The following is a 57,671-nucleotide window of genomic DNA, read 5'->3' on the forward strand; positions in this document are numbered from 1 at the left end:
TGCCTGCCATACTTCCCTCAAAAATTGCCATTACTTATTAACTGACAATTCCTTTTGGGATAGGTTCTTAATGCCTTTTTGATGAGGGGAAATGCACGGTTTGGTGGATTTCAGGCAGGTCTGATAAATGAGGTTCAAAGCCCAAAAAAGGGTTCCTCCCTACCGGCAGAAACCCTTTTATCACTTTCGGTGTTATCAGCTCACCGACACTTTCCGGCGGCGTTTATCGAGGTCTTTGATGAGTTTATTCACCTGATCGTCAGCAAACATTTCTTCAAGAGTGCAGGAAAGTTTGCGGCGCCAGTTCGGGTATTCATCGCTGGTGCCGGGGACGTTGACCGGCGCGTCCATGTCGAGCCAGTCTTCCGGTTGCAGGCCGAGTAGCGCACAGGCACTGTCGGCGACGTAGCGTTGCAGGCCGCGGTTGAGCACCGGCGTCATTTCCATTAATGCGGCTTTGTGTCCGGTTTTCTTCGGGATGCAGTCGTAATGATGCAACCCGTCGAGCAGCCCCTGACGCGCCCGCGCACGGTCGGCGTACAGTTCCTGTAAAACGTCTTCGTCACGGTAAAGTCCGAGCGTTTTACCGAGCGCCAGATCGTCGCTTTGCCAGTAACCGCGCAGCGTCGGCAGGTCGTGCGTGGTGATGGTTGCCATCGCCTGAACCGGGTACGACTGCGGCGCACGGAAGTTGTTTTCCTCATCGCGCTCGAAATACAGCACTTTGTAGGAATACACACCGCCCTCGCGCAGCTTGCTGACGATCTCCACCGGCACGGTGCCCAGATCTTCGCCGATAACCATGCAGCGGTGACGCTGACTTTCCAGCGCCAGAATCGCCAGCAGGTCGTCTACCGGATATTGCACATATGCGCCTTTATCCGCCGTTTCTCCGGCCGGGATCCACCACAATCGCAACAGCGTCATCACATGATCGATACGCAACGCGCCGCAGCTGGTCATGTTCGAACGCAGCAAATCGATAAACGGCTGATAGCCGCGCTTCACCATCACATGCGGATCCATCGGGCGCAGATCCCAGTTCTGTCCGAGCGGCCCGAGAATGTCCGGCGGCGCGCCGACCGAGGCTTTCAGGCAATACAGCTCGCCGTCGCCCCAGGTTTCAGAACCTCCTTCGACGACACCCACCGCTAAATCGCGGTATAACCCCATAGGCATGTCCTGCTGCTGGCTGGTGCGATAACAGTTTTCGAACTGGATTTCAGCCAGCCATTGCAGCCACAGATAAAACTCCACATCTTCAGCGTGTTGCTCGCAGAATGCGCGAACAGCCGGGCCACGGGCATCGTGATATTTTTCCGGCCAGCGGTTCCAGCCAAGCGCAACATCCGTTTCTTTCGCCAGATGCTCATACAGCGCATCAAACGCCGCCTGCAAATACAGGCTTTCGCCGCCCTGTTTCACGAAACTGGCCAGCGATTTCACCTGCGGATCCTGCGTTTTGCGGCCACGAAAATGCGTATACGCCAGCCGTAAACCTTCGAGTTTCAGCGGCATCACGTCGGCGTAATCCACCCATTCACTGGCGCGGACGGCCTGCAAACGCTGCTGCGTCAGCGGCTGGTTCCACCAGATTTGGGCTTCCTGACTCTGTTTAAAATCGTCTACCGCGCTGACGTCGATATAAATGACGTTCAGCCAGCGGCGCGAAGACGGGCTGTACGGGCTGGCCGCCACCGGATTTGCCGGATACAGCGCGTGAATCGGATTGAGCCCGACAAAAGCGCCGCCGCGCCGGGCGACGTTTTCGAGCATCAGGTTGAGATCGCCGAAATCGCCGATGCCCCAGTTATTTTCTGAGCGCAGCGTATAAAGCTGCACGCAGGCGCCCCACAGTTTTTTACCGGCCAGCAAGGCGTCCGGTTCATAGCAACGTTTCGGGGCGACAATCACCCGGCAATCCCACTGCTGCGCGTCCTGCGTCAGCGTCAGCTGGTGATAACCGGCGGGAATTTTCCCCTGCAGCGCCAGCGTCATTTTGCCGCTGATACGCCCCTGCTGAGTTGCGCCGTTTTCCAGCTGCAACGTCCAGCCGAATTCACCTTCTCCGCTGACCGGCAGCGCCAGACGGCTGCCGGAGACAAAGACTTTGACCGGCGGAACCGGTGTTGCAGCCGGACGATGCCCGGCCTTCCAGCCCATAGCTGACAACAGTTCGCGCTTGGTTTCCGGCGCGATGGCCTGCTGCTTGCCATGTGCATTAATGAAACCAGAGGAAATACCCGCCTCCCTGGCGGCCTGCTCCAGTACTTTGTTCTCCATGCGGGCTCCTTAACGTTTCGCCTGCCAGATCCGCTGCTGATAATCGCGAATCGATCGGTCGGAACTGAACATCCCGACGCGGGCAGTATTGAGAATAGTTTTGCGCGTCCACTCGTCCTGATCACGGTACAGTGCATCGACTTTTTGCTGTGCCGCGCAGTAATCCGCGAAGTCCGCCAGCACCAGATACGGGTCACCGCCGCCGAGCAGGCTGTCGAGCATCAGGCTGAACGCCTGTTTGTCGCCGTTGCTGAAGAAGCCGTTTTCCAGCTCTTTCAGGATCTTATCCAGATGCTTGTCTTTCTTACGGATTTTGAGCGGATCGTAGCCTTTGGCCTGCAACGCTTTCACCTGATCGACGGTATTGCCGAAGATGAAGATATTCTCTTCGCCGACCTGTTCCGCAATCTCGACGTTTGCGCCGTCGAGCGTGCCGACGGTCATCGCGCCATTCAGCGCCAGCTTCATGTTGCCGGTGCCGGAAGCTTCTTTCCCGGCAGTAGAAATCTGCTCAGAAACGTCTGCCGCCGGGATCATCAGCTCCGCCACCGACACGCGGTAATCCGGGATAAACACCACTTTGATGCGGTCGCGAACCAGCGGGTCGTTATTCACTTTTTCGGCCACCTGATTGATGGCGTAGATAATATTTTTCGCCAGGTAATAACCCGGTGCGGCTTTCGCGCCGAACAGGAACACACGAGGCACCATGTCCATTTCCGGGTTATCACGCAACTGGCGGTACAGCGAAAGAATGTGCAGCAGGTTCAGGTGCTGACGTTTGTACTCGTGCAGGCGCTTGATCTGCACGTCGAAAATCGCGTCCGGGTTCAGCGTCAGGCCCATCGTGTGTTTGACGTACTCCGCCAGACGCACCTTGTTTGCGCGCTTAATCTGCTGATAACGCTGGCAGAACGCCGTATCTTCAGCGGAACTTTCCAGCCCTTTCAGCGCGTCCAGATTGTTCACCCATTCAGTTTTCAGAGTGTCATCGATCAGCGCGGACAGCGCCGGATTACACTGTTTTACCCAGCGGCGCGGCGTGATGCCGTTGGTGACGTTGTGGAATTTGTTCGGCCACAGCTGGTGATATTCCGGGAACAGATCTTTGACCACCAGCTCGGAATGCAGTGCTGCAACGCCGTTCACCGCAAAACCGCTGACCACGCACAGATTAGCCATGCGCACCTGTTTGTTCTGATGAACTGAAAGTTTTTCCCACACCGCTTTGTCGCCCGGCCACTGTTTTTCGACCACTTTTTTGAAGCGCGCGTTAATGGCTTTGATCAGCGAGAAGTGGCGAGGCAACAGGCTGCGGACCAGTTTTTCATCCCAGCATTCGAGCGCTTCCGGCATCAGAGTATGGTTGGTGTAAGCGAACGTCTGGCTGGTGATGGCCCATGCGGCGTCCCAGTCCAGCTGATGTTCATCCAGCAAAATGCGCAGCAGTTCAGGGATAGCGATCGTCGGATGCGTATCGTTTAGCTGAATCACTTCGAACTTCGGCAGATCCTGAATTTTGCGGCCCAGGAAATGGTGGCGGCGCAGAACATCGGCCACCGAGCACGCGCACTGGAAATACTGCTGCATCAGGCGCAGGCGCTTACCCGCTTCGTGGTTGTCATTCGGATACAGCACTTTGGTCAGTTTAGCGGCATCGATGCCTTTCTGTTCCGCTTTAAGGAATTCGCCGTCGTTAAATAAGGTCAGGTCAAAAGGATGCACGTCGGTGGCCTGCCACAAACGCAGTGGCTGCGTAACACCATTTTTATAGCCGACTACCGGCAAATCCCAGGCTTCGCCGCGCAGGGAAAACGCCGGATGCCATTGCTCGGTGCCCAGCTCATTTTTGACCAACTTGCCGCCAAACTGAACGTCCACGGACAACGCGCTGTTGTGGGTAAACCACGGGTAGCTTTCGCGGTGCCAGTTATCCGGCGCTTCCTGCTGCTGGCCTTCGCTGAATGACTGACGGAATAAGCCATACTGATAGTTCAGGCCGTAGCCGGTCGCCGGTTGCCCGACGGTCGCCATCGAATCGAGGAAACAGGCCGCCAGACGCCCTAATCCGCCATTACCCAGCGCCGGATCGGTTTCCTGTTCCAGCACATCGGCCAGTTCAACGCCCTGCTCTTTCAGTGCCTGGTTGACGGTTTCATACCAGCCGAGATTAATCAGGTTATTCGCGGTCAGACGCCCGATCAGGAATTCCATCGAAATGTAGTTAACGTGCCGTTGCGGCTGTTTCGTCGCTTTCGGCGCGGGTTGCGCGCTGAGTTGTTCTGACAGTGCGGCGCTGGTGGCCTGCCACCACTGATGTGGCGTCATGTCCTGCGCCTGCTGTAAACCGAATCCCTGCCACTGGCGTTTTAGCGCGGCTAAAAACTGCGTCTTATCCAAAGTCACCTGCATCACATGCCTCTTTATCCGGGAATTTGTGGGAAAAGTTTTAGGTTGATAATCACTATGCTGAAGCTTCTCCGGAAGAGCAGCATCATCCCGCCAAAGATTAGGCAGGGAGGAGAAACGGGGCGTAGCCGGATGAGACGGGCGCTCAGAGGGAAGGGCTGAAAATTTGTATTAAGAAGTGTGATGCAGAGCAACTTAACGACATGTAAAAACGTAACATTCTTGCAATCAATGTTTCAAAGGAGGACTTTAGAAAAAGTGATTAATTACACGCTGTGAAATAAAGATCGCCCCTCTGTTCACCGTCAAAAGAATCGTAAAAAATGCTGATCCCTTCGAAATTGAGCCGCCCGGTGCGGCAGCAAAATACAGTGGTTCGCGATCGTCTGCTGACGAAGCTGGCGACTGCGCCAAATTACCGTCTGACTCTGGTCGCCAGCCCGGCAGGCTATGGGAAAACGACGCTGGTGGCGCACTGGGCAGCGGGAAAAAGCGATCTCGGCTGGTACTCTCTTGATGAAAGCGATAATCAGCCAGAGCGTTTTGCCAGCTATCTGATTGCGGCCGTGCAGCACGCCTGCGGCGGCCATTGCGTGAAAAGTGAGGCGCTGAGCCAGAAGCATCAGTACGCGAGTTTGTCCGCACTGTTCGCTCAGCTGTTCGTGGAACTTTCCGACTGGCACCGCCCGCTTTTGCTGGTGATCGACGATTATCACCTCATTTGCAACGATGCAATCCACGAAGGGATGCGTTTCTTCCTGCGTCATCAGCCGGAAAATATGTCTCTGGTGGTGCTTTCACGCACCCTGCCGCCGCTGGGCATCGCCAATATGCGTGTGCGCGAGCAACTGCTCGAACTCAATGCCTCGCATCTGGCGTTTACACACCCGGAAACGCAGCAGTTTTTCGATAACCGCCTTAAAGATCCGATTGATCAGGCTGACAGCAGCCGCCTGTGCGATGACGTCGCAGGCTGGGCCACGGCGTTGCAGCTGATTGCGCTCTCGGCGCGCCAGTCGGCCACCTCTTCGCAACAATCGACGCAGCAATCGGCGCGCAAACTGGCCGGCCTGAACGCCAGCCATTTATCCGAATATCTGGCGGACGAAGTGCTGGATCGCGTTGATGCGCCGACCCGTGATTTCCTGCTGCGCTGTTCGTTGCTGCGTTCGATGAACGACGCCCTGATTGTGCGGCTGACCGGAGGCGACAACGGTCAGCAACGGTTGGAAGAGCTGGAGCGTCAGGGGTTGTTTATTCACCGTATGGATGACACCGGCGAATGGTTTAACTTCCACCCGCTGTTTGCCACTTTTTTGCGTCAGCGCTGCCAGTGGGAACTGGCAACCGAGCTGCCGCAGATTCACCGCGCGGCCGCCGAAGGCTGGCTGGCTCAGGGTTTCCCGGCCGAAGCCATCCATCATGCGCTGGGCGCGGAAGACACCGATATGTTGCGCGATATTCTGCTGCAACATGCCTGGGCGTTGTTTAATCAGAGCGAACTGGCGCTGCTGGAAGAGTGCCTCGCCGCACTGCCTTACGACCGTCTGATTCAGAATCCAAAACTGGTTCTGTTGCAGGCCTGGCTGGCACAAAGTCAGCACCGTTATGCCGAAGTGGAAGCGCTTCTGGCGCGTGCTGAAAGCGAAATGCAGCAGCGCAATATCGTGATGGAACAGGATCTGACGGCAGAATTTGATGCCTTGCGTGCGCAGGTGGCGATCAACGATGGCCGTCAGGATGAGGCCGAAAAACTGGCAGCCGACGCCCTGCGTTTCCTGCCGTATGAAAGCTACTACAGCCGCATTGTTGCCACGTCGGTGACGGGCGAAATCCAGCACTGCAAAGGTGATTTAACCCGTGCGCTGCCGCTGATGCAGCAAACCGAACAAATCGCGCGGCGCTACGAGGCCTATCACTACGCCTTATGGGCGCTGCTGCAACAGAGCGAAATTCTGATTGCTCAGGGCTTTTTGCAGGCCGCATTTGAAATGCAGGATCGTGCTTTTGAACTGGTGCGTGAACAGCATCTTGAACAGCTGCCGATGCATGAATTTTTACTGCGTCTGCGTTCGCAATTGTTGTGGTCGTGGTCCCGTCTCGATGATGCCGAAGACGCGGCGCGTCAGGGGCTGGACGTGCTGACCAACTTCCAGCCACAGCAGCAATTGCAGTGTCTGGCGATGCTGGCGAAATGCTCTCTGGCACGCGGTCAGCTCGACAATGCGCATCATCATTTGCAGCGTTGTGAAAGCCTGCTCAAAACCGGCCAGTATCACATCGACTGGATGACCAATACCGATAAGCCGCGGGTGATTTACTGGCAGATGATCGGAGATAAAACCGCCGCGCGGCAGTGGCTGCAACAGGCGCGTAAACCGGACATGGCGGACAACCATTTCCAGCAGGGTCAGTGGCGTAATATTGCCCGCGTGCAGATTTTGCTGGAACAGTTTGATGAAGCCGAAGTGGTGCTCGACGAGCTGAATCAGAACGCCCGTCAGCTGCGCCTGACCAGCGATCTGAACCGTAACCTGTTGCTGAGTAACCTGCTTTACTGGCACACCGGGCGCAAAAGTGACGCGCAGCGCGTATTGATTGAAGCGCTCGGGCTGGCAAACCGCACCGGATTTGTCAGCCATTTCGTGATTGAAGGGGAAATGATGGCGCAACAGCTGCGTCAGCTGATTCAGCTCAATCTGTTGCCGGAGCTGGAACAGCGCCGTGCGCAGCAAATCTTGCGGGAAATTAATCAGCACCATCGCCATAAATTTGCGCACTTCGACGAAGGTTTCGTGAATAAATTGCTGACCCATCCGCAGGTGCCGGAGCTCATCCGCACCAGCCCGCTGACCCAACGTGAATGGCAGGTGCTCGGGTTAATTTATTCCGGCTACAGCAATGATCAGATTGCCGGCGAGCTGGACGTTGCCTCCACCACCATCAAAACGCATATCCGCAATTTGTACCAAAAACTGGGCGTCGCCCACCGTCAGGAAGCCGTTCAGCAGGCTCAGCATCTGCTGCAAGTCATGGGCTACGGCGCCTGAAATCCCTTCATTCCCACTTTTCATAACACACCGACTATTTATGGCGGTGTGTTATGCCTATTTTGCATGAGTACAGGCGAACATTTTTTGCTCACGACGAAAAACCGGTGATATAATGTGACCGTCGTCACACTATTTAACTTCACCATTTTCTTCAGTAAAGCCCATTGCCAACCAGCGGTAGCAGCCTTCAGGCTGATTTGGCTTCGTGCAAACGGCTGTAGTGAGTAAGGATTTATATCGATGGGTACTTTAACTGCCGGATTCATCATGATGCGCTGGGAACTGCTGAGCGCCTTTTTAATGTTCTGCACCAGCCAGCTTAATATTGTTTGCCGCCAGTCCAGCCGGAATACCATGGCGTTTGTTTGCAGTGGTATCGGCCTCACCGTCACCTGTTTCTTCGTGATGAGCCTGATGGGAATGAGCTATAACGCCGTGGCGATTGCTCAGTTCTGGTCCACGACGAAAGAGGTGTTCTTTGACGTCATGAGCAAAACCCCTACCGATATGTCTTACTACTATTAATCTTATTCTCTGATCGGTATTTACGATTTAAAGAGGGCAGAACGTCATGTTCTGCCCTCTTTATTTCGCCTTTTCTTTCACCCTGCCGCGATTTTGTTGCTTATTTGCGCACCGTTCCCTCATCTAATCCTAAATTTTAAAATTTGCGGGATGCATCGACTGTCTTTTTGTACCTATCTGCATGATTACCTGTAAATTGCGCACTGTCCCGAAGGATAAAAAGATAATGTGCGAACGCCCTAAACTATTCATTGCTAATAGTTGAACGGTCGTATTAGATTCTCACACTATACTTTTCCCAGAATGATCATTGTTTTGTTTGCTTCAGGCTGCTGAATTTCCACTATTTTGGCACCCCTGCTTATGGCTGAAGGAATTCCGATGAATACGCATCACGTGCTTGGCGCGTTAGTGTTACTGGTAAGCTCTGCCTCGTCACTCGCCGTTGAAACAACGGGTATCCCGCAGGATCAGGTAAAAGAACGCAACGCGTTCATTGCCGATCTGATGAAGAAAATGACCCTTGATGAAAAAATTGGTCAGCTGAATCTGGTCACCGTTGGTCCGGATTATAAAAAAGAAGCCATCATGGCGGATATCCAGGCCGGTAAAGTCGGCGGGGTATTTAATACGGTCACGAAGCCAGACATCCGCCGTATGCAGGATGAAGTCAAAAACAGCCGTCTGAAAATTCCTCCTTTTTATGCCTATGACGTTGTCCACGGACAGCGCACGATTTTCCCGATAAGCCTTGGCCTCGCCGCCAGCTGGGATATGCAGGCCGTCTTCACCAGCGCACATATCGCTGCCGTGGAAACCGCCGCCGATGGCCTGAACATGACCTTCGCGCCGATGGTGGATATCACCCGTGATCCGCGCTGGGGCCGTGTGTCCGAAGGCTTTGGCGAGGACACTTATCTGACCTCACGCCTCGCGCACGAAATGGTCACCGGCTTCCAGGGCAAAGATCCCTCTGCACCCGATGCCGTCATGGCTAACGTGAAACACTACGCGCTCTACGGCGCGGTCGAAGGTGGCCGCGAGTACAACACCGTCGATATGAGCCTGACCCGCATGTTCAACGATTACATGCCGCCGTACAAAGCCGCAATTGATGCCGGTGCCGGTGGTGTGATGGTTGCGCTCAACAGCGTTAACGGGATCCCGGCGACGTCCAATACCTGGCTGCTGAAAGACATTCTGCGCGATGACTGGCAGTTTAAAGGCCTGACCGTCAGCGATCATGGCGCGATTGGCGGGCTGGTGAAACATGGCGTGGCCGAAGACGATCGCCAGGCCGCCGCGATGGCGCTGAAAGCGGGCGTGGATATAGACATGGCCGACAACATGTACGGTAAGTATCTGAAAGGATTACTCGCCGACGGTCTGGTCAGCCAGCAGGATATCGATCGCGCCGTGCGTGACGTGCTGGCCGCCAAATGGGACATGGGCCTGTTTGTCGATGAATATCGCCATTTAGGGCCACAGTCGAGCGACCCGACCGACACCAATGCCGAAAGCCGCCTGCACCGCAGCGAAGCGCGCGAAGTCGCACGCACTTCTCTGGTTCTGCTGAAAAATAACAACCAGACATTGCCGCTGGCGAAGAAAGGCACCATCGCCGTGGTCGGTGCGCTGGCTGACAGCAAACGTGATGTGATGGGCAGCTGGTCTGCCGCCGGTAAAGCCGATCAGGCCGTGACCGTATTGCAGGGCATGAAAGATGTGGTCGGCGATAAAGGCACCGTTCTCTACGCGCGCGGGGCGAATGTCACCGACGATCAGGCAATGGTCGATTTCCTCAATTCCTACGAAAAACAGGTGATCAACGACCCGAGAAAACCACAGGACATGATCGACGAAGCGGTGAAAACTGCTGAGAAAGCCGATGTCGTGGTGGCCGTGGTCGGCGAAGCACAGGGCATGGCGCACGAGGCTTCCAGCCGTTCTGAGCTGAACATTCCGCAAAGCCAGCGCGACCTGCTGAAAGCCCTGAAAGCCACCGGAAAACCGCTGGTTATCGTGCTGATGAACGGTCGCCCTCTGACGCTGACGTGGGAAAACGAAATCTCTGATGCGATGCTGGAAACCTGGTTCAGCGGTACCGAAGGCGGCCATGCGATCGCCGACGTTCTGTTTGGCGATTACAACCCGTCAGGCAAACTGCCGATGACTTTCCCGCGCGCTGTCGGCCAAATTCCTTTGTATTACAGCTTCCTGAATACCGGGCGTCCGTTTAATCCGCAGCATCCGGACAAATACACCACCCGCTATTTTGATATCACCAATGGTCCGCTGTTCCCGTTTGGCTATGGCCTGAGCTACACCCGTTTCAGCGTGTCTGACGTGAGTTTGTCTTCTACCACCATGGATGCCAAACACCCGCTGACCGCCAGCGTGACGGTGAAAAACACCGGTAAAGTCAGCGGCGCAACGGTGGTTCAGCTGTATCTTCAGGACGTCGCGGCTTCAATCAGCCGCCCGGTTAAAGAGCTGAGGAATTTTGAAAAGATCACCCTGCAACCGGGTGAAGAGAAAATCGTTACATTTGCGATCAATGAAAAGGATTTACGTTTCTTCAACGACAAGTTGAAATGGGCTTCTGAACCCGGAAAGTTCAACGTATTCGTAGGCTTAGATTCTCAGGATGTGAAACAAACCAGCTTCCTGCTGAAATGATTTTCCGGGCTCTGTTTGGAGCCCGGCGTGAAGTCTGAAATTGAGTCTCGCACAGGCGGGTTACCGGTAACGGCACCCGCCTCTTCTGAGCAGTAATTTCTGCCTGGCGACTGGATATCTAACCGACAGTTGCTAACCTTAAATTCAATGTGTTACGCGCCCTCGCCCTTTATCCGTTCGTTACGGAGCGTTGCGAATGTGCTGAACAGAGTAAGCTCCGTCTGTGCTGACTGTTGCCCTGTCGCCACACTGGCGGCGTATAGCGTTCTTTGCGGAGAAACATTTCATGGTCGATTCTCAAGATGCCTCCATTTTGTACCTACATTTCGGCACACCCCGCCCCTACTGGCGGCTGGGTTCCGACAGCAATGCACTGGAGCTGTCCGCTGAGAAAGGCATCGTCAACGTCGCGATTTCCCTGACCCAATGGCAGGCGGGAAAAATCAGGCAACTGACCGGGATCACCTCAAGTTTCACACTCGATATCACGCTGTTCGGATCTCCCGTTCGCCTGTATCTGGTGGGCCGCAAAATTGACAGCAAAGCCTGGGCAGGCACCGCGTCGGCTTATCAGGATACTGAATCCGTCGCGCACGATCTGGAAGTCGGCCTGACGTTCGCCGAGCAGGTGGTGTCTGAGGCCAACTCGGTCATCGTGATTATCGATCAGGAAGGAAAAATCCATCGTTTCAACCGCTTAAGCGAAGAATATACTGGCCTGCGCGAAGAAGATGTCATCGGGCGCAGCGCCTATGACCTGTTTATGTCGATGGAAGAAGGTCTGGCGTCGCGCCAGAACATCAACGGTTTTTTTCAGCATCAGCAATCCTATGAAGTCGAACGCTGGATCAATACGGTTAAAGGTCAGCGGCTGTTCCTGTTTCGCAATAAATTTGTCCACAGCGGCAGCGGCAAACAGCAAAAATATCTCATTTGCTCCGGTTCCGACATTACCGATGAACGCAAGGCGCAGGAGCGTTTACGCGTTCTGGCCAACACCGATTTAGTCACCGGTTTCGCTAACCGCAACGCCTTGCAGGAATCGCTGGCAAAGGCGCTGAAAGAGCGCGGTGAGGACAAAGTCGGCCTGATTTATCTGGATCTGGATAACTTCAAAAAGGTCAACGACGCCTACGGGCATATGTTTGGCGATCATCTGCTGCGCGCGGTTTCAGATGCGATTCAGGATTGCCTGTCGCCCAACGATAAGCTCGCGCGTTTAGGCGGCGATGAATTCATTATTCTCAGCACGCATGCCGAAATCGACACGCTCGAAGCACTGAGCCAGCGCGTGTTGCGCCGTCTGGGCTTACCCTTCCGCATCGGGCTGATTGAAGTCTACACCGGCTGTTCCGGCGGCATTGCGATTTGCCCGGAACACGGCACTGACGGCGATACGCTGTTGCAAAACGCCGATACCGCCATGTATGTGGCAAAGGAAAAAGGCAAAAACGCGCACTGCGTTTTCTCGCCGGACATGAATGAAAAAGCCTCAGAATACATGTGGCTGGATACCCATCTGCGTAAAGCGCTGGCCGTAAAGGATCAGCTGGTTTTGCACTATCAGCCGAAGGTCTCGCTTTATGGCACCGTGCAAAGCGTGGAAGCGCTGCTGCGCTGGAATTCGCCGGAACGCGGGCTGATCCAGCCGCAAAGCTTTATCCCTTACGCCGAAGAATCCGGCCTGATTACTCCCATCGGAAAATGGGTCATTGAAACGGCGACGCGTCAGGCGACAGAATGGCAAAAAAAAGGTCTGAACCTGCGCGTTGCGGTGAATCTTTCCGGACGCCAGCTTAACAACGGTTCCTTCATCACCACGCTGTCTGATGCGATGAAAAAAGCCGGAATGAAAGGCTGTATGCTTGATTTCGAGCTGACAGAAAGCTGCCTGGTGGAAGATGAAAGCGCTGCCGTCACCATGATTAATCAGCTGCATAAATTGGGTGCGCAAGTGCATCTGGATGATTTCGGTACAGGTTATTCCTCGCTGTCGCAACTGGCGCGTATTCCGCTCGACTGCATCAAGCTGGATCAGAGTTTTATTCGTGGAATCAATGACAATCCGGTTTCACAGGCGCTGGTCCGGGCTATTGTCGCGGTGGCAAAAACCCTGCAACTGACGGTGGTCGCGGAAGGTGTGGAAACGGCTGAAGAAGAAAAGCTGGTGGATGAAATCGGTGTGGACAGCAAACAGGGCTTTCTTTACGCCAAGCCAATGCCCGCGATTGAGCTGGAGCACTGGCTTGAGGAAAAAAGAGTTGCTTCACCCAATGTTTTTAAACATAAAGCAAAACAGAAATAGCGCCAGTGACGGGCTGCTTCTGTCTGTTATTAACCGGTTTTACGCAATGATGCGGTGTGCCGGTTTTGCAGCATGACCAGACGCTCCATATAACTCAGATCCTTCTCCTCCAGCGTAAATGCGGCATCCACCCAATCTTCCGTAATATCCATCAGCTCTGAACGGGACAGCTGCAACACGCGCTGACGCGCCCGGATCATCGCCCTGATCCCGTTGAGTTTTGGCCTCAGGACATCCATGAAAGTACGCGTGGCGTTGAAGCCTTCGCCGGGCTGGAACAAAACATCCACCAGACCGCGGCTTTCAAACCACTCCGCCGTATGCGATTCGCCGGTGGAAATCAGCTCCTCCGCCAGTTTCATTCCGGCTTTGCGCGATACCAGCGAGTAACCGCCCATTCCCGGAAACAGGTTGAACGCAATTTCCGGGAACCCCATGCGCGCGGTGTTCTGCGCAAGAACGTAATGATGCGCCAGCGCCGCCTCGAATCCGCCGCCCAGCGCGGTGCCTTCGATCATCGACAAGCTGATTGCGCCAACATCAAAGCCCCGCGCCGCCGCATGGACACAGTCAACACAAGCGCGGGCATACGAACGTAAGGCCTCACGTTTGTTATTGATGATCGCTTCAACAAAGAAACTCAGATCACCCCCCACGTTGTACATATTGGGCACAAGCGATCCGGTCACCCAAAAATCAAAACGCAGCCCCGATGCCTTCGCGGCGTAAGTCAGCGTCATGATGTCTTCAATAAGCTCCTGATTAAAACAAGTACGTGGATAAGACCTGAGCATCATCCACATGACATTACGGCCCTCTTCATAATAGGCTGCAATCTGGGACAAATGCCCGGCTTCGGTAAACGGGCGGCAGGCTGTATGGTCATTAAGATTCATAGTATATATCCAGGTTAGAAATGAATTTTTAGGGTGAAGCAGCTCCAGCCTAGTCCAGCTCTAACCCGAACTGAATCGATTCGAGATCCTTTTATAAAAATAATCCTAGTCGTAACGACTCAGGAAAAAAATGTTAAAAATAAACAACCTGCGCATAATCAATATTGTGTAAAAACAAAGAAATAATTACTTTATCTGCTACAACCTGGTGTTTACCGGTCGCCTTAATAACCCGGCTAATTAAAGAGCCCACCTTAATAATATACGCAATAGTTAATTAACTCTCAGCGAGAGCCTCAGAGTGACGCCTATCACAATCATCGCGCGCTAACTTTCCAATTGCCCTGCCAGACGCTAAATTGAAATTATCTCATCCGACCACTTAAGAGAATTCCATGACTGAACGCGCGTTGCCGTTTTATCCGCACCTGCTGGCGCCCCTGGATTTAGGTTTTACGCAGCTGAAAAACCGCGTGCTGATGGGATCCATGCACACCGGCCTTGAAGAGCTGGAAGACGGGCCGGAACGTCTGGCGGCCTTTTATGCCGAACGCGCGGCGGCGGGCGTCGGGCTGATTGTCACCGGCGGGATTTCACCGAATGCCCGGGGCGTCGTTTATCAAGGCGGTTCGGTTCTGGCGGAGCAGGAACACATCACGCATCACCGCGTGGTGACGCAGGCTGTTCACGACGCGGGCGGTAAAATTGCGCTGCAAATCCTGCACGCCGGCCGTTACAGCTATCAGCCTCATCCCGTCGCGCCGTCTGCCCTTCAGGCGCCGATTAACCGCTTTACGCCGCATGCCCTGAGCGAAGAAGAAATTGAATCGACGCTGGAGGATTTCGCCCGCTGCGCCAGTCTGGCGAAAGAATCTGGCTACGACGGCGTGGAAATCATGGGCTCAGAAGGCTATCTGATTAATCAGTTTCTCACCGTCCGCACCAATCAGCGCACCGACCGCTGGGGCGGCAGCGTGGAAAACAGAATGCGTTTCGCCACGGAAGCCGTCCGGCGTGTGCGTCAGATTTGCGGTGAGGAATTCATCATTATTTACCGCTTATCGATGCTGGATCTGGTGGAGGAAGGCTCGGACTGGCAGGAAGTCGAAATGCTGGCGCAGCGCATCGAACAGGCCGGGGCCAGTATTATCAATACCGGCATCGGCTGGCACGAGGCACGCATTCCGACCATCGCCACAATGGTGCCGCGCGGCGCATTCAGTTGGGTGACGCAAAAACTCATGGGCAGAGTCAGCATCCCGCTCATCACTACTAACCGCATCAACGACCCTGACGTCGCGGAGAAAATTCTCGCCGAAGGCTGCGCCGATATGGTCTCAATGGCGCGCCCGTTCCTCACCGATCCGGCATTTGTTGAGAAAGCCGCGCAAGGCCGTGCGGACGAAATCAACACCTGCATCGGTTGCAATCAGGCCTGTCTGGATCAGATTTTTGCCGGCGAAGTAACGTCCTGCCTGGTGAATCCGCGTGCCTGCCACGAAACACAAATGCCGGTCGTACGTGCGCAGCATTTCAAACGCCTGGCCGTGGTCGGCTCTGGCCCGGCCGGTCTGGCCTTTGCGACAACTGCCGCCAGCCGCGGGCATCACGTCACGCTGTTTGACGCCAATACTGAAATCGGCGGCCAGTTTAACGTCGCCAAACAAATCCCCGGCAAGGAAGAGTTTTATCAGACGCTGCGCTACTACTCGCGCCAGCTGACACTGCTGGGCGTCACACTACGCCTCGGTGAAACCGTGAATGCCAGCCAGCTAAACGGTTATGACGAAGTGATCCTCGCCTGCGGAATTTCGCCGCGCCTGCCGGACATACCGGGGATCAATCATCCGCGCGTACTGACTTATCTCGACGTCCTGCGCGATAAAAAACCGGTCGGCCAGCGGGTGGCGATTATCGGCGCGGGCGGGATTGGTTTTGATACCGCCGAGTACCTCATCCACAACGACCCGTCATCGAGCCTGAGCAGCAGCACGTTCAGCCAAGAATGGGGCATTGATCAGACACTGACGCATCGCGGCGGCCTTGCGCCACAAGGCCCGCAGCCGGAACCTGCCGCGCGCGATATTGTTTTGCTGCAACGTAAATCCACCAAAGTCGGCGCAGGGCTGGGCAAAACCACCGGCTGGATCCACCGCGCCAGCCTGTTACAGCGCGGCGTAAAAATGCAAAGCGGCGTCAGTTACGAACGCATTGATGATGCGGGTTTGCACCTCATCATGAATGGCGAACCGGTGTGTCTGGAAGTGGATAACATCGTTATCTGCGCCGGACAGGAGCCGCAGCGCGCGCTGTATCAGCCGTTGGTGGACGCCGGAAAAACCGTGCATCTGATTGGCGGCGCGGACGTCGCGGTAGAGCTGGATGCGCGGCGCGCTATCGGTCAGGGAACGAAACTGGGACTCGAGATCTGAACGAATATTCAGGCGAAAAAAAAGCCGCGAGAGCGGCTTTTTCATAGGGGCTGACTTAAATCAGTGCTGAGCTGCCGTTTTCACCGCGCGCAGGATCACGAATTTCTGGTTGGTGGCGATAGTGGTGCAGTTGCCAAACAGACGACGCAGCTTCTGGTAGTAATCCAGATGACGGTTGCCCACGATACGCAGTTCACCGCCGGTTTGCAGACAACGTTTTGCGTCGCAGAACATGCGCCACGCGGTGTCATCGCTGATAACTGTGCCCTGATGGAACGGCGGGTTACACAATACGGCGTGAAGGGTTTCGCGTTCAACTCCCGCCAGCATGTTGTTCACTTCGAAATGACAACGGCTGACATCCTGCGGCAAATTGTTTTCGACGTTAATCCGGCTCGATTCCACCGCCATATAAGACTCATCGACGAACAGCATTTCAGCATCCGGGTTCAGCGCCAGCGCGGTCATGCCGATTACGCCGTTGCCGCAGCCCAGATCTGCCATGCGGCCTTCGATGCCTTCCGGCAAATGCTGCATGAAGAAGCGCGCGCCGATATCCAGCCCGCCGCGTGAGAACACGTTCGCATGGTTGGAGATACGGAATTCACTGTCATCCAGCGCCCATTCGGAAATCACCGGTTCAGCGGTTTGCGCAGGCAACGTTGCTTCGCAATGGATCAGACGGGCTTTTTTCCACGCCAGACTGGTTTTGGTCGGGCCGAGGATTTTCTCGAACAGCTGCAAGGTCGAGGTGTGAATATCACGGGCTTTGGCACCGGCGATAATCTGGGTGTCCGGCGTGACGACTTCACGCAGCGCCAGCAGTTGTTGTTCCAGCAGCGCCAGCGTTTTTGGCACTTTGATGATGACCAGACCCGGATTGATCGGCAACGGCACCAGACTGCTTTGCGCCGCCACGCTGTCTTCGTCAAAACCGTTAATGCGCAGGTTATGGCGCATCGCCAGCTGGCTCATGAAAGAATCATTGATGCTGGTCGGATTGTATGGCTGCAAGGCGCAGGCCAGCGTGCCAAACGCATCGTTAAAAATCAGCAGCGGACGGCCGTTGAGCGCGCCGGTGTTCAGGTTTTGCAGCAGATATTCATCAGCCGCTTCCCATGCCTGCAACTGCGTTGCCGCTTCTTCCAGCGGATAACGTTCCAGACGCATTTGCAATAACTGACCACCTGTTTCGGTTTCAAATTGGCTCATTGGCCCTCCTCAATATTCAATTTGCGCTGTTTATCCCTTAATTTGGTCTATCAGTAAAACGTTTTTTCAGTTAAAAAGGGGTTTATCTGCCGGACTGGCGCGATCGTAACGAAAACCCCGCTTACCGGTAGGGCATCTTTTCCCCGTCAATAAGAGACAAAGCAAACAGTTATGCCTGAATTGACCTATCTGCAAGGCTATCCCGAGAATCTTCAGGCTCAGGTGCGCCAGTTAATCGAACAGGAACGTTTAGGTAAAGTGTTGCTGGCGCGATACCCCGAGCCGCACGAGCTGACCACTGACAAATCGCTCTATCAGTATACGCTGGACCTGAAAAACCAGTTTTTGCGCAGTTCGTCGCCGTTAAGCAAAGTGGCTTATGACAATAAAATCCACGTGATGAAGCATGCGCTGGGCCTGCATACGGCGATTTCCCGCATTCAGGGCGGCAAACTGAAAGCCAAAGCGGAAATTCGCGTCGCCACCGTTTTTAAAAGCGCGCCGGAAGCTTTCCTCAAAATGATCGTGGTTCACGAACTCGCGCACCTGAAAGAAAAAGAACATAACAAAGCGTTCTACAGCCTTTGCTGCCACATGACGCCGGATTATCATCAGTTAGAATTTGATACGCGCATGTATCTGACGCATCTCGAAATATTCGGCAAGTTATATCAATAATGAATTATCCACTTATCTATAGGGAATACATATGATTCGCTTTGCAGTCGTCGGCACCAACTGGATCACCCAGCGTTTCATTGATGCCGCACACGAAAGCGGTAAGATGAAACTGACCGCGATTTACTCCCGCACGCTGGAAGGCGCGAAAAAACTTGGCGAGGATTATCCGGTCGAGCATTATTTTGATTCCCTTGAGGAAATGGCCGCGTCTGACTTAATTGATGCCGTCTACATCGCCAGCCCGAATTCCCTGCACTGTCCGCAATCCCTGCTGTTTCTCAGCCATAAAAAACACGTGATTTGCGAGAAACCGCTGGCCTCAAATCTGGCAGAAGCCGAAAGCCTGATTGCCTGCGCGAAAGAAAATAACGTGGTGCTGTTCGAAGCGTTTAAAACAGCCTATCTGCCGAATTTCCTGCACATGAAAGGCGCGCTCAGCCGTATCGGTACGCTGCGCAAAGCCATTCTGAATTACTGTCAGTATTCATCACGTTATCCGCGCTATCTGGCCGGTGAAAACCCGAATACTTTCAACCCGGCGTTTTCTAACGGGTCGATTATGGATATCGGTTATTACTGCCTGGCGAGCGCCATTTCGCTGTTTGGCGAGCCGGGATCCGTGAACGCCACCGCCGTCCTGCTGGAAAGCGGCGTCGACGGTCAGGGCACGGTGATTTTGTCTTATGCGGATGATTTCGAAGTGGTGATTAACCATTCCAAAATCAGCGATTCCCTTCTGCCGAGTGAAATTCAGGGCGAAGAAGGAACGTTGCAGATGGAGAAACTGTCGGAATGCCAGACGCTCAGCCTGACGCCACGCGGCGGCCAGAAGCTGGATCTGACGCAGCCACAACACATCAATACCATGCTGTATGAAGCAGAAACTTTTGCGATTCTGGTCGATAACCAGTTCGTCGCGCACCCGGGGCTGGAAGTCTCGCGCATCACCGCCAAAGTGCTGACGGAAATCCGTCGTCAGACCGGTGTGGTGTTTCCGGCCGATAATCAGCCTTAATGTTCCGCAGGTCACGGGAGTAACAGATGATAGCACCCGGTCAGAAACCGCTGTTGATTTTACAAACCGGCCACGCGCCGGAGCCTATCCGCCGCGCGCACGATAACTTCCCGCAGATGTTTATCCGCCAGGGGGATATCGATCCGCAGCAGGTAGTGATTGTGGATTTGCAGGCGGGCGAACGTCCGCTGCCGCCGGAAAACTATTGCGGAGCCATCATTACCGGTTCGCGCAGCATGGTGACGGAACATCTGGCGTGGAGCGAAGAAGCCGCCGACTGGGTGCGTCTGGGCATGTTGCAGGAATTACCGATGTTCGGTGCCTGCTACGGCCATCAGCTGATGGCATATGCACTGGGCGGTGAGGTGGATTACCATCCGCAGGGCATTGAAGTCGGCACGCACGAAGTCACGCTGACGCCTGCGGGACATCTCGATCCGCTGGTGTCGCAGCTTCCGGCGCAGTTCGCGGCCAATCTGATCCATCTGCAAACCGTCATTACGCCGCCCGCCACGGCGACGGTGCTGGCGAAAACGCAGCATGATCCGCATCAGATCCTGCGTTACGGCCCGAATGCAGTCAGCACCCAGTTCCATCCGGAGTTCAGTCTGGCGGTGATGAAAACGTATCTGTCCTGGCTGGGTTCCATTGCAGAAGATGATCGCGTGGACTTTGCTCATCAGGCTCAGCAACTTAGCGAGACGCCGCTCAGTCAGGGGCTGCTGCTCTCCTTCGTGGGGGCGCTCGGTAAGCGTCAGGCACTGGCGGGATAATTACCCATAATGTTTCTGAATGTTTGACATTCGACACATTTTGCATTAATTTGCGAGCTGCAAAGGGGAGTAACTTCTTCGTCGGATAATCGTCATTACGGTGTCTGGACCCGCGCTTAGCGCCGTCTCAGTCACCCGGTTACCGGGCAACCAGATCTGTATTCTTCATGAATACATCTCGTTGTAAGTGAGACCTTGCCGGAAGGCGAGGTTTGCTTACAGCTCAGAGAGAGCGGCTAACGTCTTCCGACGCTGGCCGTTTTTTTTTGATGTTTTTTCGAGGATACCGCAATGATGAACTCCGTTGGCAACCCGATGTTATGGGGCTCTTTTGCCGTGGTCGTGATAATTATGCTCGCGTTCGACCTGCTGTTACAGGGTCGCAAAGGCGCGCAAACCATGAGCATGAAAAGTGCTGCGATGTGGTCGCTGGTGTGGATTGGCCTGTCATTACTGTTTAACTTCGGCTTCTGGTGGTATCTGAACGGCGAGTTTGGCCGCGAAGTGGCAGATGCCAAAGCAACAATGTTCCTGACCGGTTACCTGCTGGAAAAAGCGCTGGCAGTGGATAACGTCTTCGTCTGGCTGATCCTGTTCAGCTACTTCTCCATCCCGGCTAACCTGCAACGTCGTGTGCTGGTTTACGGCGTGCTCGGCGCCATCGTTCTGCGTACCGGTATGATATTCGCTGGCAGCTGGCTGGTGGGGCAATTCAGCTGGATTTTGTACGTGTTTGGCGCGTTCCTGTTGTTCACCGGTATCAAGATGGCGCTGGCGAAAGACGATGACGGCGAAGTGGGCGAGAAACCGATGATCCGCTGGCTGCGCAGTAAGATGCGTATGACCGACGATTTGCAGGGCGAGAAATTCTTCGTACGCCGCAACGGTATCTTGTTCGCCACACCGCTGTTGCTGGTGCTGATTATGGTTGAACTCAGCGACGTGATTTTCGCGGTCGACAGTATTCCGGCCATCTTCGCCGTGACCACTGACCCGTTCATCGTGCTGACGTCTAACCTGTTCGCGATCCTCGGCCTGCGTGCAATGTACTTCCTGCTGGCGGGCGTGGCGGAACGTTTCTCCATGCTGAAATACGGTCTGGCGGTGATCCTGATCTTCATCGGTATTAAAATGCTGCTGCTGGATGTGTTCCACATTCCGGTAGGGATTTCGCTCGGTGTGATCGCGTCGATTCTGATTATCACCCTGCTCATCAACACCTGGGTGAACCGTCGTAACGACCGTAAAAACAAAGCGCAGTCGTAAGATTCAGGCGGAATAAAACAAAAGCGCGGCCGCTTCACCGGTCGCGCTTTTTTTATGGGATTACTTCTGAACCGGTACCGTGCCCAGTAATTTCTCCAGCGGATAGACTACCGCCAGCACCAGTTCATCCTGCACTTTGGCGGCATCGTCCAGCGCGGCCTGCGCCTGCTGGCGTTCCTGCACACTCAGCGTTTCCCCTTTTTGCAGTTTCTCCAGCCAGACCAGCCCTTGCGAAGACAGCGCACCCAGCTGTTCCGCCACCGGCTGCAATGGTCTGAGCACAGAGTTTTGCACCAGCACCGGTTTTACCTGTTCCGCGCTGCGTTGCCAGTTCTCTAACTGCCCGCGTGCCGCGTGAGCTGCCTGCGGATTTTTCGGATCCGCCACCAGCGTTTCGATCTGCGCGGCGAACTCGCGTACCGCATTGCTTTCCGCTGGTAATGCATCCGCCAGACGGTTCAGCGGTTCGGCCTGCGTGTAATGTCCGGCCTGGAATTTGATGTGCTGGCGGGTGTAATACTGCGCCGGTTCGAGCGCGGTCGAGAAACTCAGCAACGGTGCAATGTCCGTGCTGTTGGAAAGCCGCGTCATCAGCCGCGCCGCCTCGGCGTGCTGTTGCAGCCCGACCGACACCACCGACCAGGCGTCGATTTTCGCCAGACGCTGATACATGTTGCGGGTATCTTTGACGTCCTGCGCCGACCACAGGCGCTCTGCGACCACAAATCCGCGCGGCCAGAGTTTCAGATCGAGAATTTGCGACGTGATGTTTTCCTGCCACAGCGCCGCTTCGCCACCGAGAATATTTTTCATATTTTCAGCGTCTGGCACCACCGGCGGCTGGCCGTCCGGCACCGTGCTGAGCGGGCCACCGGTCACCGGATAACGCGCGTTACCAATAATGAAATAGCCGCTGAATTTACCGTCTTTCAGGGTCAGCATCGGGCGCGTGTCGCCCATCCAGGTATCGACGGCGAAACTGACTTTGCCGTCGTCCTGCCAGACAATATCGCGCACCTCACGGCGGGTTTTTCCGGTGAAATCGATGAATCCGCGCCAGCCGTTTTTACCTTCAATCAGCGTAAAGCTACCGTCCACCGGTTTGCCTTTCAGGCGCGGCATGTTGAATTTCCAGCTTTGCGCTTTTTCACCGTCAGCAACGTTCTGATCAACGCCAAGCGGCTGCGGCAGAATTTCATTGCGATAGTGATACGCGGCGCTGTGCGGCTGATCAAGATAGAAGCCGGTCGACAGAATGCCCTGATAACCTTTCTGCGCGCTGGCTCCGAGGGAATCCGGGCCCTGCCATGACTGGATCACAATGTCGTGCGGCAGATCAGGGTGGAAGATTTCGTCCCAGCCGACCATTTTGCGCTGATGCTGGTGCAGGATCGTCTGGAGCCGGGTGTTGAAATACGCCTGCAACGCGTGCGTATCAGCGATGCCTTTTTCTTTCATAAATGCCTGGATCGGTTTGGACGTTTTCCACTGCGTGGCGTCCACTTCATCACCGCCGATGTGCAAATACGGATCGGGGAAGATCTGCGTCAGTTCGCCGACGATGGCATCCGCAAAGGCATAGACTTTTTCATTGGACGGATCGAGTGTCGGTTCATGCACGCCCCAGGATCGTTCCATTTTGTACGGCCCCGGCGCGCTGAGCAGTTCCGGATACGCCACCGCAATTGCCGACGCGTGACCCGGCATGTCGATTTCCGGCACCACGCGGATCCCAAGCTGCGTGGCGTAAGCCACCACGTCTTTCATCTGCGCGACGGTATAAAACTGCCCGTCACTGGCCAGTTCCTGCAATTTTGGATACTTCTGCGATTCGAAGCGCCAGCCCTGATCGTCACTCAGATGCCAGTGCAGGACGTTAAATTTTGCCGCCGCCATGCCGTCGAGCTGGCGTTTGATATCCGCGACCGGCAGGAAATGACGGGCGGAATCGAGCAGAACGCCACGCCAGGCAAAGCGCGGCTGATCGTGAACGGTAACCAGCGGAATAAAGGTATTTTCACCGTCGTTCTGCACCAGCTGTAGCAGCGTTTCCATGCCGCGCATCGCACCGAAACGGGTATTGGCGGTGAGCGTAGCGCCCTGCGGCGTCACGGTTAACTGGTAACTTTCGTCGCTGTCCGGCATGGGCTGCGCGGCAACTTTCTGTTTGATCTCAATGCTGATTGCGGAATGTTCGCCCGCGCTGCCGGTATTTTGCGGTAACAGATACCAGCCGGTTTGCTGCGCCAGACGCTCGCGCCAGTGGCTCACTTCCGGCATCAGTGCGTCGCCTTTAACCTGAATTTGCAGCGCATCGTTAAGCACAAATTTGCCCGCAGGCGAGGTTATTTCTACCTGCTGCGGCCACGGCATCAGCGGCAGATTCCCTGCCGGAGCAGCGAAAGCGGAGGCGGTCAGAAATAATGAAGTCACGAGAAGGGTACGGCGAAAAGGCAATAACATCGGTGAAATTCCTCAAAGATAAAAGCTGGCCTTCATAGCCCGCTGAAACGTAAAGGAATAACTATAGACGACGGATAAAAAAAGACGGTGACTGTGTTAACAATCACCGTCTTCCGGTTACCGCTCAGGTTTTACTGCCAGCCGTAACGGCGCACAAACCAGCCTTTCACGCACTGTGTCAGCACCATGTAACCCGCCAGGATCGCGATAAGCCACGGGAAGTAGCTCAGCGGCAGAGCCTGCAATTGCAGGAATCCGGCGACCGGCGAGTAGATCAGCGCGATACCGGTAATCACCACCATCAGCGTCATGATGCACAGCGGCCAGGATGCGCGGCTCTGAATAAACGGCACTTTGCGCGTGCGGATCATATGCACAATCAGCGTCTGTGAAAGCAGCCCTTCAATGAACCAGCCGGACTGGAACAGCGTCTGCGCTTCAACGGTATTGGCTTTAAACACCCACCACATCAGGCTGAAGGTCAGAATGTCGAACACGGAGCTGATCGGCCCGAAGAACACCATAAAGCGGCCGATATCCCCGGCGTTCCAGCGCTGCGGTTTCGCCAGCTGTTCTTCATCGACGTTATCAAACGGGATCGCGACCTGAGACACATCGTAAATCAGGTTCTGAATTAACAGGTGCAGCGGCAACATCGGCAGGAACGGCAGGAAGGCGCTGGCAACCAGCACGCTGAAGACGTTACCGAAGTTAGAACTGGCGGTCATTTTTATGTATTTCAGCATGTTGGCGAACGTTCTGCGCCCTTCCGTCACGCCCTGTTCCAGCACCATCAGGCTTTTTTCCAGCAGGATAATGTCGGCGGCCTCTTTGGCGATATCCACCGCAGAATCCACAGAAATACCGATATCCGCCGCACGCAGCGCCGGTGCATCATTAATGCCATCGCCCATAAATCCGACCACATGCCCTTCGCCGCGCAGCACGCGCACGATGCGTTCTTTGTGCATCGGCGTGAGTTTGGCAAATACCGTGGTTTCGCGGGCAACATTCAGCAGTTGTACGTCGTCGAGTTCGTCGATATCGCTGCCCGTCAGTACGTTATCCGCCTTTAAGCCGACATCTTTACAGACTTTACGCGCCACCAGCGGGTTGTCGCCGGTAAGAATTTTGACGGTCACGCCTTTGCGTTGCAGGGCTTCCAGCGCCGGTGCAGTGCTCTCTTTTGGCGGATCGAGGAACGCGATATATCCGGCCAGAATCAGGCTGGATTCGTCCGTCACGCCGTAACCCTGCGTGCGGGAAGGCATGACTTTATGAGCAACCGCGACCACACGCAGCCCCTGCTGATTGAGGTCGTCAGTAATACGGCGAATTCGCCCGAGCAGCACATCGGTCAGTGGCACAATCTCACCATTGAGCTGCACCAGGGTACAAATCGACAGCATTTCTTCCAGCGCGCCTTTACAAATCAGACGGTGATTCTGATCGTTTTCTGCCACCACCACGGACATACGGCGGCGGTCGAAATCAAACGGAATTTCATCAACTTTCAGGGAATTGTGTGCCTGGCTGGCATCACCGGCTTCCAGCACTGCCACGTCGAGCAGATTTTTCAGGCCGGTCTGGTAATGGCTGTTCAGCCACGCCAGGTGCAGCACGTCATCGCTGGTCACGCCAAGCACGTCGGTGTGGCGTTCGAGGACGATTTTATCCTGCGTCAGCGTGCCGGTTTTGTCGGTGCAGAGAATGTCCATCGCGCCGAAGTTCTGGATCGCGTCCAGACGTTTGACGATGACTTTCTGGCGCGACAGTTTCACCGCCCCTTTCGCCAGCGTGGACGTCACAATCATCGGCAGCATTTCAGGCGTCAGCCCGACCGCGACGGACAGCGCAAACAGCGCCGCTTCCCACCAGTCGCCTTTGGTGTAGCCGTTGATCACCAGAACGACGGGCGTCATCACCATCATAAAGCGGATCAGCAGCCAGCTGACTTTGCTGATACCCGCCTGAAAAGCGTTCGGCTGGGTATCTTCCTGCACCACGCGTTCGGCAAGCTGGCCGAACCAGGTTTTGTTGCCGGTCGCAATCACCATCGCGATTGCCGTGCCGCTCACCACGTTGGTGCCCATGAAGCACAGCGTGCTGAGTTCCAGCGGGTCTGCCGCAACCGGCTTTTTCTCGCAGGCATGTTTTTCCACCGGCAGGGATTCACCGGTCAGCGCGGCCTGGCTGATAAACAAATCTTTGGCGGAGAGAATACGCAAATCCGCCGGGATCATATCGCCCGCCGACAGCTTAATCAGATCGCCCGGCACCAGGTGGCTGATGGCAATTTCGACCGTTTCACTGCGGCCGGTTTGCGCATCACTGCGCAGCACGGTCGCGGTGTTGCTGACCATCGCTTTCAGCGCATCGGCCGCTTTATTGGAACGCGCTTCCTGGATGAAGTGCATGAACGTCGAGATAAACACCATCGCGCCGATGACCAGCGCGGCGGTCAGATCGTCGGTGGCGTAAGACACCATGCCGAGGACGGTCAGCAGCAAATTGAACGGGTTGCGGTAGCAGTGCCACAGGTGCAGCCACCACGGCGCAGGTTGCTGATCGCCGGTCTGATTCAGGCCGGAGACTTCGCGGATCGCCTCAGCTTCCTGCTCGGTCAGCCCTTCAGGATGGCTGTCAAACTGCAGGTAGAGCTGGTCTTCTGTCGCACGGGCACAGGCCTGACAATGCGCGGCCATCGCCGCAGGTACCGCCTGTGCGGCGCGGCCTGGAACGGTTTCAAGCATCGGGTCGCGACGAACTAAACGACGCGGAAGGTTGCGGCTGAGCGCATCGAGCAGCCGGGAAGTTATATTTTTGAACATCATTCGCACCTTTGTTGCGCCCACGGCTAAGCCGCCATAAGCATGGCAAAAGGATTTCTAAAAACAGGGCGAACGAAAAAACGTGCACCACTGCTCACCAGATAACGTCACGGCAAGCAGCAGCAAAAGGCGGGTGCTTACCGGATCACAACGGACTTACAGAGTTGGGGTCGGGTTCCATCAGGTTTTCACCTCCGGTAAGGAACAATTTGGAAATTCATAGCCGTCGGGCAGGAAAATCCGTTAGGGTAATCAGGAATAAGTGGATATACCTTCGATAATTCGCGCAGTATACGCTGGTGAACTGCAACCAAAATTAAACCTGATCAAGTTATTAATCATTCATCAAACAACCATACTAAATAACTATGCAAAATCGCCTGACCATCAATGACATTGCCCGCCTGAGCGGCGTCGGAAAATCCACGGTATCGCGTGTGCTGAATAATGAAGGCAATGTCAGCCCGCAAACCCGTGAGCGCGTTTTGCAGGTGATTGAGCAGGAGCATTTCAGCCCGTCAAAATCGGCACGCGCTATGCGCGGTTTCAGCGACAAAATTGTGGCAATTATCGTTTCGCGTCTGGATTCCCCTTCCGAGAATCAGGCGGTGCGCGCCATGCTGCCGTTGTTTTATCAGCAGGGATACGATCCGATTGTGCTGGAAAGCCAGTTCAGCGCCGAACGCGTGAAAGAGCATTTGCAGGTGCTGAAGCAGCGTAATATCGACGGCGTGGTCTTGTTTGGTTTTACCGGATTGTCCGCGCAAATGCTGTCGCCGTGGAAAGATAAGCTGGTGATGCTGGCGCGCGATATGCCGGGGTTGTCTTCGGTCTGCTACGACGATGCGGGCGCGGTTCAGCTGCTGATGCAAAAATTGCTGGCGCAGGATATCCGGTCGGTTGGCTTTATCGGCGTTTCGCCGCACGACACCACCACCGGGCAACGGCGCAGCGAGGCGTACCGGGCTTTTTGTCAGGAACATCATCTCACGCCGCACATTGCGCTGGGTGAACTCACCTATCAGAGCGGTTTTGAGCTGATCTCGCAACTGCTCCGCCGCAATATTCAGGCGGTAATTTGCGCCTCCGACACCATTGCGATTGGTGCGCAGAAATACCTGCAACAACAGCAAATCCGCGACGTACAGGTTTGCGGTATCGGGAATAACCCGTTGCTGCATTTTCTGTTTCCGCAATCCCTGTCGGTTGAACTCGGCTATGGCGCGGGTGGAGAAGCCGCCGCGAAGCAGCTTCTGGCGCAGCTCGACGGTTCCGCGACGCTGCAACAGCTGATTATTCCCTGCCAGCTCGCCGTCTGATTTTCCCCTCTTTGATTTTCTGAATAACAGAAACTTTGTGATCGTCCCGGCAAAACCGGGAACGTTCCCGGACAAGTTCCCACCGGCTTCGCTATGCTTGAACCGTTCCCTATCTCAACAACAAATTTACGCATATCGATAAAAGGCCACCTCCTATGAGTAAGGTAAAACAACAGGATGTTGATCAGCTGATCGCCCTCGTGGGCGGCAGTGACAATATCGCCATGGTGACTCACTGCATCACGCGTCTTCGCTTTGTCCTCAATGATCCGTCCAAAGCTGATCCGAAGGGCCTCGAAACCCTGCCGATGGTGAAAGGTTGCTTCACCAACGCCGGTCAGTTTCAGGTCGTCATCGGCCCGGAAGTGGACGATTACTACAAAGTGCTGATCGCCAGTACCGGCAAAAGCGAAGCCGGCAAAGAACAGGCGAAAGTGGCCGCACGCCAGAATATGAGCTGGTTCGAACGCAGCATTTCGCATTTCGCTGAAATCTTCTTCCCGCTGTTACCGGCGCTGATCAGCGGCGGTCTGATCCTCGGTTTCCGTAACGTTATCGGCGATATTCCGATGAGCGGCGGGCAGACGCTGGCGCAGATGCACCCGCTCTGGCAATCCATTTACGACTTCCTGTGGTTGCTGGGCGAAGCGGTGTTTATGTTCCTGCCGGTGGCCGTGTGCTGGTCAACCGTGAAGAAAATGGGCGGAACGGAAATTCTCGGCATCGTACTGGGGATCACGCTGGTTTCGCCGCAGCTGATGAACTCCTACAACCTCGGTCAGCAAATTCCTGAAGTGTGGAATTTCGGCTGGTTCACCATCGAAAAAGTCGGTTATCAGGCGCAGGTTATTCCTTCCGTTCTCGCCGGTATGGCGCTGGCGATGATTGAAAATGGCCTGAAACGCATCGTGCCAAATTACCTGTATCTGGTGATTGTGCCTGTTACATCGCTGATTATTGCCGTCTTCCTGGCGCACACGCTGATCGGACCGTTTGGCCGTATGATCGGCGACAGTGTGGCCTTTGCGGTGAAATTCGTGATGACCGGCAGTCTCGCGCCAGTCGGTGCCGCGCTGTTTGGTTTCCTGTATGCGCCGCTGGTGATCACCGGTGTACATCAGACCACGCTCGCCATCGACATGCAGATGGTTCAGAGCACGGGCGGAACCCCGGTCTGGCCGCTGATCGCGCTGTCCAACATTGCGCAGGCCGCGGCCGTTGTCGGCGTGATTATTGTCAGCCGTAAACACAACGAGCGTGAGATTTCCGTGCCTGCGGCGATTTCCGCGTTCCTGGGCGTGACTGAACCGGCGATGTACGGGATCAACCTGAAATACCGCTTCCCGATGCTGTGCGCGATGATTGGCTCGGCGTTTGCCGGTCTGATTTGCGGCCTGTTCCACGTGACCGCTAATGGCATTGGTGTCGGCGGATTGCCGGGCATTTTGTCCATCAAGCCGCAGTTCTGGAGTATCTACGCGCTGGCGATGCTGGTGGCGATTGTGGTGCCGATTATCCTGACTGTGCTGGTTTATCAGCGTAAAGCCCGCCGTGGCGAACTGGCAGTGGTGTAAGACATTTAAGAAGGAAAATGGAATGAACAGCGAATTGCCGTGGTGGAAAAACGGCGTGATTTACCAGATTTATCCAAAGAGTTTTCAGGACACCACGGGCAGCGGTACCGGTGATATTAACGGCATCACGCAGCGTCTGGATTACCTGAAAACGCTGGGCGTCGATGCGATTTGGCTGACGCCAATGTACCTTTCACCGCAGATTGATAACGGTTACGACGTAGCAGATTATTGCGCGATTGACCCGGCTTACGGCACGCTGGACGATTTCGAGCGGCTGACCGCCGGGGCGCATCAGCGCGGGATCCGCATCGTGATGGATATGGTGTTTAACCATACGTCGACTCACCACGAGTGGTTCCGCCAGTCACAGGATCCGGGCAGCGCGTTCCGCCCGTTTTATATCTGGCGCGACAGCGCAGCCGAAGGCGGCCCGCCAAATAACTGGCGTTCTAAATTTGGTGGCGGCGCCTGGCAGTGGCATGAAACCAGCGGACAATATTATCTGCACCTTTTCGCCACAGAACAGGCCGATCTTAACTGGGAATACCCGCCGGTACGCGAGGCGCTGAAAAAAGTCTGCCAGTTCTGGGCAGATAAAGGCGTCGACGGTTTGCGTCTGGATGTGATCAATCTGGTTTCCAAACAGCAGGATTTTCCGGCTGACGACACCGGCGATGGCCGCCGTTTTTACACCGACGGCCCGCGCATTCATGAGTTTTTGCAGGAATTCAGCCGCGATGTGTTTAAACCCCTCGGGCTGATGACAGTCGGTGAAATGTCATCGACAAAACTGGAACATTGCCGCCGCTACGCCGCCAATGACGGCAGCGAACTGTCGATGACGTTTAACTTCCATCACCTGAAAGTTGATTACCCTGACGGGCAAAAATGGACCGACGCGCCGCCGGATTTCGTGCAGCTCAAGCAGATTTTCCGCAAGTGGCAGCAGGGAATGCACGGCCACGCCTGGAACGCGCTGTTCTGGTGTAATCACGATCAGCCACGCATTGTCTCGCGCTTTGGCGATGAAGGCGCACTGCGCACGACGTCCGCAAAAATGCTGGCGATGGTGCTGCACGGTTTGCAGGGCACGCCGTACATCTATCAGGGTGAAGAAATCGGCATGACCAATCCGGGTTTTAAACACCTCGAGCAATACCGCGATGTGGAAAGCCTGAATATGTTTGCCGAACTGAAATCCGACGGGCGCAGCAACGAAGAGCTGCTGCGAATTCTGGCAAAGAAATCTCGCGATAACAGCCGCACACCGATGCAGTGGAACTCCGGGGAACAAGCCGGATTTACCACCGGCACGCCGTGGATTTCTGTCAGCCATAATGCGCAGGATATTAATACCGAACAGGCGCTGGCGGATAAAGATTCGGTGTTCTATCTCTATCAGCAACTGATCGCGCTGCGCAAAACCGTGCCGGTGCTGACGGAGGGCGATTATCAGGATTTGCTGCCTGAGCACCCGCAGTTGTGGTGCTATAAGCGTGAGGCTGACGGCCAAACGTTGCAGGTGATGGCGAATCTGAGCGGTGAAAATCAGGCCGCCGGTCTGCCCGATTTCGGGGGCAAAACGCTGCTGAGCAACTATGGTGATGAACCGGTTTCCGGCAGCCTTCGTCCTTATGAATGCCGCTGGAAACTCCTCGAATAATCTGAATTTTCATCTTTGTCGGGTCAGTCACATCAGTGGCTGACCCGTTTGTTTTTTATGCATCTCCTTTAAAAACAACACGCAAAAAACAGGCCAGAATTAACATTTGTTCACCTATTCTTCCGACGAAAAAATTCTTTGTTTCAGGTCAATAAAATGACAATTAACGCTCGCGCAGATCCTACATCTAGTGTGTATAGTACACACCCAACCCAATATGTAGCGATTTCTCGCATACCCCCCACAACCGGCCTGTAAGCCTTGCGGGGCGCGGGAATGAGCGTAAAAGGAGTGTCATTGTGAAGGCAGACAGACTGGAATCCGTACCCGCAAAATCCAATAACAAAATGCAACCCATCGTGATCAAGCGGGATGGTTGTCAGGTCCCTTTCGATGAAGTTCTGATTAAACAAGCCGTACAACGCGCAGCCGCTGCCGCCGGTATCGATAGCGAGGATTATTGTGCGCAGGTCGCCCGCGTCGTGGCTGAAAGTCTGCAAGATCAGACGCGCGTCGATATTCATGACATACAGGATGCGGTCGAAAATCAGCTGATGGCCGGCCCGCATAAAAAACTGGCACGCGCCTATATCGAATACCGCCACGATCGTGATGTGAAACGCGAAATGCGGGGACGCCTGAATCAGGAAATCCGCGGCCTGGTTGAACAAAGCAACATGGCGCTGCTCAACGAGAATGCCAACAAAGACAGTAAGGTGATCCCGACCCAGCGTGATCTGCTGGCGGGGATTGTCGCCAAGCATTATGCCAAACAACATATTTTGCCGCGTGATGTGGTGCTGGCGCATGAGCGCGGTGAAATCCATTACCACGATCTGGATTACTCGCCGTTCTTCCCGATGTTCAACTGTATGCTGATCGACCTCAAAGGCATGCTGAATCACGGTTTCAAAATGGGGAATGCGGAAATTGACACCCCGAAGTCCATTTCGACCGCAACCGCTGTTACCGCCCAGATTATCGCGCAGGTCGCCAGCCATATTTACGGCGGCACCACCATTAACCGTATTGATGAAGTGCTGGCTCCGTTCGTCACCGCCAGTTTTAACAAACATCGCCAGACTGCCGGAGAATGGCAGATTGCCGATGCGGATGCTTTTGCCCGTAACCGCACCGAAAAAGAATGTTATGACGCTTTTCAGTCGCTGGAATATGAAGTTAACACGCTGCACACCGCCAATGGTCAGACGCCGTTCGTTACTTTCGGTTTTGGTCTCGGCACGTCGTGGGAATCGCGCCTGATCCAGCAATCCATTCTGCGCAACCGCATTGCCGGTTTGGGTAAAAACCGCAAAACGGCGGTGTTTCCAAAACTGGTGTTTGCCATCCGCGACGGCCTGAATCATAAAGCCGGTGATGCCAACTACGACATCAAGCAACTGGCTCTGGAATGCGCCAGCAAGCGTATGTACCCGGACATCCTCAATTATGATCAGGTGGTGAAAGTCACGGGTTCGTTCAAAACGCCGATGGGCTGCCGCAGCTTCCTGGGCGTGTATGAAGAAAACGGGGAAATGATCCACGAAGGCCGCAATAACATCGGCGTGATCAGCCTGAACCTGCCACGTATTGCGCTGGAAGCGAACCGCGATGAAGCCGCATTCTGGACGCTGCTCGACGAACGTCTGCTGCTGGCCAAGAAAGCGCTGATGACCCGTATTGCGCGTCTCGAAGGCATCAAAGCCCGCGTCGCACCCATCCTGTATATGGAAGGCGCGTGCGGTGTGCGTCTGAAAGCCGACGATGATATTTCCGGCATCTTCAGGAATGGCCGCGCCTCGATTTCGCTCGGCTACATTGGCGTGCATGAAACCATTAACGCGCTGTTCGGCGACGAGACGCATGTGTTCGATGCCAGCCAGTTACGCGAAAAAGCCGAGGCGATTGTTGCCCGTCTGAAAGCCGCCACGGAAAGCTGGAAAGACGAAACCGGCTACGGCTTCAGCCTGTACAGTACGCCAAGCGAAAACCTGTGCGACCGTTTCTGCCGTCTGGATAAAGCCGAATTCGGGCTGGTGGCAGGTGTGACCGATAAAGGTTATTACACCAACAGCTTCCATCTGGACGTCGAGAAGAAGGTGAATCCTTATGAAAAACTCGACTTCGAAGCGCCGTATCCGCCACTGAGCAACGGCGGTTTTATTTGCTACGGCGAGTATCCGAACCTGCAACACAACCTGAAAGCGCTGGAAGATGTGTGGGATTACAGTTACACCCGCGTGCCGTATTACGGCACCAATACGCCGATTGATGAGTGCTACGATTGCGGCTATACCGGCGAATTCGAGTGCACCAGCAAAGGTTTCACCTGCCCGAAATGCGGCAATCACGAACCTTCACGCGTGTCAGTCACCCGCCGCGTCTGTGGCTATCTCGGCAGCCCGGATGCGCGTCCGTTTAACGCTGGCAAGCAGGAAGAAGTGAAGCGCCGGATTAAACATCTGGGTAACGGACAGCTGGGATAATGCAGTGAATTTTCATCAGTATTACCCGATAGATGTGGTCAACGGGCCGGGAACACGCTGCGTGCTGTTCGTTTCCGGCTGCGTCCATGAATGCCGCGGGTGCTATAACAAAAGCACCTGGCGGCTGGATTCCGGCAAGCCTTTTACGCAGGAAGACGAAGACCGCATCATCGCCGATCTGCAAAACACGGTGATCCCGCGTCAGGGTTTGACGCTTTCCGGCGGCGACCCGCTGCATCCGCAGAATCTGTCTGCGGTGCGTCAGCTTTTGTTACGCGTACAGGCGGAATGTCCGGGTAAAGACGTGTGGATGTGGACCGGTTATACGCTCGGTGAACTGAGTGCTGAACAGCAGGAAGTGACGGCATTGATCAACGTGCTGGTCGACGGGAAATTCGTGCAGGAACTGAAAGACCCGTCGCTCATCTGGCGCGGCAGCGGCAATCAGATGATTCATTATTTACGATAGACGCTTTTAAGAGGGGAAATCATTCCCCTCTTTTCTCTAAATTCCATTCAGCAAAAAATCAAACGCGTTTTTCACTTCATAGATTTCACCGTCGAGCTGCATGACGTGATCGCCAATTTCCCGTGGCGGGATCCCGCCGGGAATGTGTGTCATCAGCACATAATGTTTGTGCTGAACCTTGAGTAACGGGCACAGTTTTTTTGGTGGAGAGTTCGTCATCCTCGCCAGGGGAACCAGTGGCACCATGACGCTATTTCCAAAACCACTTGCTGCCGGATGGAGAACATTAAGCAGATAAGGGTAAGCCGCTTTCTTAACACCTATATTTTTATAAATAGCGTATTGCTCCATTTATAATTTCCGTGGCGGATGAGTCAGAGTCCCATGTTTTTCCACATATTTCTTTATAGCCTCAAGCCCGGCCCGGTTTTCACGTCGCCATTGCTCAACGGCTGTTTCCTGAACGGGTTGCTGCGCAGACATTTTAAAATCCCTCTTATTTTCTACTGACATAACAGTTCCTTTTACGAGTTTTAGTATAAAAAACAATCAACTAAAACAAAGTGTATTCCTTCTCACTCATTGCGTAAATAACCGCTGTTAATTCCTGCGAGACATCTTCCAACTCTTCACTTTCCTGCAACCAGACCTTCACCCAATTGTCATTTAGCACGCCCAAGATGATGCCAACGCCACACTGAGGTTTGCATCATGACCCTTTCAGACCGCTATCAATTTTCCCCTGCCACTGCCCGTTTATCCCGTGCGAGGTATTCATTGTGATGAACTTATCTAGACATCCGACCAGTCACACCACGGTTTATCAACAAATCGCTGCTGAACTGGAACAGGAACTGCGCAACGGTTACCGCTGCGGCGATTATCTGCCGCCGGAACAGCAGCTTGCCGAGCGCTTTAAGGTCAACCGCCACACGCTGCGCCGTGCGGTGGATGAGCTGGTTGATCGCGGATGGCTGCAACGCCGTCAGGGCATTGGCACGCTGGTGCTGATGCGCCCTTACGATTACCCGCTGCATTCACAGGCACGTTTCAGCCAGAACCTGCTGGATCAGGGCAGTCACCCGACCAGCGAACGTCTGCTGGCGGTGCTGCGTCCGGCGACCGATCACGTGGCGGCGGCGTTGTCCCGTCAGGAAGGCGACACCGTTATTCACCTGCGCACGCTGCGCCGCGTTAACGGTGTACCGGTCTGTGTGATTGACCACTATTTACCTGATCTCGACTGGTGGCCTGCGTTGCAAAACTTCCATAACGGCTCGCTGCACGATTTTATCCGAGAAGAGATAAAGCAAAAGCTCAGCCGCCGCACCACCCGCATCAATGCCCGCCGCGCGCTGGCAAAAGAGAGCAAATTGCTCGAAATCGTCCCGCAGGCACCGCTGCTGTGTGTCCGCACCCTGAACATTTGTGAAGGCAGCGAGTCGGTGGCGGAATATTCCGTTAGCCTGACGCGCGCCGACATGATCGAACTGACCATGGAGCACTGAATGGATCACCTGCAAACCCGCCAGCGCTGGATGTCGGTGCTAGCTCACAGCCGCCCGGATGAACTGCTCGCGCACTGGCAACCGCTGAATCTGTCTCCGCAATTTGAACGCATCCGCGCCGCCGAAACCGGCCTGACGCAACTTCAGGGTCGCATGGGCGGCACCGGAAAACGTTTTGTGATGGGCGATATGACTGTCACCCGCGCCGTCATTCAGCTGGAAGGCGGTATCTATGGCTATAGCTACGTCAGCGGACGCAATAAAGCCCACGCTGAGCTGTGCGCCGTTATCGATGGTTTATTGCAAATGCAGGGCATGGACGAACTGCTGCATAAACGCGTGATAGCCCCGCTGGCTGCACTGCAACAGGAACGTCGTCAGCAGCGCGCACGTGAAGTGGCTGCCAGTCGCGTCGATTTCTTTACTCTGGTTCGCGGAGAATAATTCATGTCACTTGTTGCCAGTTTTCAAAATCCGGTTGCCGATGCACAGTACAGCTTCCGTCGTATTCTCAAAGCATTAAGCGAACCCGGTGTCAGCGTGCAGTTGCCTGCCATGCCCGGCTTCGGGGCGTTAGGTTCCGCCAGCGCCTGCGTGCTGCTGACGCTTATCGACAGCGACACCCCTCTTTGGCTTAGCGCTTCACTCAACGATGAAATCCTGCGGAAAAATCTGCGCTTTCATACCGGCGCGGTGCTGACCGATGACCCTTCCGCTGTCAGTTTTGCCCTGGCGGATCCGGCCCTCGACAGCGCGACGTTACTGGCTTTCCCGTGCGGTGATGAAATGTCGCCGGAACTGGCGACCAGCGTGATTGTTCAGCTTGAAGCTCTGACCGGCGGCACGCCGCTGCGTCTGCGCGGGCCGGGCATTGAAAGCAGCCGCATGATCTCCCCGCAGCTGCCTGATTGTGTCCGGGATTATCTGCTCAACCGCCCTCACCGTTTCCCGCTCGGCCTGGACTTTATGTTCACCTGCGGCGAAGAACTGATTGCCGTACCGCGCACCACGCGCGTGGAGGTGTGCTGATGTACGTCGCCGTTAAAGGGGTGAGAAGGCCATTGCCGCCGCCCATCAGCTGCTGGCGCACGAACGCCGTGGCAATACGCAAGTGAATGAACTGGGCTGCGAACAGATTGAGCAACAGCTGGGTCTGGCAGTCGATCGCGTGATGAGCGAAGGCGGAATTTACGACCGCGAACTGGCTGCGCTGGCGATTAAGCAGTCCGGCGGCGATCTGGTGGAAGCCATTTTCCTGCTGCGCGCTTACCGCACAACGTTGCCACGTCTGGCAACCAGCCAGCCGCTGAACACTCAGGCGATGCGCCTTGAGCGCCGTATTTCCGCCATCTATAAGGATTTGCCGGGCGGACAGGTACTCGGCCCGACTTACGATTACACCCACCGTCTGCTGGATTTTGCACTGCTGGCCGAAGGCGAAGCGCCGTTCACGCCGATTGCCGATGAACCGCAGCCGGAGAATTGCGGCCATGTGTTTGATTTACTGGCAAATCAAAAGCTGGCAGTGCGTGAAGAAGATGATGGCGCTGAGCCGGAAGATATCACCCGCACACCGCCGGTGTTTCCGGCTTCCCGCGCGGCACGCCTGCAACAACTGGTGCGCGGTGACGAAGGTTTTCTGCTGTCGCTGAGTTATTCCACCCAGCGCGGCTACGGGCGTAATCATCCGTTCGCAGGGGAAATTCGTACCGGCTGGCTGACCGTCGAAATCGTTCCTGAAGAGCTGGGCTTTGCGATTGATATCGGCGAAATCCTGCTGACCGAATGCGAAATGGTGAACGGTTTTGTCGATCCGCAGGACAGGCCGCCGCACTTTACCCGGGGTTACGGACTGGTGTTTGGCCGCGCCGAGCGCAAGGCGATGTCGATGTCGCTGGTCGATCGTGCACTGCAAACCCGCGAATACAACGAGCAGATCAGCAGTCCGGCGCAGGATGAAGAATTTGTCCTGTCCCACGCCGATAACGTCGAAGCTGCCGGTTTTGTCTCGCATCTCAAACTGCCGCACTACGTCGATTTCCAGGCCGAACTGGAATTGCTCAAACGCCTGCGCGCCGCGAAAGAACAGGACTCCGCCAATGAACAATAATGCCGCCCGAACCCTGACGGGTTACAACCACGGTTATCTTGACGAGCAAACCAAACGCATGATCCGCCGCGGGATCCTCAAAGCCGTCGCGATCCCCGGTTATCAGGTTCCGTTCGCGGGCCGTGAAATGCCGATGCCGTACGGCTGGGGCACCGGTGGGATCCAGCTGACCGCCAGCGTAATCGGCGAAAAAGATGTGCTGAAAGTGATCGACCAGGGAGCGGATGACACCACCAATGCCGTGTCGATCCGTAAATTCTTCCAGAGCGTTGCGGGGGTGAAAACCACCGAGAAAACGGCAGATGCCAGCCTGATCCAGACCCGTCACCGCATTCCGGAAACGCCGTTGCAGGAAGATCAGATCCTGATTTTCCAGGTGCCGATCCCTGAACCGCTGCGCTTTATCGAACCACGCGAAACAGAGACCCGAAAAATGCACGCGCTGGAGGAGTATGGCGTGATGCAGGTGAAGCTTTACGAGGACATCGCACGCTTCGGGCATATCGCCACGACTTATGCCTACCCGGTAAAAGTGAATGATCGCTACGTAATGGATCCGTCGCCGATCCCGAAATTTGATAACCCGAAAATGAACATGATGCCCGCTTTACAACTGTTTGGTGCCGGACGCGAAAAACGCATTTACGCCCTGCCGCCATTCACCAAAGTCGAAAGTCTGGATTTTGACGATCATCCGTTCACCGTCCAGCAATGGGATGAACCTTGCGCGATCTGCGGTTCGCACCAAAGCTATCTTGATGAAGTGGTGCTCGACGATCAGGGTAACCGCATGTTCGTGTGCTCCGACACCGATTTTTGTGCTCAGCAGGTTGAGCAACAGGCTTCCAACGAGGTTAACCGCTGATGAACACTCCCTTAAATCTCGCCGCCGAACCGCTGCTGTCGGTGAATAACCTGACTCATCTTTATGCGCCGGGCAAAGGTTTCAGCGATGTGTCTTTCAACCTGTATCCGGGTGAAGTGCTGGGCATTGTCGGGGAATCCGGTTCGGGTAAAACCACGCTGTTGCAGTCGATTTCTGCCCGCCTCGCGCCTCAGCAAGGGCAGGTGATTTACAACAACGGGCAGGTCGGCGCGCAGTCGTTGTATGACATGGCCGAAAGCGACCGCCGTCGTCTGCTGCGCACCGACTGGGGCGTGGTGCATCAGCATCCGATGGACGGATTGCGCCGTCAGGTTTCTGCCGGTGGCAATATCGGCGAGCGCCTGATGGCAGTCGGTGAGCGACATTACGGCGATATCCGCAAGAAAGCCGGTCAGTGGCTGGAAGATGTCGAAATTCCGGTTTCGCGCATCGATGACCTGCCGACCACGTTTTCCGGCGGTATGCAGCAGCGTCTGCAAATCGCCCGCAATCTGGTGACACATCCGCGGCTGGTGTTTATGGATGAGCCGACTGGCGGCCTCGACGTTTCGGTTCAGGCGCGGTTGCTGGACTTGCTGCGCACGCTGGTGGTGGAAATGCAGCTGGCAGTGGTGATCGTCACCCATGATCTGGGTGTCGCCCGCCTGCTGGCGCACCGTCTGCTGGTGATGAAGCAAGGTCAGGTAGTGGAAAGTGGTTTAACAGACCGCGTGCTCGACGATCCGCATCATCCGTATACGCAGTTGCTCGTTTCTTCCGTGCTGTCCTAACCTAATTTCAGAGAAAGAGTGACCAAAATGACGACGAAGCTCAGGGTCGAAAATCTCAGTAAAACTTTCGTTCTGCATAACCAGAACAGCGCCAGATTACCGGTTTTCAGCAACGCCAGCCTGACAGTGAATGCCGGAGAATGCGTAGTGCTGCACGGGCATTCCGGCAGCGGAAAATCTACCCTTCTGCGCTCGCTGTACGGTAACTATCTGCCGGACAGCGGCAAAATTTGGGTGGAACACCAGGGCCAGCAGATTGATATGGTCAGCGCCGAGGCGCGTGAAATTCTGGCCGTACGCCGTCATACCGTCGGCTGGGTCAGCCAGTTTCTGCGCGTGATCCCGCGTATCAGTGCGCTGAATCTGGTGATGCAGCCGCTGCTGGAGCTGGGCGTGGATAAAGCACAAAGCGAAGCCCGTGCCAGTGCCCTGCTGCGCCATCTGAATGTGCCGGAACGTCTGTGGCATCTCGCGCCTTCCACGTTTTCCGGCGGTGAACAGCAACGCGTCAATATCGCGCGCGGTTTCGTGGTCGATTATCCGGTGCTGTTGCTCGATGAGCCGACCGCCTCGCTGGACGCCACTAACCGTGCCGCCGTCGTCACGCTGATTGAGCAGGCGAAAGCCCGCGGAGCCGCCGTGGTCGGCATTTTCCATGATGGAGATGTGCGCGAACGCGTTGCCGACAGGCTGTATGAAATGAGTCCAGAAACTGCTCCGGAGATGTCCGCATGATCATAAATAACGTCAGACTGGTCCTCGACGATCAGGTTGTTGAAGGATCGCTTGAAATGCAAGACGGCGTGATCAGCGCCTTTGCCGACAGCCGCAGTCAGCTGCCGCAGGCGCTGGATGCTCAGGGTGGCTGGCTGCTGCCGGGGTTCATCGAGCTGCATACGGATAATCTGGATAAGTTTTTCACGCCGCGCCCGAAAGTGGACTGGCCGGCGCATTCCGCCATGAGCAGCCACGACGCGCTGATGGTGGCGAGCGGGATCACCACGGTGCTTGACGCCGTGGCCGTGGGCGATGTGCGCGACGGCGGCCATCGTCTGGAGAATTTGCAAAAGATGATCGACGCCATCGTCAACAGCCAGAACGCCGGGCTGAACCGCGCTGAACACCGTCTGCATCTGCGCTGCGAACTGCCGCACGACACCACGTTGCCGCTGTTTGAAAAGCTGATGGATACGTCAGTTCTCTCGCTGGTTTCCCTGATGGATCACTCGCCGGGCCAGCGCCAGTTCGCCACTCCACAGAAATACCGCGAGTATTATCAGGGCAAATATCACATGAACGATGAGCAGATGGACGCGTATCAGGAAGAGCAAATCGCCCTGTCGCGCCGCTGGGCACAGCCAAACCGCGAAGCGATTGCCGCCCATTGCCGCGCCAGGAATATTTCGCTGGCCAGCCACGATGACGCCACGGCGGCACACGTTGAGGAATCTCTGGCGCTCGGCAGCGTGATTGCAGAATTCCCGACTACCGAAGAAGCGGCACGCGCCTCACACGCCAGCGGGCTGGCGGTACTGATGGGTGCACCGAATATCGTGCGCGGCGGTTCGCATTCGGGCAACGTCGCGGCGCATAAACTGGCATCACTGGGCCTGCTGGATATCTTGTCCTCCGACTATTATCCCGCCAGCCTGATGGACGCCGTTTTCCGCATCGCCAATGATGAAACAAATGCCTTCAGTTTGCCGCAGGCGGTGAAACTGGTAACGCGCAATCCGGCGAACGCGCTGGGCTTGCAGGATCGCGGTGAAATTGCTGAAGGCAAACGCGCCGATCTGGTTCTGGCACGTGCGCATGGCGATCATCACTATGTGCAAAACGTCTGGCGTCAGGGCATTCAGGTGTTTTAAACGGAGAGAAAATGAGTCGTTTACTTTATCTGATGGGCGCTTCAGGTTCGGGAAAGGACAGCCTTCTGGACGCGCTGCGCCAGCATTTACCGGCGGATGTCGCCGTGGCGCATCGCTACATTACGCGCCCCGCTGACGCAGGATCTGAGAATCATATTGCACTGAGCGATGCCGAATTTATTCAGCGCCGCCAGCACGGATTATTTGCGCTGGAATGGCACGCGCATCAGTGCCGGTACGGCGTGGGAATCGAAATCGACACCTGGATGCAGCTCGGTTGCCACGTGGTGGTCAACGGTTCGCGGGCGCATCTGGAGAAAGCGCAACAGCGTTACGGCCAGCGGCTGGTGCCGGTGTGTTTGCAGGTTTCAGACGAAGTGCTGGCTGCGCGTTTATTGCGGCGCGGACGCGAAGACGCCGGGCAAATTGCCTGCCGTCTGGCGCGTGCCCGTGAGTATGACAGCGCCTTGCCCGCGAGCTGCCACCGGCTGAATAACGACGGTGCGTTACAGGACACGTTACGGCATTTGCTGGCCATTCTTTCTCTGCCGGTCAGCGCCTCTTTTTATTCCGTCACTTCAACATGAGCGAGATTATGACAGACATTATTTCCCCGTTTTCTTTAGCTGAAGAACAGGATTATTCACGTCCGAAAATCGGCCAGCAGGTCGAATTGAACCGTTCGCAGCTCGGGCAATACGTGCATATTGCCGATAACGCGATCATCGAAGAAACGCAGATCGGCGATTATTCGTATACGGCGGGCAACAATCAGATCTTCTACGCGACCATCGGCAAGTTTGTGTCGATCGCCACCTATGTCCGGATCAATCCGGGTAATCACCCGACGTATCAGCGCGTTGCGCAGCATCATTTCACCTACCGCAGCTCGGTTTACGGGCTGGGTGAAGACGATCATGACTTTTTCGACTGGCGTCGTGAACATCACGTCACCGTCGGCAACGACGTGTGGATCGGCCATAACGCCGTGATTATGCCGGGCGTCAGCGTCGGGAACGGCGCGGTGATCGGGACATCGGCCGTGGTAACTAAAGACGTTGAGCCGTATTCCATCGTGGCGGGCGTGGCCGCGAAAAAGATCGGCATGCGTTTTGATGATTCAATGATCGAAAAGATCGAGAACAGCCAGTGGTGGAACTGGGATCACGAGACGCTGAAAGAGAGAATGCCGGATTTTCGAAATCTGGATGTGTTTGCGGAGAAATATCTGTAAGGATCGGGACGATCCTTGCGGGGCAAAATTCGCGTTTTTTGCTGATACCTTATCATAAGGATCCCTGTCAGCAGAGAACGCGGATTAAAGTTCTTCAATGCTGGCGGCGATTTGATCGGATTCCAGCACGGTGACGCCGCCCAGTCCTGCGTTAAACGCCTGTTCCTGCAACGCTTTGGCGACAACGTCCGAATCGATGGCTTTCCATTTTCCCGGCAACAGTTTAAACAGCGGCGCACTGAGTTGTTCAAGCAGGCGCGGCGGATGGCGTTTCCCGACCAGTAGCGACGGCCTGACCAGCGTGAGCAAAGTCCAGCCCTGGTGCATCAGCGCCTGTTCCATGTCCCCTTTCGTCCGGTTATAGAGAAATCGTGAGTGCGCATCCGCACCGTTGGCGCTGACCGCCAGACAGTGGCGCGCACCGAGTTCCTTCGCGGCTTTGGCGCAATCCACCACCAGATCGTAATCTACAGCGCGAAACGCTTCCGCGCTGCCCGCCTGTTTACGCGTGGTGCCAAGGCAGCAGAACAGCAGGTCGATCGGCTCATCCAGCGCGACCACCAGCGACGTGAGATTCGCCCCGAGCGGGTTGATCAGTTTATTACCCGGCGGCAGCGGGCGGCGGCTCGGCGCAACAATCCGGCTAACGCGCGGATCCAGCTGCAACAGACGCAAAAGCTCACGCCCAATCAGACCACTTCCGCCCAGAAGAAGAACTTTTGCCATATCACTTCCTTTTAAAAAACGGCCTTTACATGGAATTTCAGAAACAGATAAGTTCAAGTGTTACCCGATTGTAAATTCCCCGCTATAAGACAGTTCCTGTTACTCAGGCTTATCAGAAAGCGCGCGATCCCACAGCAGCTTTTTGCCAAATCCCAGGGCGTTATCCGTCATCTTGATGCTGTTAAGTTTCAGCGCCCAGACCGGCGCTTTCATGGCGATCGCCACCGGGAAGTGTTTGCAGTACAGACGGCGCGCATGGCTCTCTTCTTCACCGGAAAGGATCGTCGCCTCACCGCGATACTGAATGCCTTTTATCAGCGCAATGGTTTTCGGATGCGGCGCGATCGTGCCCACCACCTGCGGCGATTTTGCCATCAGCGTGCCGTGCAACGTTTTCAGTTCGGTCATGAAGTATAAAGACAGGGTTTCAGCATCGGTGACGTAAAAGCAATTAGCGCTCCACATCTCGCCGTCGGCGGCGGCACACAGCGCCAGCACATGATTTTTGGTCAGGAATTTAAGAATGTGTTTCAGGTCGTCGGGGTTATTCATCGGAGGATCCTTGTCGTCTTTACCGCAGTGTACCGTGACACACCGATGTTTTACGTCATTCTGCCGTGCGGTTCAGGTAAACTTACGCAAACTTTTCCAAATACGATGCGTCTATGTCCACTTCTCCCGTCTGGTTTTTATACATGTTGAGAACGCCCACCGGCATGCTTTATACCGGCATCACAACCGACGTGACGCGGCGTCTTGCACGGCATCAGACCGGTAAAGGGGCGAAAGCATTACGCGGAAAAGGCGCACTGGAGCTGGTGTTCCACTGCGTGGCGGGGGATCGTTCTCTGGCCTCAAAGCTGGAAATACGGGTGAAAAAGCTGAGTAAGCCTCAGAAGGAATTGCTGGTGAAATCCGCACCGGTATCCCTGCAACGTTATTTTGGATTGCCGGATAGCGGGAGTCAGGAACACAAGGCGCGGGAAGAAAACTAACGGGCCTGAAATCAGACCCGTTAGAAGTCAGACCCGCTGAAAATCAGAACCGGTCAAACGGCGGGGAGAATTCCACCTGCCCGCTGGCGTCGATGAGGGCATCGTCGGACAAGGTGAAGAGCTGGAATGCCGCTTCGGTGTCCGGCCAGCGGCACTGCAAATTATGAACTGCCGCTGGTTTAAAACCAAAACGCCCGTAATACGCCGGGTCGCCAAGCACCACGACGGCGGCGTAGCCAAATTCGTTCAGGGAATCGAGCCCTTCGTACACCAGCTTTTCGCCCAATCCCTGACGACGCAAAGACTCGTCAACCGCCAGCGGTGCCAGCGCGACCCAGTTGCGATCTTCGCCCTGAATATCAACCGGGCTGAAGGCGACATAACCGACCACGCCACCTTCGTCATCGGTGGCAACAACGCCCAGCGTCAGCAGGCCGTCTTCGCGCAATTGCTGCACCAGGTCGGCTTCGGCACCACCGGGAAACGCGCGGCGCAACAGACGGTCAATGCCCGCGGCATCTACCGGAATTTCAGTGCGAATTAGCATGGCTCAGCTACCGGAGCTTTCGGCTCACGGTCCTCTTGCAGTCCCGCTTCGACAAAATCGGCCAGGCGCAGCAGCCCATTTTTCAGCAGCAGCGGCATAGTATCGAGATCGATAGAATCCATCAGATTCTTCACGTACAGACCGAGTTCCGTGTCACCCTCAATACGCAGACGACGTTGGAAGAACAGCGTATCCGGATCTTCTTTGCGCGCAGCAATCAAAATCAGATCGTTGGCGTTACCACTAAAGCTGACATCCGCGTCGCCTTTTTCTGCAACGATCAACTTGCCTTCGTCCACTGACATCAGCCAGCTCAGGCTGAGATCGCTGACGTCAATTTTCAGCCAGCGGCCTTCGAGGAAATCTAGTTCGCCATCGGCCAGCGCCTGACGAAGCTGCCCGCTCAGTACCTGTTGCAAGACCTGACGCTGTAGCGCAAAAGGCGTGAATTTCAAAGGCACACTCAACAGGGATGGTCCCTGACGAACCAAACGTGCACGTAGTTTTTGCAACACTGGCACTACTCCTTTCGGTAACATTTTCGGCAATTTATTGGCAACTATTTGTACTATTTTGCCACATCGCCCGTAACGTTCAGCGGTCTACATCAATAAATACTGCAACAGAAAAACCTCCCGTACAACCTCCCCGACGGTTGCTGCGCCTTCAACACCCCAGAAACTGCCTCAAATCAAAATATTGCATCTATAGCTTCTCTAAAATAGTTCGCCAATCAAAGCCCTGACTGATGAATGAATAACGTCGGCAACTGGCTTTTCATCACCCACAACCCTTTCGCCACGGCGTGCGGTTGCAGTAAGGAACGAGAATGGAGCTACTTTGCCCGGCAGGGAATTTACCTGCGCTAAAAGCGGCCATCGATAACGGTGCTGATGCGGTATATATCGGCCTGAAAGATGACACCAATGCACGCCACTTTGCAGGCCTGAACTTCACGGAGAAGAAATTGCAGGAGGCGGCAAATTACGTTCACCGCCACCGCCGTAAGTTGCATATCGCCATCAATACATTTGCGCACCCTGACGGCTATCAGCGCTGGGAACGCGCCGTGGATATGGCCGCGCAGCTCGGTGCCGATGCGCTGATCCTCGCCGATATTGCCATGCTGGATTACGCCGCAACGAAATATCCGCACGTCGAGCGCCACGTCTCCGTTCAGGCTTCCGCCACCAACGACGAAGCAATCCGTTTCTACAAAAACAATTTTGACGTCGCCCGCGTGGTGCTGCCGCGCGTGCTTTCGATGCATCAGGTACGCCAGTTGTCTCGCACCACCGTCGTGCCGCTGGAAGTATTCGCGTTCGGCAGCCTGTGCATTATGGCCGAGGGCCGCTGTTACCTTTCTTCCTATCTCACCGGCGAATCGCCCAATACCGTGGGTGCCTGTTCTCCGGCGCGTTTTGTGCGCTGGCAACAAACCGCACAGGGCATGGAATCACGGCTGAATGATGTGCTGATTGACCGCTATGACGAAGGCGAAAACGCCGGTTATCCGACGCTGTGCAAAGGCCGGTATCTGGTGGATGGCGCGAAATACCACGCGCTGGAAGAACCGACCAGCCTGAATACGCTGGAATTACTGCCAGAGCTGTTCGCCGCCAATATTGCTTCGGTGAAAATCGAAGGGCGCCAGCGCAGCCCGGCGTATGTCAGCCAGGTGGCACGCGTGTGGCGCATGGCCATAGACCGCTGCATGGCCGATCCGCAAAACTACAAAACCGACGAAGCCTGGATGAAAGCGCTGGGCGCGATGTCTGAGGGTACGCAAACGACGCTCGGTGCCTATCACCGTAAATGGCAGTAATTAAAGAGATCATCATGAAATATTCACTAGGAGCCATCCTTTATTACTGGCCAAAAGCGCAGGTTGAAGACTTTTATCAGGCAGCGGCAAACAGCAGCGCCGACATCATTTACCTCGGCGAGAATGTGTGTACCAAACGGCGCGAAATGAAGGTCAGTGACTGGATGGATGTCGCCCGTGAACTGGCGTCAGCCGGAAAGCAGGTGGTGATTTCCACACTGGCGTTGTTGCAGGCACCGTCCGAACTTAATGAGCTGAAACGCCACGTCGAGAACGGTGAGTTCCTGCTGGAAGCCAACGATTTTGGCGCGGTCAATATGGCGTCTGAGCGCAGGCTCCCGTTTGTCGTCGGCCACGCGCTGAACTGCTACAACGCCGTCACGCTGAAACTGCTGCAAAAACAGGGGATGGTGCGCTGGTGTATGCCGGTTGAGCTTTCCCGCGACTGGCTGGTGAATCTGCTGAATCAGTGCCAGGAGCTGGGCATCCGGGATAAGTTCGAAGTGGAAGTGCTGTCTTACGGGCATCTGCCACTGGCCTATTCCGCGCGCTGTTTCACGGCTCGTTCTGAAAACCGTGGGAAAGATGAATGCGAAACCTGCTGCATCAATTATCCGCAGGGCCGGAAAATGCTGTCGCAGGAAAATCAGCAGGTGTTTATCCTCAACGGCATCCAGACACAAAGTGGCTATTGCTACAATCTTGGCAATGAACTGACGTCGATGCAGGGGCTGGTTGATATCGTGCGGCTGTCGCCGGAAACTCACGAGACGCTTTCCACTCTCGAGGAATTCCGCGCCAATGAACGGGGTTTGCATCCGTTAATGCTGACAGACAAAGCCGACTGCAACGGTTACTGGCAGCGCATTGCCGGGCTGGAACTGCGTCGCTGAGCGCTAAAATGACACCATGAAAAAGGGATATTACTTTTCGGTAATATCCCTTTTTTGATCAGACGCCTTTGCGCCGCGGCCTGAAAATCGCCCGCAGACGCACACCGTCGCGCAGCATCCCCACGGCGATACCAATGAACGTATAAAACGCGCATAAAAGCAGAAGCATCAGGATGTCGCCGCCAACATCTTTAAACGGCAGCCCCATCTGATTTACCCCCGCAATCGCTTTGGTCGCCCAGGTCGAGGGCAGCATCGAAGATACCGCCCTGACCCACGCGGGCATCGCCTGCAACGGCCAGATGGTGCCGGAAATGTAAAAGACCGGCGTCGTCACAAAGGCCAGCGTCAGGTAAATCAGTTCCACGCTGCGCAGGCATTCCGTGACCAGTTTGCCTAATCCGAGCACGGCCAGTAAAAACGGGAAAGTCAGCAGCAGAATTTCAGGAATGCTGGCCGTCTGCCGGTATCCCAACACCCAAGGCCACAGCACGAACAGGACAATCGACAGGAATAACCAGACCGGGATCAACGCTGAAATCCCGCCAAGAAAGGCCGGTATCGCCGGTTTTCCGGAAGGCCCGCTGTTGAGCACAATGCTGACACGCACGCTGGCGATCAGCAGTGAGTGCTGCAATAACATGACCAAAAGACCGGGAAAGATAATCGCCGCGAAGCTGATGCCGGGGTTAAAGACATCCAGCGACTGCCCGATTATCGGCGACAACACCACGCTGGCCTGCCGCTCGCTGAAGCCGTTGCTGAGCAGTAAATCCGTGTTGTATTGCGTGAGGATCGCCTGATACGCCGCCAGCACATCCTGCTGGATCTGCCCGTTCGCCAGCCGGTTAGTAGCATCGCCGTACACCGGGATCACAATGTTTTGCCCGGCGAGGATCTTCTTCTCAAGATCCACCGGCATGATGATCACCGCGAACAATTTACGCAACGCCAGATCGCGTTCGGCATCGGCGAGATTATCGTAGTGGTTAGTTTCAACTTTCGACGTGGCATCCAGCTGACGGGTCAGCATGCGGCTGGCGGTGCTGTGATCCTGATCGATAACGGCGACTGGCAGATCCCAGACTGTGCGGTTAGCGTAAACCAGGCTCATCACACATAGCGAAAGCAGCAACATCATCCACATCGGTTTATCAAGCAAACCGGTAAGCACTTTGCTGAAGGTTCCCCACCAGGTTTTGAACCACTCGCGACGGGTCATTGTCCTGGCTCCTGTTGTTTCATGCGCATATACAGACGCCTGCGCACCAGCACACCGGTTAGCAACGGATAAATCAGCAGAATGCAGCACACCATCAGAATGCCGCGCAGCGATACCTGACGCAGGAAAACATCAAACATTGCCGCCAGCGCGTAACTCAGGGGTTCGATGCCGGAAATAATACGCGCCGGCAGCGGCATTGATAACACCGGAACGGCCATCCCGGAGAAGGTGAGCGCAATACTGACGAAAATCCCCATCATGGTATAAGCGGTGATGGTCGTTTTCGTGAAGGTAAATAACAGCAGCCCCAGGCTTTGCGCGGCAATCACATAAAAGAAGCCGATCACCAGCATATACAACGGATTACCGCTCACCCGTGCGTCGAAAAAGCCCACGAGCATGGCGATTTCCACCATCAGCAAGGTGGTGAAACACAGCGTGTACGGCGCGAGTTTCCCGAGCAGCGCGAGTGTAAATGACGGCGCACTGAGCAGCGCCTGACTGCGCGCCATCACGTAAATCATGCAGGTGACGGTGAAAAGTTGCAGAAGGTGGATGGTGGCGGCAAATTGCTGATAATAAATGTAGCTGCCGCTGGCGTTGAAAAGGCTACCGTACGAGAGATCGACGCTGGCCAGTGACGGTAACGTTTTGCCGATTTCTGTCGCGATAATCGACCGGTAGCTGGTGTTCAGCTCAGTGATAAGCCCGCTGAAATCTTGCGTGGAATATAACCCGGCACCGTAAAACAGAGCGTTGTAATACAGGACCGCGCTCGGCTGTTTACCGGCCAGTACGTCCGCTTCGAAGTTCACCGGAATATACAATAATGCGTAATCCTGCGCGGTTCGCAGACGGTATTCCGCTTCCGGCAATCCGCCTTCAAAGGCCTGAACGTGCGCATGAGAACCTGCGTCGAGTTTACGGGTCAGCGTTTTGGATAGCGTGCTGTGATCGTTATCCACCACCGAAACGGGCAAATCCAGCAAGGTGCCTTCGGAGAAGTTGCTGCTGATCAGGCCAAACAGAAGTAAAGGGAAAATCCAGCACAGCCAGTGGATCACCGGCTTACGAAAGGCGTAATTTGCCTCGCGGGTAAAAGCACGACTGAAACAGCGCCATGCGGCTTTTATCCTTTCACTGCGCGGCGCTTTGACCGGCTTCACTTCGCCTTCCACTGCCAAAGTGCGCTCATGCCCTGACGTAATCCGGGAACCGGTTTGGCAGGATAAAGGCGCACTTCAAAGGTTTTTAAATCGAAGTCACCGGTCGCGCGCGTTGCACGTTTGGTGGCGTAATCACCGAGCGGCGCGATATAACGCACTTCGGCTTCAATCATTTCATTATTCAGCGCAGGCACGCGCATCTGCACTTTGTCGCCTTTGCGCACGCCCGCCAGAATGTCTTCACGCAGGTTAAAAACGAAATAGGCATCAGGCAGACGGACTAACGTCAGCAACGGGCTGGACGCACTTTGCAGCTCGCCAACTTCCACCGGGATCGGCCCGACTTCGCCGTCTACAGGCGCTTTCACCTGTAAATCATCGGTCTGAGCTTTCACTTCCAGTAAATCTTCTTCCGCCTGACGCAGCTGCGCGGCGTAGCTCTCGCGTTGTTCCACGCGGTCGCCGTTGATGCCTTCATCAAGATTGGCTTTAGCAACGAGAACTTGTGCATACGCGCTGTCACGCGCGCGGCGGGAATCTTCTAAGTCGGAGGCGGAGATAAAGCCTTTCCCGGCGATTTTCGCATTGCGGTTGTATTCATCGCGGGCGTTGACGTATTCGGCCTGAGATTGCGCCAGTGTCGCTTTCAGGTTGCGGATGCTTTCTTCACGCGTCCCGTTAACAGAAAGTTCGAGCTGGGCTTTGGCCTGATCGCGTGCGGCTTCCAGCGCCCGGAGCTGCGCCATCATTTCCGGGCTGTCGAGGGTAATCAGCAACTGGCCCGCTTTTACGTCATCGCCACGTTCGACGTGACGTTCAATCACGCGGCCTTTGGCTTTCGACGCGACAATGACTTCAGGCGCATCGACTTCGCCCTGAAGCAGGAGATCTTCGTTATGCGCACGAAATAAAACAGCCAAAGAAACCGCAACCGCCACCAGCAGCAGGGTTAATAACATTCGTTTACTCATTGATACCACGTCCTTTTTGTTCGCCTGAATTATTTACCGGCATTGGTTTTCCCTTCCATCATTTTCCCTGCCTGCTTTCGTAGCCTTTTCAGGCGCATTTTTTACTTCAATGAAATCATAGCGGGATGAGCAGAGACTTTTTAACACAAAACAACATATTGGCTAAAATTATAGTTTAGGCGACTCCAATCTATTTTAAGCATGTTTAAACGGAAATTAAGGGCACAAATGCCGTATTCAATGAACACGTAATGGGTAATACTCGGTTTAATTATGAGCGGAATGCACCCTTTCCCCTCCTCTTCATCAACGAGTGAGCCGTGATTATGTCTGATAAAAACACCGTTCCCCTTTCCGTGCTCGATCTGGCACCCGTCCCGCAAGGTGCTGATCCGGCGAAGGCTTTTCAATGTTCTCTGAGTCTGGCGCAAAACGCCGAGAAATGGGGCTATCAGCGCTACTGGATGGCAGAACACCACAACATGACCGGCATCGCGAGCGCAGCGACGTCCGTTTTACTGGGTTATATTGCGGGCGGGACGAAAACAATACGCGTGGGTTCCGGTGGCGTGATGCTGCCAAACCATTCGCCCTTGGTGATTGCTGAACAATTCGGAACGCTGGCGACGCTGTATCCGAACCGTGTCGATCTCGGCCTGGGCCGCGCACCGGGAACCGATCAGCGCACGATGATTGCGCTGCGCCGTCATCTTTCCGGGGAGATTGATAATTTCCCGCAGGATGTTCAGGAATTGCAGATGTATTTCGGCGACGTTCAGCCGCAGCAGGCCGTTCAGGCCGTGCCGGGACAAGGTTTGCATGTGCCAATCTGGCTGCTGGGTTCCAGCCTGTACAGCGCGCAACTGGCGGCGGCGTTAGGCCTGCCATTTGCCTTCGCCTCACATTTTGCCCCAGACATGCTCTATCAGGCACTGGCGATTTATCGCAGCAAATTCCAGCCTTCCGCGCAGCTCGAAAAGCCGCACGCGATGGTGTGCATCAACGCGATTGCGGCCGATACCGATGAAGAGGCGCGCCGGATGTTTACCTCCAATCAGCAGCAGTTCATTAATCTGCGCCGCGGGATGCCGGGTAAACTCCCTGCGCCGGTCGATAACATTGAAAGCCTGTGGTCAGCACAGGAACGCTTTGGCGTCGACAACGCACTGCGCATGTCAGTGGTCGGTAATAAAGAGACGGTGCGTCAGGGGCTGCAAAATATTCTGCGTGAAACTGAGGCCGATGAGCTGATGATCAACGGTCAGATTTTTGATCACCAGGCGCGTCTGCATTCGTTCGAGATTGTTTCTCAGCTTCAGGGGGATTTGGTGAAAGAACAGCGCATCGGATAAACGTTGCGGTAAATGGCAGACGAAAAAAAACCAGCCTGTTAAAAGGCTGGTTTTTTATTATCTGAAATTCAGCGAACTGAAATCAGAATATTATGCGTCGGTAGTACGACGTGGTGCGCGGCTTGGCGGACGACGGTCGCCAGCGGCTGAAGAACCTTCACGACGGTCGCCGTTGAAAGAACGTGGAGCACCGTTACCACGGCCACCTTCACGACGTTCGCCATTGAACGGACGCGGAGCACCGTTACCACGACGCTCACCACCAGCACCTGCCGGACGGTCGCGACGCGGAGCTTGTGGCTGCGCATCACCGATCAACTGCATGTTCATCGGTTTGTTCAGGATACGGGTACGGGTGAAGTGAGACAGAATCTCGCCCGGCATCCCCTTCGGCAACTCGATAGTAGAGTGCGTACCGAACAGTTTGATGTTACCGATGTAACGGCTGCTGATATCGCCTTCGTTAGCGATAGCGCCAACGATGTGACGAACTTCAACACCATCATCGCGGCCCACTTCGATACGATACAGTTCCATATCGCCAGCATCACGACGCTCACGACGTGGGCTGTCGCCATCACGTGCAGGGCGGTCGCTGTTACGCGCCGGGCGGTCACGACGATCGCCACGGTCACCGCGGTCGCCACGATCTTCGAATTCGCGACGTGGTGGACGGCTTTTGAACGGCTGATCAGCAGGAACGATCAGAGGGCGTTCGCCCTGTGCCATTTTCAGCAGTGCAGCGGCCAGCGTTTCGATGTCCAGCTCTTCTGCAGGTTGCAGTTTTGCCAGCAAGCCACGGTATTGATCCAGATCGCTGCTTTCCAGTTGCTGTTGAACTTTGGCTGCGAATTTAGCCAGGCGACGTTCGCCCAGCACTTCTGCAGTTGGGATTTCAACTTCTGGAATGGTCAGCTTCATGGTGCGTTCAATGTTACGCAGCAGGCGACGCTCACGGTTCTCAACGAACAGCAATGCGCGACCTGCACGGCCAGCACGACCGGTACGACCGATACGGTGAACGTAAGATTCTGAATCCATCGGGATGTCGTAGTTAACAACCAGGCTGATACGTTCTACGTCGAGACCACGTGCTGCCACGTCGGTTGCGATCAGAATATCCAGACGGCCATCCTTCAGACGTTCCAGAGTCTGCTCACGCAGGGCCTGGTTCATGTCACCGTTCAGTGCAGCGCTGCTGTAGCCGCTACGTTCCAGTGCTTCTGCCACTTCCAGCGTTGCGTTTTTGGTACGAACGAAGATGATCGCCGCATCAAAATCTTCTGCTTCCAGGAAACGAACCAGCGCTTCGTTTTTACGCAGGCCGTATACAGACCAGTAGCTCTGGCTGATGTCTGGACGCGTTGTCACGCTTGACTGGATGCGCACTTCCTGAGGCTCTTTCATGAAGCGACGGGTAATGCGACGGATAGCTTCTGGCATGGTTGCAGAGAACAACGCGGTCTGATGTTCAGCCGGGATCTGCGCCATGATAGTTTCGACGTCTTCGATGAAGCCCATACGCAGCATTTCATCAGCTTCGTCCAGCACCAGGCCGCTCAGGTTAGAGAGGTTCAGGGTGCCGCGTTTCAGGTGATCCAGCAGACGGCCCGGGGTACCGACAACAACTTGTGGTCCCTGACGCAGTGCGCGCAGCTGAACGTCATAGCGCTGGCCGCCGTAAAGGGCAACCACATTCACGCCATGCATGTGTTTAGAGAAATCAGTCATTGCTTCAGCAACCTGAACCGCCAGTTCGCGGGTTGGTGCCAGAACAAGAATTTGTGGTGCTTTCAGAGAAGCATCAATGTTGTGCAGCAAAGGTAAAGAGAATGCTGCTGTTTTACCGGAACCTGTCTGAGCCATGCCCAGAACGTCGCGGCCATTTAACAGGTGAGGAATACACTCAGCCTGGATTGGTGAAGGTTTTTCGTAGCCCAAATCAGTCAGGGCAGAAATGATCGGAGCAGACAGCCCCAGGTCAGCAAAAGAGGTTTCAAGCTCAGTAGTCATGTACACGTGCCTCATTAATAATGGCAGCCAGTCTACATAACTCGTCGAGAAAATTTTCAGTCATTTTCATTGAAAAGTGTGAACCGGCTCAAATTAGATTATAAAACGAACAAAGCAACCCTCGCCCGTTAAGGCGCTTAAAAATGGCAGATACCATGATTAAAAAGGCTGATTGGTGTCGTCAGCTATTGCTGGTCCGATTCTGATAGGTCGTCTTGCTCATGGCCCAAAAGCGCCAATTCCAACAATGCATAGCGGTGCTCAACGAAGTTATGGACGTTGTTAGCTACCGTCAGTTTGAACAGTGCCGCGGCGCTGTTCTTGTCCCCCAGACTTAGGTAATGCTTACCTAAATAGAAGTCAGTTTCACTGAGATGCTCAGCGAGCGAAGTGTTATCCGTTGCTTCTGCCTTGAGGCGTTCCATCAGCGTAGATTCGCTGATTTTGCCCAGGTAGAATTCGACGATATTCCATCCCCATTGCCCTCTGTCCGCTTTGTCATAACGCTCCTGGAGCGCTACTTCGGCATTCTTCGGATTGATTTCTCGCTCCGCAAGATAAAGCCATAACGAACGGAAGGGATCATTTGGATCGTCTCGATAAAACGCCTGCAGATCATCCTGCGCTAACGAGAATCGGCCACCGTAATACAGTGCGATACCTCGGTTCAAACGCGCGTAGTTGTAAGTTGGATCAAGCTCTAGTACAGAATCAAACGCTTCATAGGCAGCATCGAAATTGCCTGCCTGCGTTAGGTAAATCCCCAGGTAGTTAAAAACTTCTGGCATATCAGGACGAATAGACAGCGCTTGTGAAAAATCATTTCGCGCCAGTGCTCTTAGCCCGAGACTATCATACAGCACACCGCGCTCATATAATAGCTGTGCTCTCTCATCGTCAGTCAATGACCGGCTGGCAAGTATTTGTTCCATGCGTGCCAGAATGACTTCCTGCTGCAACGTCGGCTGCAACGGAATCGCCAGAACTTCATTTTTACGCCAATCATGGTTGCTGCATCCTGCCAACATAAGTGCTGTCGCAACATAACACCAGCGCAAGAAAGGCTTCATTTCTACTCCCGGAGACAAACATTGGATGAACATCCTGTCATCCGCTTGCTTAACACAAACGCATCCTACGTTCGTGAGACGAACAGCCCCCTTCCAGCTGGAAAGGAGCTGTAAAACTTCTGTTACAGATTATTCTGCTGCAGGTTGCTCAGTTGTATCGTCCTGAGTTGGTGCGGTAGCTTCTTTGATGCTCAGACGCACACGACCCTGACGGTCAACTTCCAGAACTTTAACCGGAACTTCCTGGCCCATCTGCAGGTAATCAGTCACTTTCTCAACGCGCTTATCAGCGATTTGAGAGATGTGAACCAGACCTTCTTTACCGCCGCCAATGGCAACAAACGCACCAAAGTCAACGATACGGGTCACTTTACCCTGATAGATACGACCCACTTCGATTTCTGCAGTGATCTCTTCGATACGACGGATAGCGTATTTCGCTTTCTCGCCGTCGGTTGCTGCGATTTTAACAGTACCGTCATCTTCGATTTCGATAGTGGTGCCAGTTTCTTCAGTCAGAGCACGGATCACAGAACCACCTTTACCGATCACGTCTTTAATTTTGTCTGGACTGATCTTGATGGTGTGGATGCGTGGAGCAAACTGAGAGATATCGCCACGTGGTGTGCTGATAGCCTGTTCCATTACGCCCAGAATGTGCAGACGCGCACCCTTAGCCTGGTTCAGAGCCACCTGCATGATTTCGCGGGTGATACCTTCGATTTTAATGTCCATCTGCAGCGCGGTGATACCGTCGCGGCTACCGGCCACTTTGAAGTCCATGTCGCCCAGGTGATCTTCGTCACCCAGAATGTCGGACAGAACGACAAAGCTGTCGTCTTCTTTAACCAGACCCATTGCGATACCCGCAACAGCGGCTTTAATCGGAACACCTGCATCCATCAGGGCCAGAGAAGCACCACAAACAGAAGCCATTGAAGATGAACCGTTAGATTCGGTGATTTCAGAAACTACACGTACGGTGTACGGGAAGTCTTCTGGTTTTGGCATCATTGCCAGCACGCCACGTTTAGCAAGACGGCCATGGCCAATCTCACGACGTTTTGGCGAGCCAACCATACCTGTTTCACCAACAGAGTACGGAGGGAAGTTGTAGTGGAACAGGAAGCTATCAGTCTTCTCGCCCATCAGCTCATCCAGATTCTGCGCATCACGTGCAGTACCCAGAGTTGCGGTAACCAAAGCCTGAGTTTCACCACGGGTGAACAGCGCAGAACCGTGGGTACGTGGCAGAACGCCAGTACGCACGTCCAGACCGCGGATCATGTCTTTTTCACGGCCATCGATACGCGGTTCACCACGGAGAACACGGCTACGAACCACGTTCTTCTCGATGCTGCCCAGGATGTCGGAGATTTCGCCCGCATCCAGAGAGTCGTCTTCAGCTTGCAGAGCCTGAACAACGTCAGATTTGATGACGTTGATCTGAGCGTAACGATCTTGTTTATCAGTGATCAGGTACGCATCACCCAGACGGGATTCAGACAGTGCAGCCACGCGAGCGTGCAGCTCGGAGTTAACCGCTTCTGGCTGCCAGTCCCATTTTGGCTTACCGGCTTCAGCAACCAGTGAGTTGATGTTGTCGATAACGATTTGTTGTTGTTCGTGGCCGAATACGACCGCGCCCAGCATCTGATCTTCGCTCAGCACTTCAGCTTCAGACTCAACCATCAGCACCGCGCCCTGAGTACCGGCAACAACCAGGTCCAGACGGCTTGTTTTCAGCTCATCTGCGGTTGGGTTCAGAACGTACTGGTCGTTGATGTAACCAACGCGTGCAGCACCGATTGGGCCGTTGAATGGAATACCAGACAGGCTCAGGGCAGCAGACGCACCGATCATCGCAACGATGTCAGGGTTAACTTGTGGGTTCAGGGAAACCACAGTCGCGATAACCTGAACTTCATTCAGGAAAGAGTCCGGGAACAGAGGACGGATCGGACGGTCAATCAGACGCGAAGTCAGCGTTTCGCCTTCACTTGGACGGCCTTCACGACGGAAGAAGCTACCCGGGATACGACCAGCAGCGTAAGTACGCTCCTGATAGTTAACTGTCAGCGGGAAGAAGCTCTGACCTGGTTTCGCTTTTTTCTGGCCAACAACGGTAACGAATACCGCGGTGTCGTCCATGCTAACCATAACAGCTGCAGTAGC

General features: G+C 54.9%; 46 protein-coding genes and 1 pseudogene (1 of these 47 running past the window's edge). 28 read left to right on the forward strand and 19 right to left on the reverse strand.

Annotation, left to right across the window (positions count from 1 at the left end):
* Positions 1–195 precede the first annotated feature (195 nt).
* Together malQ and malP are read right to left on the reverse strand one after the other, a co-directional pair.
* Positions 196–2,283, reverse strand: a complete 2,088-nt coding sequence (malQ, locus tag J8X26_RS18135) for a 4-alpha-glucanotransferase (protein WP_208951551.1) — start codon at positions 2,281–2,283, stop codon at positions 196–198.
* Positions 2,284–2,292: 9 nt separating this feature from the next.
* Positions 2,293–4,695: a maltodextrin phosphorylase gene (malP, locus tag J8X26_RS18140; protein ID WP_208951552.1), complete on the reverse strand. Its 2,403-nt coding sequence runs from the start codon at positions 4,693–4,695 to the stop codon at positions 2,293–2,295.
* 320 nt (positions 4,696–5,015) lie between these two features.
* On the opposite strand from malP, the gene malT reads away from it, so the two are divergent.
* The 4 genes from malT (at position 5,016) to pdeR (ending at position 13,254) form a co-directional block, all read left to right on the forward strand.
* The gene (malT, locus tag J8X26_RS18145; RefSeq protein WP_152325241.1) at positions 5,016–7,742 is read left to right on the forward strand and encodes an HTH-type transcriptional regulator MalT; all 2,727 of its coding nucleotides are present in this window, start codon (positions 5,016–5,018) and stop codon (positions 7,740–7,742) included.
* Between the two features lie 243 nt (positions 7,743–7,985).
* A complete protein-coding gene (locus J8X26_RS18150) occupies positions 7,986–8,270 on the forward strand; it encodes a YjcB family protein (RefSeq protein ID WP_152325242.1) in 285 nt (94 codons plus the stop codon).
* A gap of 381 nt (positions 8,271–8,651) precedes the next feature.
* The gene (bglX, locus tag J8X26_RS18155) at positions 8,652–10,949 is read left to right on the forward strand and encodes a beta-glucosidase BglX (RefSeq protein ID WP_208951553.1); all 2,298 of its coding nucleotides are present in this window, start codon (positions 8,652–8,654) and stop codon (positions 10,947–10,949) included.
* A 286-nt stretch (positions 10,950–11,235) separates the two neighbouring features.
* A complete protein-coding gene (gene pdeR, locus J8X26_RS18160; protein ID WP_152325244.1) occupies positions 11,236–13,254 on the forward strand; it encodes a cyclic di-GMP phosphodiesterase in 2,019 nt (672 codons plus the stop codon).
* 29 nt (positions 13,255–13,283) lie between these two features.
* Here the strand turns inward: pdeR and J8X26_RS18165 are convergent, their stop codons facing one another.
* A complete protein-coding gene (locus J8X26_RS18165; RefSeq protein ID WP_208951554.1) occupies positions 13,284–14,150 on the reverse strand; it encodes a crotonase/enoyl-CoA hydratase family protein in 867 nt (288 codons plus the stop codon).
* A gap of 395 nt (positions 14,151–14,545) precedes the next feature.
* Here J8X26_RS18165 and J8X26_RS18170 point away from each other — a divergent pair, with 395 nt between their 5' ends.
* Positions 14,546–16,582 (forward strand): NADPH-dependent 2,4-dienoyl-CoA reductase, encoded by a 2,037-nt coding sequence (locus J8X26_RS18170; RefSeq protein ID WP_208951555.1) that lies wholly within the window; start codon positions 14,546–14,548, stop codon positions 16,580–16,582.
* 60 nt (positions 16,583–16,642) lie between these two features.
* On the opposite strand, the gene rlmG is transcribed toward J8X26_RS18170, so the two are convergent.
* Positions 16,643–17,794, reverse strand: coding sequence for a 23S rRNA (guanine(1835)-N(2))-methyltransferase RlmG (gene rlmG / locus J8X26_RS18175; protein ID WP_208951556.1), 1,152 nt, complete (start codon positions 17,792–17,794; stop codon positions 16,643–16,645).
* Between the two features lie 171 nt (positions 17,795–17,965).
* Here rlmG and J8X26_RS18180 point away from each other — a divergent pair, with 171 nt between their 5' ends.
* The 4 genes from J8X26_RS18180 to J8X26_RS18195 all read left to right on the forward strand — a co-directional run bounded on the left by J8X26_RS18180 (position 17,966) and on the right by J8X26_RS18195 (position 21,529).
* Complete coding sequence (locus J8X26_RS18180; RefSeq protein ID WP_208951557.1) at positions 17,966–18,472, forward strand: M48 family metallopeptidase; 507 nt, start codon at positions 17,966–17,968, stop codon at positions 18,470–18,472.
* A gap of 31 nt (positions 18,473–18,503) precedes the next feature.
* The gene (locus J8X26_RS18185) at positions 18,504–19,490 is read left to right on the forward strand and encodes a Gfo/Idh/MocA family protein (RefSeq protein ID WP_165058890.1); all 987 of its coding nucleotides are present in this window, start codon (positions 18,504–18,506) and stop codon (positions 19,488–19,490) included.
* Between the two features lie 26 nt (positions 19,491–19,516).
* Positions 19,517–20,263 (forward strand): glutamine amidotransferase, encoded by a 747-nt coding sequence (locus tag J8X26_RS18190; RefSeq protein WP_152325249.1) that lies wholly within the window; start codon positions 19,517–19,519, stop codon positions 20,261–20,263.
* A 294-nt stretch (positions 20,264–20,557) separates the two neighbouring features.
* Complete coding sequence (locus tag J8X26_RS18195) at positions 20,558–21,529, forward strand: TerC family protein (protein ID WP_152325366.1); 972 nt, start codon at positions 20,558–20,560, stop codon at positions 21,527–21,529.
* 60 nt (positions 21,530–21,589) lie between these two features.
* Here J8X26_RS18195 and J8X26_RS18200 read toward each other — a convergent pair whose 3' ends face one another.
* Complete coding sequence (locus J8X26_RS18200) at positions 21,590–23,992, reverse strand: beta-N-acetylhexosaminidase (protein ID WP_208951558.1); 2,403 nt, start codon at positions 23,990–23,992, stop codon at positions 21,590–21,592.
* Positions 23,993–24,123: 131 nt separating this feature from the next.
* Positions 24,124–26,826 carry a magnesium-translocating P-type ATPase gene (gene mgtA, locus J8X26_RS18205; RefSeq protein ID WP_208951559.1) on the reverse strand — a complete coding sequence of 901 codons (2,703 nt, stop codon included), beginning with the start codon at positions 26,824–26,826 and terminating at the stop codon, positions 24,124–24,126.
* Positions 26,827–27,191: 365 nt separating this feature from the next.
* Between mgtA and treR the strand changes: the two genes are divergently transcribed.
* The 5 genes from treR (at position 27,192) to nrdG (ending at position 34,337) form a co-directional block, all read left to right on the forward strand.
* Positions 27,192–28,142, forward strand: a complete 951-nt coding sequence (treR, locus tag J8X26_RS18210; RefSeq protein WP_165058887.1) for a trehalose operon repressor TreR — start codon at positions 27,192–27,194, stop codon at positions 28,140–28,142.
* A 155-nt stretch (positions 28,143–28,297) separates the two neighbouring features.
* Entirely contained in the window at positions 28,298–29,716 is a 1,419-nt protein-coding gene (gene treB / locus J8X26_RS18215; RefSeq protein WP_208951560.1) for a PTS trehalose transporter subunit IIBC, read from the forward strand.
* Between the two features lie 22 nt (positions 29,717–29,738).
* A complete protein-coding gene (gene treC, locus J8X26_RS18220; protein WP_208951561.1) occupies positions 29,739–31,382 on the forward strand; it encodes an alpha,alpha-phosphotrehalase in 1,644 nt (547 codons plus the stop codon).
* Positions 31,383–31,729: 347 nt separating this feature from the next.
* Positions 31,730–33,868, forward strand: a complete 2,139-nt coding sequence (gene nrdD / locus J8X26_RS18225) for an anaerobic ribonucleoside-triphosphate reductase (RefSeq protein WP_152325367.1) — start codon at positions 31,730–31,732, stop codon at positions 33,866–33,868.
* Positions 33,869–33,872: 4 nt separating this feature from the next.
* Positions 33,873–34,337, forward strand: a complete 465-nt coding sequence (gene nrdG, locus J8X26_RS18230) for an anaerobic ribonucleoside-triphosphate reductase-activating protein (protein WP_208951562.1) — start codon at positions 33,873–33,875, stop codon at positions 34,335–34,337.
* A gap of 36 nt (positions 34,338–34,373) precedes the next feature.
* Here nrdG and J8X26_RS18235 read toward each other — a convergent pair whose 3' ends face one another.
* Positions 34,374–34,688 (reverse strand): CcdB family protein, encoded by a 315-nt coding sequence (locus J8X26_RS18235; protein WP_165058879.1) that lies wholly within the window; start codon positions 34,686–34,688, stop codon positions 34,374–34,376.
* Entirely contained in the window at positions 34,689–34,850 is a 162-nt protein-coding gene (locus J8X26_RS18240) for a type II toxin-antitoxin system CcdA family antitoxin (RefSeq protein ID WP_165058878.1), read from the reverse strand.
* A 269-nt stretch (positions 34,851–35,119) separates the two neighbouring features.
* Here J8X26_RS18240 and phnF point away from each other — a divergent pair, with 269 nt between their 5' ends.
* From phnF to J8X26_RS18290, 10 genes and pseudogenes are all read left to right on the forward strand, one after another.
* Positions 35,120–35,845, forward strand: a complete 726-nt coding sequence (gene phnF, locus J8X26_RS18245; RefSeq protein ID WP_152325259.1) for a phosphonate metabolism transcriptional regulator PhnF — start codon at positions 35,120–35,122, stop codon at positions 35,843–35,845.
* Positions 35,846–36,289, forward strand: coding sequence for a phosphonate C-P lyase system protein PhnG (phnG, locus tag J8X26_RS18250; RefSeq protein ID WP_152325260.1), 444 nt, complete (start codon positions 35,846–35,848; stop codon positions 36,287–36,289).
* Positions 36,290–36,292: 3 nt separating this feature from the next.
* Positions 36,293–36,874 (forward strand): phosphonate C-P lyase system protein PhnH, encoded by a 582-nt coding sequence (gene phnH, locus J8X26_RS18255; RefSeq protein ID WP_152325261.1) that lies wholly within the window; start codon positions 36,293–36,295, stop codon positions 36,872–36,874.
* Positions 36,874–37,955 (forward strand): annotated as a pseudogene (locus J8X26_RS18260) (carbon-phosphorus lyase complex subunit PhnI). Before phnH ends, J8X26_RS18260 begins: the two are co-directional and overlap by 1 nt.
* Entirely contained in the window at positions 37,945–38,820 is an 876-nt protein-coding gene (locus J8X26_RS18265; protein WP_152325263.1) for an alpha-D-ribose 1-methylphosphonate 5-phosphate C-P-lyase PhnJ, read from the forward strand. The pseudogene J8X26_RS18260 and the gene J8X26_RS18265 overlap by 11 nt, the downstream one beginning before the upstream one ends.
* Entirely contained in the window at positions 38,820–39,611 is a 792-nt protein-coding gene (phnK, locus tag J8X26_RS18270; RefSeq protein ID WP_152325264.1) for a phosphonate C-P lyase system protein PhnK, read from the forward strand. Before J8X26_RS18265 ends, phnK begins: the two co-directional genes overlap by 1 nt.
* A 27-nt stretch (positions 39,612–39,638) precedes the next feature.
* Positions 39,639–40,346: a phosphonate C-P lyase system protein PhnL gene (phnL, locus tag J8X26_RS18275; protein WP_152325265.1), complete on the forward strand. Its 708-nt coding sequence runs from the start codon at positions 39,639–39,641 to the stop codon at positions 40,344–40,346.
* On the forward strand, positions 40,343–41,479 hold the full coding sequence (phnM, locus tag J8X26_RS18280; protein ID WP_208951563.1) for an alpha-D-ribose 1-methylphosphonate 5-triphosphate diphosphatase: 1,137 nt from the start codon (positions 40,343–40,345) through the stop codon (positions 41,477–41,479). The genes phnL and phnM overlap by 4 nt, the downstream gene beginning before the upstream one ends.
* An 11-nt stretch (positions 41,480–41,490) precedes the next feature.
* Positions 41,491–42,066 carry a ribose 1,5-bisphosphokinase gene (phnN, locus tag J8X26_RS18285; protein ID WP_152325268.1) on the forward strand — a complete coding sequence of 192 codons (576 nt, stop codon included), beginning with the start codon at positions 41,491–41,493 and terminating at the stop codon, positions 42,064–42,066.
* An 8-nt stretch (positions 42,067–42,074) separates the two neighbouring features.
* The gene (locus J8X26_RS18290) at positions 42,075–42,713 is read left to right on the forward strand and encodes a DapH/DapD/GlmU-related protein (protein ID WP_208951564.1); all 639 of its coding nucleotides are present in this window, start codon (positions 42,075–42,077) and stop codon (positions 42,711–42,713) included.
* An 84-nt stretch (positions 42,714–42,797) separates the two neighbouring features.
* Here the strand turns inward: J8X26_RS18290 and J8X26_RS18295 are convergent, their stop codons facing one another.
* Positions 42,798–43,439, reverse strand: a complete 642-nt coding sequence (locus J8X26_RS18295) for a hypothetical protein (protein WP_208951565.1) — start codon at positions 43,437–43,439, stop codon at positions 42,798–42,800.
* A gap of 99 nt (positions 43,440–43,538) precedes the next feature.
* Positions 43,539–43,991 carry a YhbP family protein gene (locus tag J8X26_RS18300; protein ID WP_208951566.1) on the reverse strand — a complete coding sequence of 151 codons (453 nt, stop codon included), beginning with the start codon at positions 43,989–43,991 and terminating at the stop codon, positions 43,539–43,541.
* Positions 43,992–44,104: 113 nt separating this feature from the next.
* Between J8X26_RS18300 and J8X26_RS18305 the strand changes: the two genes are divergently transcribed.
* Positions 44,105–44,434, forward strand: a complete 330-nt coding sequence (locus J8X26_RS18305; RefSeq protein ID WP_208951567.1) for a GIY-YIG nuclease family protein — start codon at positions 44,105–44,107, stop codon at positions 44,432–44,434.
* Positions 44,435–44,477: 43 nt separating this feature from the next.
* Here J8X26_RS18305 and J8X26_RS18310 read toward each other — a convergent pair whose 3' ends face one another.
* Both J8X26_RS18310 and J8X26_RS18315 read right to left on the reverse strand, forming a co-directional pair.
* The gene (locus tag J8X26_RS18310) at positions 44,478–44,981 is read right to left on the reverse strand and encodes a GNAT family N-acetyltransferase (protein ID WP_152325275.1); all 504 of its coding nucleotides are present in this window, start codon (positions 44,979–44,981) and stop codon (positions 44,478–44,480) included.
* Positions 44,975–45,496, reverse strand: coding sequence for an SCP2 domain-containing protein (locus J8X26_RS18315; RefSeq protein ID WP_152325276.1), 522 nt, complete (start codon positions 45,494–45,496; stop codon positions 44,975–44,977). The genes J8X26_RS18310 and J8X26_RS18315 overlap by 7 nt, the downstream gene beginning before the upstream one ends.
* 314 nt (positions 45,497–45,810) lie before the next feature.
* On the opposite strand from J8X26_RS18315, the gene J8X26_RS18320 reads away from it, so the two are divergent.
* The gene (locus J8X26_RS18320) at positions 45,811–46,806 is read left to right on the forward strand and encodes a peptidase U32 family protein (protein ID WP_152325277.1); all 996 of its coding nucleotides are present in this window, start codon (positions 45,811–45,813) and stop codon (positions 46,804–46,806) included.
* A gap of 14 nt (positions 46,807–46,820) precedes the next feature.
* Complete coding sequence (locus J8X26_RS18325; RefSeq protein WP_208951568.1) at positions 46,821–47,699, forward strand: U32 family peptidase; 879 nt, start codon at positions 46,821–46,823, stop codon at positions 47,697–47,699.
* 58 nt (positions 47,700–47,757) lie between these two features.
* Here the strand turns inward: J8X26_RS18325 and J8X26_RS18330 are convergent, their stop codons facing one another.
* Genes J8X26_RS18330 through J8X26_RS18340 form a run of 3 tightly spaced genes read right to left on the reverse strand, consistent with a single transcriptional unit; the run spans position 47,758 to position 51,061 of the window.
* Entirely contained in the window at positions 47,758–48,921 is a 1,164-nt protein-coding gene (locus J8X26_RS18330; RefSeq protein ID WP_152325279.1) for an ABC transporter permease, read from the reverse strand.
* Positions 48,918–50,090, reverse strand: a complete 1,173-nt coding sequence (locus J8X26_RS18335) for an ABC transporter permease (RefSeq protein WP_208951570.1) — start codon at positions 50,088–50,090, stop codon at positions 48,918–48,920. The genes J8X26_RS18330 and J8X26_RS18335 overlap by 4 nt, the downstream gene beginning before the upstream one ends.
* Positions 50,087–51,061, reverse strand: coding sequence for an HlyD family secretion protein (locus J8X26_RS18340; RefSeq protein WP_152325280.1), 975 nt, complete (start codon positions 51,059–51,061; stop codon positions 50,087–50,089). Before J8X26_RS18340 ends, J8X26_RS18335 begins: the two co-directional genes overlap by 4 nt.
* A 326-nt stretch (positions 51,062–51,387) precedes the next feature.
* Here J8X26_RS18340 and J8X26_RS18345 point away from each other — a divergent pair, with 326 nt between their 5' ends.
* On the forward strand, positions 51,388–52,413 hold the full coding sequence (locus J8X26_RS18345; RefSeq protein ID WP_152325281.1) for a luciferase-like monooxygenase: 1,026 nt from the start codon (positions 51,388–51,390) through the stop codon (positions 52,411–52,413).
* Between the two features lie 90 nt (positions 52,414–52,503).
* On the opposite strand, the gene J8X26_RS18350 is transcribed toward J8X26_RS18345, so the two are convergent.
* The 4 genes from J8X26_RS18350 to pnp all read right to left on the reverse strand — a co-directional run.
* Positions 52,504–54,426, reverse strand: a complete 1,923-nt coding sequence (locus J8X26_RS18350) for a DEAD/DEAH family ATP-dependent RNA helicase (RefSeq protein WP_152325282.1) — start codon at positions 54,424–54,426, stop codon at positions 52,504–52,506.
* Positions 54,416–54,496, reverse strand: a complete 81-nt coding sequence (gene yrbN / locus J8X26_RS28060) for a protein YrbN (protein WP_096335046.1) — start codon at positions 54,494–54,496, stop codon at positions 54,416–54,418. Before yrbN ends, J8X26_RS18350 begins: the two co-directional genes overlap by 11 nt.
* Positions 54,497–54,611: 115 nt before the next feature.
* Complete coding sequence (gene nlpI, locus J8X26_RS18360; RefSeq protein WP_112286786.1) at positions 54,612–55,496, reverse strand: lipoprotein NlpI; 885 nt, start codon at positions 55,494–55,496, stop codon at positions 54,612–54,614.
* Between the two features lie 129 nt (positions 55,497–55,625).
* Positions 55,626–57,671, reverse strand: partial view of a polyribonucleotide nucleotidyltransferase gene (pnp, locus tag J8X26_RS18365; protein ID WP_152325283.1) — the 3' portion only. Its footprint extends 78 nt past the window's final position; only the last 2,046 of its 2,124 coding nucleotides appear in the window; the start codon falls outside the window, past its right edge — the gene reads right to left on this strand; the stop codon is at positions 55,626–55,628.

This window comes from Rahnella sp. ChDrAdgB13 (genome assembly GCF_017655185.1).
Taxonomy (GTDB): domain Bacteria; phylum Pseudomonadota; class Gammaproteobacteria; order Enterobacterales; family Enterobacteriaceae; genus Rahnella; species Rahnella contaminans.

Bases quoted from the DNA above. Each gene is read 5' to 3' on its own strand.
- malQ (WP_208951551.1), bottom strand. From the start codon at position 2,283: ATGGAGAACAAAGTACTGGAGCAGGCCGCCAGGGAGGCGGGTATTTCC.
- malP (WP_208951552.1), bottom strand. From the start codon at position 4,695: ATGCAGGTGACTTTGGATAAGACGCAGTTTTTAGCCGCGCTAAAACGC.
- malT (WP_152325241.1), top strand. From the start codon at position 5,016: ATGCTGATCCCTTCGAAATTGAGCCGCCCGGTGCGGCAGCAAAATACA.
- J8X26_RS18150 (WP_152325242.1), top strand. From the start codon at position 7,986: ATGGGTACTTTAACTGCCGGATTCATCATGATGCGCTGGGAACTGCTG.
- bglX (WP_208951553.1), top strand. From the start codon at position 8,652: ATGAATACGCATCACGTGCTTGGCGCGTTAGTGTTACTGGTAAGCTCT.
- pdeR (WP_152325244.1), top strand. From the start codon at position 11,236: ATGGTCGATTCTCAAGATGCCTCCATTTTGTACCTACATTTCGGCACA.
- J8X26_RS18165 (WP_208951554.1), bottom strand. From the start codon at position 14,150: ATGAATCTTAATGACCATACAGCCTGCCGCCCGTTTACCGAAGCCGGG.
- J8X26_RS18170 (WP_208951555.1), top strand. From the start codon at position 14,546: ATGACTGAACGCGCGTTGCCGTTTTATCCGCACCTGCTGGCGCCCCTG.
- rlmG (WP_208951556.1), bottom strand. From the start codon at position 17,794: ATGAGCCAATTTGAAACCGAAACAGGTGGTCAGTTATTGCAAATGCGT.
- J8X26_RS18180 (WP_208951557.1), top strand. From the start codon at position 17,966: ATGCCTGAATTGACCTATCTGCAAGGCTATCCCGAGAATCTTCAGGCT.
- J8X26_RS18185 (WP_165058890.1), top strand. From the start codon at position 18,504: ATGATTCGCTTTGCAGTCGTCGGCACCAACTGGATCACCCAGCGTTTC.
- J8X26_RS18190 (WP_152325249.1), top strand. From the start codon at position 19,517: ATGATAGCACCCGGTCAGAAACCGCTGTTGATTTTACAAACCGGCCAC.
- J8X26_RS18195 (WP_152325366.1), top strand. From the start codon at position 20,558: ATGAACTCCGTTGGCAACCCGATGTTATGGGGCTCTTTTGCCGTGGTC.
- J8X26_RS18200 (WP_208951558.1), bottom strand. From the start codon at position 23,992: ATGTTATTGCCTTTTCGCCGTACCCTTCTCGTGACTTCATTATTTCTG.
- mgtA (WP_208951559.1), bottom strand. From the start codon at position 26,826: ATGATGTTCAAAAATATAACTTCCCGGCTGCTCGATGCGCTCAGCCGC.
- treR (WP_165058887.1), top strand. From the start codon at position 27,192: ATGCAAAATCGCCTGACCATCAATGACATTGCCCGCCTGAGCGGCGTC.
- treB (WP_208951560.1), top strand. From the start codon at position 28,298: ATGAGTAAGGTAAAACAACAGGATGTTGATCAGCTGATCGCCCTCGTG.
- treC (WP_208951561.1), top strand. From the start codon at position 29,739: ATGAACAGCGAATTGCCGTGGTGGAAAAACGGCGTGATTTACCAGATT.
- nrdD (WP_152325367.1), top strand. From the start codon at position 31,730: ATGCAACCCATCGTGATCAAGCGGGATGGTTGTCAGGTCCCTTTCGAT.
- J8X26_RS18235 (WP_165058879.1), bottom strand. From the start codon at position 34,688: ATGGAGCAATACGCTATTTATAAAAATATAGGTGTTAAGAAAGCGGCT.
- J8X26_RS18240 (WP_165058878.1), bottom strand. From the start codon at position 34,850: ATGTCAGTAGAAAATAAGAGGGATTTTAAAATGTCTGCGCAGCAACCC.
- phnF (WP_152325259.1), top strand. From the start codon at position 35,120: ATGAACTTATCTAGACATCCGACCAGTCACACCACGGTTTATCAACAA.
- phnG (WP_152325260.1), top strand. From the start codon at position 35,846: ATGGATCACCTGCAAACCCGCCAGCGCTGGATGTCGGTGCTAGCTCAC.
- phnH (WP_152325261.1), top strand. From the start codon at position 36,293: ATGTCACTTGTTGCCAGTTTTCAAAATCCGGTTGCCGATGCACAGTAC.
- J8X26_RS18265 (WP_152325263.1), top strand. From the start codon at position 37,945: ATGAACAATAATGCCGCCCGAACCCTGACGGGTTACAACCACGGTTAT.
- phnK (WP_152325264.1), top strand. From the start codon at position 38,820: ATGAACACTCCCTTAAATCTCGCCGCCGAACCGCTGCTGTCGGTGAAT.
- phnL (WP_152325265.1), top strand. From the start codon at position 39,639: ATGACGACGAAGCTCAGGGTCGAAAATCTCAGTAAAACTTTCGTTCTG.
- phnM (WP_208951563.1), top strand. From the start codon at position 40,343: ATGATCATAAATAACGTCAGACTGGTCCTCGACGATCAGGTTGTTGAA.
- phnN (WP_152325268.1), top strand. From the start codon at position 41,491: ATGAGTCGTTTACTTTATCTGATGGGCGCTTCAGGTTCGGGAAAGGAC.
- J8X26_RS18290 (WP_208951564.1), top strand. From the start codon at position 42,075: ATGACAGACATTATTTCCCCGTTTTCTTTAGCTGAAGAACAGGATTAT.
- J8X26_RS18295 (WP_208951565.1), bottom strand. From the start codon at position 43,439: ATGGCAAAAGTTCTTCTTCTGGGCGGAAGTGGTCTGATTGGGCGTGAG.
- J8X26_RS18300 (WP_208951566.1), bottom strand. From the start codon at position 43,991: ATGAATAACCCCGACGACCTGAAACACATTCTTAAATTCCTGACCAAA.
- J8X26_RS18305 (WP_208951567.1), top strand. From the start codon at position 44,105: ATGTCCACTTCTCCCGTCTGGTTTTTATACATGTTGAGAACGCCCACC.
- J8X26_RS18310 (WP_152325275.1), bottom strand. From the start codon at position 44,981: ATGCTAATTCGCACTGAAATTCCGGTAGATGCCGCGGGCATTGACCGT.
- J8X26_RS18320 (WP_152325277.1), top strand. From the start codon at position 45,811: ATGGAGCTACTTTGCCCGGCAGGGAATTTACCTGCGCTAAAAGCGGCC.
- J8X26_RS18325 (WP_208951568.1), top strand. From the start codon at position 46,821: ATGAAATATTCACTAGGAGCCATCCTTTATTACTGGCCAAAAGCGCAG.
- J8X26_RS18330 (WP_152325279.1), bottom strand. From the start codon at position 48,921: ATGACCCGTCGCGAGTGGTTCAAAACCTGGTGGGGAACCTTCAGCAAA.
- J8X26_RS18340 (WP_152325280.1), bottom strand. From the start codon at position 51,061: ATGAGTAAACGAATGTTATTAACCCTGCTGCTGGTGGCGGTTGCGGTT.
- J8X26_RS18345 (WP_152325281.1), top strand. From the start codon at position 51,388: ATGTCTGATAAAAACACCGTTCCCCTTTCCGTGCTCGATCTGGCACCC.
- J8X26_RS18350 (WP_152325282.1), bottom strand. From the start codon at position 54,426: ATGACTACTGAGCTTGAAACCTCTTTTGCTGACCTGGGGCTGTCTGCT.
- yrbN (WP_096335046.1), bottom strand. From the start codon at position 54,496: ATGAAAATGACTGAAAATTTTCTCGACGAGTTATGTAGACTGGCTGCC.
- nlpI (WP_112286786.1), bottom strand. From the start codon at position 55,496: ATGAAGCCTTTCTTGCGCTGGTGTTATGTTGCGACAGCACTTATGTTG.